Origin of the sequence: Pantoea sp. B623 (assembly GCF_024814475.1) — a bacterium.
Classification (GTDB): Bacteria; Pseudomonadota; Gammaproteobacteria; order Enterobacterales; family Enterobacteriaceae; genus Pantoea; species Pantoea ananatis.
The window spans coordinates 57296-114966 of sequence record NZ_JANUXM010000004.1; the positions used below are offsets into that span (position 1 = coordinate 57296).

The 57671-nt window shown below is 55.2% G+C and carries 51 protein-coding genes (1 of these 51 cut by a window edge); 25 read left to right on the plus strand and 26 right to left on the minus strand.

Annotated features, from left to right (window positions below):
• Positions 1–16: 16 nt before the first annotated feature.
• Together araD and NXS97_RS02145 are read left to right on the plus strand one after the other, a co-directional pair.
• The gene (gene araD / locus NXS97_RS02140) at positions 17–715 is read left to right on the plus strand and encodes an L-ribulose-5-phosphate 4-epimerase (protein ID WP_112900360.1); all 699 of its coding nucleotides are present in this window, start codon (positions 17–19) and stop codon (positions 713–715) included.
• Positions 716–986: 271 nt separating this feature from the next.
• A complete protein-coding gene (locus NXS97_RS02145) occupies positions 987–1853 on the plus strand; it encodes a crotonase/enoyl-CoA hydratase family protein (RefSeq protein ID WP_013025921.1) in 867 nt (288 codons plus the stop codon).
• A gap of 4 nt (positions 1854–1857) precedes the next feature.
• On the opposite strand, the gene pdeR is transcribed toward NXS97_RS02145, so the two are convergent.
• The 5 genes from pdeR to NXS97_RS02170 all read right to left on the minus strand — a co-directional run bounded on the left by pdeR (position 1858) and on the right by NXS97_RS02170 (position 10889).
• A complete protein-coding gene (gene pdeR / locus NXS97_RS02150; protein WP_042676860.1) occupies positions 1858–3843 on the minus strand; it encodes a cyclic di-GMP phosphodiesterase in 1986 nt (661 codons plus the stop codon).
• A 156-nt stretch (positions 3844–3999) separates the two neighbouring features.
• Positions 4000–4290 carry a YbdD/YjiX family protein gene (locus tag NXS97_RS02155; RefSeq protein ID WP_072403963.1) on the minus strand — a complete coding sequence of 97 codons (291 nt, stop codon included), beginning with the start codon at positions 4288–4290 and terminating at the stop codon, positions 4000–4002.
• Entirely contained in the window at positions 4283–6349 is a 2067-nt protein-coding gene (locus NXS97_RS02160; protein ID WP_013025918.1) for a carbon starvation CstA family protein, read from the minus strand. Before NXS97_RS02160 ends, NXS97_RS02155 begins: the two co-directional genes overlap by 8 nt.
• 190 nt (positions 6350–6539) lie before the next feature.
• Positions 6540–8474: an exoribonuclease II gene (locus NXS97_RS02165; protein ID WP_112900361.1), complete on the minus strand. Its 1935-nt coding sequence runs from the start codon at positions 8472–8474 to the stop codon at positions 6540–6542.
• 111 nt (positions 8475–8585) lie between these two features.
• Positions 8586–10889: an FdhF/YdeP family oxidoreductase gene (locus NXS97_RS02170; protein WP_026020940.1), complete on the minus strand. Its 2304-nt coding sequence runs from the start codon at positions 10887–10889 to the stop codon at positions 8586–8588.
• Between the two features lie 250 nt (positions 10890–11139).
• Here NXS97_RS02170 and NXS97_RS02175 point away from each other — a divergent pair, with 250 nt between their 5' ends.
• The 3 genes from NXS97_RS02175 to NXS97_RS02185 all read left to right on the plus strand — a co-directional run bounded on the left by NXS97_RS02175 (position 11140) and on the right by NXS97_RS02185 (position 14288).
• The gene (locus NXS97_RS02175; protein WP_013025915.1) at positions 11140–12726 is read left to right on the plus strand and encodes a PTS transporter subunit EIIC; all 1587 of its coding nucleotides are present in this window, start codon (positions 11140–11142) and stop codon (positions 12724–12726) included.
• Between the two features lie 256 nt (positions 12727–12982).
• Complete coding sequence (locus NXS97_RS02180) at positions 12983–13120, plus strand: hypothetical protein (RefSeq protein WP_181460491.1); 138 nt, start codon at positions 12983–12985, stop codon at positions 13118–13120.
• A 271-nt stretch (positions 13121–13391) separates the two neighbouring features.
• Positions 13392–14288, plus strand: coding sequence for a LysR family transcriptional regulator (locus NXS97_RS02185; protein WP_033765953.1), 897 nt, complete (start codon positions 13392–13394; stop codon positions 14286–14288).
• Here the strand turns inward: NXS97_RS02185 and NXS97_RS02190 are convergent.
• From NXS97_RS02190 to sapA, 7 genes are all read right to left on the minus strand, one after another.
• Positions 14285–15394: an oxidoreductase gene (locus NXS97_RS02190; protein ID WP_112900363.1), complete on the minus strand. Its 1110-nt coding sequence runs from the start codon at positions 15392–15394 to the stop codon at positions 14285–14287. The genes NXS97_RS02185 and NXS97_RS02190 overlap by 4 nt on opposite strands.
• A gap of 189 nt (positions 15395–15583) precedes the next feature.
• Complete coding sequence (gene fabI / locus NXS97_RS02195; RefSeq protein WP_014605755.1) at positions 15584–16372, minus strand: enoyl-ACP reductase FabI; 789 nt, start codon at positions 16370–16372, stop codon at positions 15584–15586.
• Positions 16373–16513: 141 nt separating this feature from the next.
• Positions 16514–17317, minus strand: a complete 804-nt coding sequence (gene sapF / locus NXS97_RS02200; protein WP_014605756.1) for a putrescine export ABC transporter ATP-binding protein SapF — start codon at positions 17315–17317, stop codon at positions 16514–16516.
• A gap of 1 nt (position 17318) precedes the next feature.
• The gene (sapD, locus tag NXS97_RS02205) at positions 17319–18314 is read right to left on the minus strand and encodes a putrescine export ABC transporter ATP-binding protein SapD (RefSeq protein WP_024471798.1); all 996 of its coding nucleotides are present in this window, start codon (positions 18312–18314) and stop codon (positions 17319–17321) included.
• Positions 18314–19204, minus strand: a complete 891-nt coding sequence (gene sapC, locus NXS97_RS02210; protein WP_013025909.1) for a putrescine export ABC transporter permease SapC — start codon at positions 19202–19204, stop codon at positions 18314–18316. Before sapC ends, sapD begins: the two co-directional genes overlap by 1 nt.
• Complete coding sequence (gene sapB, locus NXS97_RS02215; protein WP_014605757.1) at positions 19191–20156, minus strand: putrescine export ABC transporter permease SapB; 966 nt, start codon at positions 20154–20156, stop codon at positions 19191–19193. Before sapB ends, sapC begins: the two co-directional genes overlap by 14 nt.
• Positions 20157–21785, minus strand: a complete 1629-nt coding sequence (sapA, locus tag NXS97_RS02220) for an ABC transporter substrate-binding protein SapA (protein ID WP_019105147.1) — start codon at positions 21783–21785, stop codon at positions 20157–20159.
• Positions 21786–21976: 191 nt separating this feature from the next.
• Between sapA and NXS97_RS02225 the strand changes: the two genes are divergently transcribed.
• Positions 21977–22426: a GNAT family N-acetyltransferase gene (locus NXS97_RS02225; RefSeq protein ID WP_089517319.1), complete on the plus strand. Its 450-nt coding sequence runs from the start codon at positions 21977–21979 to the stop codon at positions 22424–22426.
• A 303-nt stretch (positions 22427–22729) separates the two neighbouring features.
• Here the strand turns inward: NXS97_RS02225 and pspF are convergent, their stop codons facing one another.
• Positions 22730–23743: a phage shock protein operon transcriptional activator gene (pspF, locus tag NXS97_RS02230; RefSeq protein ID WP_015700227.1), complete on the minus strand. Its 1014-nt coding sequence runs from the start codon at positions 23741–23743 to the stop codon at positions 22730–22732.
• Between the two features lie 162 nt (positions 23744–23905).
• Between pspF and pspA the strand changes: the two genes are divergently transcribed.
• The 7 genes from pspA (at position 23906) to tyrR (ending at position 29749) form a co-directional block, all read left to right on the plus strand.
• On the plus strand, positions 23906–24571 hold the full coding sequence (gene pspA, locus NXS97_RS02235; protein ID WP_014605758.1) for a phage shock protein PspA: 666 nt from the start codon (positions 23906–23908) through the stop codon (positions 24569–24571).
• Positions 24572–24608: 37 nt separating this feature from the next.
• A complete protein-coding gene (gene pspB / locus NXS97_RS02240) occupies positions 24609–24836 on the plus strand; it encodes an envelope stress response membrane protein PspB (protein WP_013025903.1) in 228 nt (75 codons plus the stop codon).
• Positions 24833–25183, plus strand: coding sequence for an envelope stress response membrane protein PspC (pspC, locus tag NXS97_RS02245; protein ID WP_064373856.1), 351 nt, complete (start codon positions 24833–24835; stop codon positions 25181–25183). The genes pspB and pspC overlap by 4 nt, the downstream gene beginning before the upstream one ends.
• A 57-nt stretch (positions 25184–25240) precedes the next feature.
• Complete coding sequence (gene pspD / locus NXS97_RS02250; RefSeq protein ID WP_022623204.1) at positions 25241–25489, plus strand: phage shock protein PspD; 249 nt, start codon at positions 25241–25243, stop codon at positions 25487–25489.
• Positions 25470–26867 (plus strand): YcjX family protein, encoded by a 1398-nt coding sequence (locus NXS97_RS02255; RefSeq protein ID WP_015700229.1) that lies wholly within the window; start codon positions 25470–25472, stop codon positions 26865–26867. Before pspD ends, NXS97_RS02255 begins: the two co-directional genes overlap by 20 nt.
• Entirely contained in the window at positions 26864–27931 is a 1068-nt protein-coding gene (locus NXS97_RS02260) for a YcjF family protein (protein WP_259231669.1), read from the plus strand. Before NXS97_RS02255 ends, NXS97_RS02260 begins: the two co-directional genes overlap by 4 nt.
• 252 nt (positions 27932–28183) lie before the next feature.
• Complete coding sequence (gene tyrR / locus NXS97_RS02265; RefSeq protein ID WP_024471800.1) at positions 28184–29749, plus strand: transcriptional regulator TyrR; 1566 nt, start codon at positions 28184–28186, stop codon at positions 29747–29749.
• Positions 29750–29786: 37 nt separating this feature from the next.
• Here tyrR and tpx read toward each other — a convergent pair whose 3' ends face one another.
• Positions 29787–30290, minus strand: a complete 504-nt coding sequence (gene tpx / locus NXS97_RS02270; protein ID WP_013025896.1) for a thiol peroxidase — start codon at positions 30288–30290, stop codon at positions 29787–29789.
• Between the two features lie 150 nt (positions 30291–30440).
• Here tpx and ycjG point away from each other — a divergent pair, with 150 nt between their 5' ends.
• Entirely contained in the window at positions 30441–31424 is a 984-nt protein-coding gene (ycjG, locus tag NXS97_RS02275; protein WP_024471801.1) for an L-Ala-D/L-Glu epimerase, read from the plus strand.
• On the opposite strand, the gene mpaA is transcribed toward ycjG, so the two are convergent.
• Positions 31375–32106 (minus strand): murein tripeptide amidase MpaA, encoded by a 732-nt coding sequence (mpaA, locus tag NXS97_RS02280; RefSeq protein WP_013025894.1) that lies wholly within the window; start codon positions 32104–32106, stop codon positions 31375–31377. The two genes, ycjG and mpaA, sit on opposite strands and share 50 nt — an antisense overlap.
• Before the next feature lie 152 nt (positions 32107–32258).
• On the opposite strand from mpaA, the gene NXS97_RS02285 reads away from it, so the two are divergent.
• The 3 genes from NXS97_RS02285 (at position 32259) to NXS97_RS02295 (ending at position 35398) form a co-directional block, all read left to right on the plus strand.
• The gene (locus NXS97_RS02285) at positions 32259–33878 is read left to right on the plus strand and encodes an ABC transporter substrate-binding protein (protein ID WP_014605763.1); all 1620 of its coding nucleotides are present in this window, start codon (positions 32259–32261) and stop codon (positions 33876–33878) included.
• Positions 33879–33995: 117 nt separating this feature from the next.
• Positions 33996–34979 carry a zinc transporter ZntB gene (gene zntB / locus NXS97_RS02290; protein ID WP_013025892.1) on the plus strand — a complete coding sequence of 328 codons (984 nt, stop codon included), beginning with the start codon at positions 33996–33998 and terminating at the stop codon, positions 34977–34979.
• A gap of 290 nt (positions 34980–35269) precedes the next feature.
• Positions 35270–35398 (plus strand): hypothetical protein, encoded by a 129-nt coding sequence (locus NXS97_RS02295; protein ID WP_022623200.1) that lies wholly within the window; start codon positions 35270–35272, stop codon positions 35396–35398.
• Positions 35399–35452: 54 nt separating this feature from the next.
• Here the strand turns inward: NXS97_RS02295 and ttcA are convergent, their stop codons facing one another.
• The gene (gene ttcA / locus NXS97_RS02300; RefSeq protein ID WP_014605764.1) at positions 35453–36388 is read right to left on the minus strand and encodes a tRNA 2-thiocytidine(32) synthetase TtcA; all 936 of its coding nucleotides are present in this window, start codon (positions 36386–36388) and stop codon (positions 35453–35455) included.
• 438 nt (positions 36389–36826) lie between these two features.
• Positions 36827–37483 carry an MgtC/SapB family protein gene (locus NXS97_RS02305; protein WP_013025890.1) on the minus strand — a complete coding sequence of 219 codons (657 nt, stop codon included), beginning with the start codon at positions 37481–37483 and terminating at the stop codon, positions 36827–36829.
• 182 nt (positions 37484–37665) lie between these two features.
• On the opposite strand from NXS97_RS02305, the gene NXS97_RS02310 reads away from it, so the two are divergent.
• Positions 37666–37941, plus strand: coding sequence for a DUF333 domain-containing protein (locus NXS97_RS02310; protein ID WP_014605765.1), 276 nt, complete (start codon positions 37666–37668; stop codon positions 37939–37941).
• 33 nt (positions 37942–37974) lie between these two features.
• On the opposite strand, the gene NXS97_RS02315 is transcribed toward NXS97_RS02310, so the two are convergent.
• Complete coding sequence (locus NXS97_RS02315) at positions 37975–38967, minus strand: 2-hydroxyacid dehydrogenase (RefSeq protein ID WP_015700235.1); 993 nt, start codon at positions 38965–38967, stop codon at positions 37975–37977.
• A gap of 142 nt (positions 38968–39109) precedes the next feature.
• Here NXS97_RS02315 and NXS97_RS02320 point away from each other — a divergent pair, with 142 nt between their 5' ends.
• Genes NXS97_RS02320 through NXS97_RS02330 form a run of 3 tightly spaced genes read left to right on the plus strand, consistent with a single transcriptional unit; the run spans position 39110 to position 42260 of the window.
• Positions 39110–41743: a YdbH family protein gene (locus NXS97_RS02320; protein ID WP_105079470.1), complete on the plus strand. Its 2634-nt coding sequence runs from the start codon at positions 39110–39112 to the stop codon at positions 41741–41743.
• The gene (locus tag NXS97_RS02325) at positions 41740–41928 is read left to right on the plus strand and encodes a YnbE family lipoprotein (protein WP_014605768.1); all 189 of its coding nucleotides are present in this window, start codon (positions 41740–41742) and stop codon (positions 41926–41928) included. Before NXS97_RS02320 ends, NXS97_RS02325 begins: the two co-directional genes overlap by 4 nt.
• 11 nt (positions 41929–41939) lie before the next feature.
• Complete coding sequence (locus tag NXS97_RS02330) at positions 41940–42260, plus strand: YdbL family protein (RefSeq protein ID WP_105079471.1); 321 nt, start codon at positions 41940–41942, stop codon at positions 42258–42260.
• Between the two features lie 70 nt (positions 42261–42330).
• On the opposite strand, the gene azoR is transcribed toward NXS97_RS02330, so the two are convergent.
• Complete coding sequence (azoR, locus tag NXS97_RS02335; protein ID WP_013025884.1) at positions 42331–42930, minus strand: FMN-dependent NADH-azoreductase; 600 nt, start codon at positions 42928–42930, stop codon at positions 42331–42333.
• A gap of 247 nt (positions 42931–43177) precedes the next feature.
• Between azoR and hrpA the strand changes: the two genes are divergently transcribed.
• Positions 43178–47077, plus strand: a complete 3900-nt coding sequence (gene hrpA, locus NXS97_RS02340; RefSeq protein WP_116219754.1) for an ATP-dependent RNA helicase HrpA — start codon at positions 43178–43180, stop codon at positions 47075–47077.
• Between the two features lie 89 nt (positions 47078–47166).
• On the opposite strand, the gene NXS97_RS02345 is transcribed toward hrpA, so the two are convergent.
• The 5 genes from NXS97_RS02345 to rstA form a co-directional block, all read right to left on the minus strand.
• The gene (locus NXS97_RS02345) at positions 47167–47976 is read right to left on the minus strand and encodes a serine protease (RefSeq protein WP_013025882.1); all 810 of its coding nucleotides are present in this window, start codon (positions 47974–47976) and stop codon (positions 47167–47169) included.
• A 278-nt stretch (positions 47977–48254) separates the two neighbouring features.
• Positions 48255–48752 (minus strand): acid resistance repetitive basic protein Asr, encoded by a 498-nt coding sequence (gene asr, locus NXS97_RS02350; protein WP_013025879.1) that lies wholly within the window; start codon positions 48750–48752, stop codon positions 48255–48257.
• A 167-nt stretch (positions 48753–48919) separates the two neighbouring features.
• On the minus strand, positions 48920–50407 hold the full coding sequence (locus NXS97_RS02355; RefSeq protein WP_013025878.1) for a carboxypeptidase M32: 1488 nt from the start codon (positions 50405–50407) through the stop codon (positions 48920–48922).
• Between the two features lie 18 nt (positions 50408–50425).
• On the minus strand, positions 50426–51727 hold the full coding sequence (gene rstB, locus NXS97_RS02360; protein WP_013025877.1) for a two-component system sensor histidine kinase RstB: 1302 nt from the start codon (positions 51725–51727) through the stop codon (positions 50426–50428).
• Positions 51724–52449: a two-component system response regulator RstA gene (rstA, locus tag NXS97_RS02365; protein ID WP_022623195.1), complete on the minus strand. Its 726-nt coding sequence runs from the start codon at positions 52447–52449 to the stop codon at positions 51724–51726. The genes rstB and rstA overlap by 4 nt, the downstream gene beginning before the upstream one ends.
• A 174-nt stretch (positions 52450–52623) precedes the next feature.
• Here rstA and NXS97_RS02370 point away from each other — a divergent pair, with 174 nt between their 5' ends.
• On the plus strand, positions 52624–53034 hold the full coding sequence (locus NXS97_RS02370) for a hypothetical protein (RefSeq protein WP_013025875.1): 411 nt from the start codon (positions 52624–52626) through the stop codon (positions 53032–53034).
• Here NXS97_RS02370 and NXS97_RS02375 read toward each other — a convergent pair.
• Both NXS97_RS02375 and ydgH read right to left on the minus strand, forming a co-directional pair.
• Positions 53031–54419, minus strand: coding sequence for a basic amino acid/polyamine antiporter (locus NXS97_RS02375; protein ID WP_105076981.1), 1389 nt, complete (start codon positions 54417–54419; stop codon positions 53031–53033). The genes NXS97_RS02370 and NXS97_RS02375 overlap by 4 nt on opposite strands.
• A gap of 210 nt (positions 54420–54629) precedes the next feature.
• Complete coding sequence (gene ydgH / locus NXS97_RS02380) at positions 54630–55583, minus strand: DUF1471 family protein YdgH (RefSeq protein WP_013025873.1); 954 nt, start codon at positions 55581–55583, stop codon at positions 54630–54632.
• 533 nt (positions 55584–56116) lie between these two features.
• Between ydgH and pntA the strand changes: the two genes are divergently transcribed.
• Positions 56117–57649, plus strand: coding sequence for a Re/Si-specific NAD(P)(+) transhydrogenase subunit alpha (pntA, locus tag NXS97_RS02385; RefSeq protein ID WP_028715180.1), 1533 nt, complete (start codon positions 56117–56119; stop codon positions 57647–57649).
• A 3-nt stretch (positions 57650–57652) separates the two neighbouring features.
• On the plus strand, positions 57653–57671 hold the beginning of the coding sequence (pntB, locus tag NXS97_RS02390; protein ID WP_013025871.1) for a Re/Si-specific NAD(P)(+) transhydrogenase subunit beta. The gene runs 1370 nt beyond the window's last position; the window shows 19 of its 1389 coding nt (coding positions 1–19); its start codon is at positions 57653–57655; the stop codon falls past the right edge of the window.

Sequence of the window (57671 nt, forward strand, 5' to 3'; positions counted from 1 at the left end):
TCAGCAGGAGAAAAAAATGCTGGAGCACCTTAAACAACAGGTCCTGGAAGCCAACCTGGATCTCCCCAAATACAACCTTGTCACCTTCACATGGGGAAACGTCAGCGCGATTGACCGTGAGCAAGGTCTGTTAGTGATTAAACCTTCTGGCGTCAGTTACGATGTCATGAAAATGGAGGACATGGTGGTGGTCAACCTGGCGACCGGCGATGTGGTGGAAGGCGAAAAACGGCCTTCATCCGATACGGCTACGCACCGGGCACTCTACCTGGCCTGGTCTGAGGTTGGCGGAATCGTCCATACGCATTCACGTCATGCCACCATCTGGGCGCAGGCCGGACGTGCCATCCCCGCGTGGGGCACCACCCACGCGGACGACTTTTACGGTGAGATTCCCTGCACCCGAGCCATGCGCGATGAAGAAATCAAAAATCAGTATGAGTGGAATACGGGGGAGGTGATCATTGAAACCTTCGCCGAGCGAGGACTTTCTCCTTCGGCCATTCCTGCCGTGCTGGTGAATTCTCACGGGCCTTTCGCCTGGGGCAAAGACGCACATGCGGCCGTCCACAGTGCAGTGGTACTGGAAGAAGTGGCTTACATGGGATTGTTTAGCCAGCAGCTCACGGCCGGGCTGCCTCCCATTCAGCAGACCCTGCTTGATCTGCACTATTTGCGCAAACACGGTGAAAATGCCTGGTACGGCCAGAAATAATGCCTGGGGCGCAGCGGTGCCTGTGTCCCGAAATGGCTCGTGATGAGCGAGCCTTAAGGGAAGGACAGTCTCATCAATGCCGGTTATCGGTTCGCGCCTTTCCGTGGTAAAGGCTGCGGATATCAAGAAAGTCTACTAATCATTTAAAGGTGGTGCATCGGGGATCACTCTGGAATTTATGTTGTAAATCAATCTCTCATTTGGTCTGGCCTCACTCTGGATTAGGCTGATGTGGCGCAATTAGCGCATCAAAATAATAGAGGATGAGACAATGACCGTGATTAACCAACCCACATGCAGACTGTTTTCCGAAGCCGGACAAACCACGCAGTTAGTTGCCTATTACGAGGAAGGACGTCGCACCATGTGGATGATGTTGCGCGCCCAGCCACGACCCAGTTTTAATCATGAGTTGATTGAAGAGATCATGAATCTGAGTTACACGGCGCAGCGATCGGGCTTACCTATCGACTTCTGGGTCACCGGCTCGTTAGTCCCACAAATGTTTAATGCCGGTGGCGATCTGCGCTTTTTTGTGGAATGTATACGCAACAACCGGCGCGAAGCGTTACGTGCTTATGCCCGTGCCTGCGTTGACTGCATCCACTCGGCGGCACGTGGATTTGACACCGGCGCGGTAACGCTGGCGATGATTGAAGGCAGTGCGTTAGGCGGCGGTTTTGAAGCCGCGCTGGCCCATCACTTTATTCTGGCGCAAAACAATGCGCGGATGGGGTTTCCGGAAATCGCCTTTAACCTGTTTCCCGGAATGGGCGGCTACTCATTAGTCGCGCGGCGTTCGGGCATGAAACTGGCTGAAGAGCTGATTATGGAAGGCGAATCGCACAGTGCCGAATGGTATGAAACCCGTGGTCTGGTCGATAAGGTTTTCCAGCCGGGCGACAGCTACCGCGCCACCCGCACCTTTATCGATACGCTGCGACCTAAGCTGAATGGCGTACGCGCCATGCTAAAGGCGCGCCAGCGGGTACTGCAGCTGTCACGCGCGGAACTGATGGATATCACCGAGGACTGGGTAGATTATGCATTCACGCTTGAAGCGAAGGATATTGCCTATATGGAGCGTTTAGTCCAGTTACAAAACCGCCACAGCGCATCACTGCGTAAAGCGGGTTAGATAATTACACGCGGGCAGGATGCTGAGCCAGCCAGTGCCCAAACTGATCGGCGGGCATTGGTTTTGCGTAAAAATAGCCTTGCCGCCCATCGACGCCGCTTTTTAGCACAAAGGCTTCTTCATCGACGGTTTCAATACCTTCGGCAATCACCTGCAAATCAAGCGCCTTCGCTACCGCAACAATCGCCCTGACGAGTGACTGAGAAACGGGACGTTTATTCACATTACGGATAAAGCTTTGATCCAGTTTGATGGCATTAATAGGGACGCGAGCCAGCTGTGAAAGGGAGGAATAACCGGTGCCAAAGTCATCAAGGTGAATCTGGGCACCCAGTTCCTGAAATTTACGCATCAGCTTGAGCGCTTCGGCTTCATTCTCAATCAGGCAACTTTCCGTCAGTTCGATATCCACCGGGCACTCGGTTAAACCGGCATCCGTCAGGGCGTGTTTCAGGTCACTGTAGATTGTCTGGTCGAGTAACTGGCGCGCCGAGACATTAACCGCGACGCGCAGATAAATATTCTGCTCCCGCCAGGCAATAATTTGCTTCAGCACGTTAAGCATGACCCAGCGACCCAGTGGCACGATCAGCCCGGATTCTTCCGCGTAGGGAATAAATTCCCCGGGTGAAACCAGCCCGCGCTCGGGTGAGTTCCAGCGAACCAGCGCTTCCGCACTGCGCACTTTACCGTCAGCATCCACTTTGGGCTGGTAGTGCACTAATAAATGGTCCTGCTCCAGCGCTTTACGCAGGTTGGTGTCGAGCCAGAGATATTCAAAAACCCGACGGTTCATCTCTTCGGCAAAAACACAATAGCTGCCACGGTTGTTCTCTTTGGCGTGATACATCGCCGTATCAGCGTTACGAATCAGACACTCACGGTCCTCTCCATGTAGCGGGGCCAGGGCGATCCCGACGGAGCAGCCGCTGTAAACCTCGATGAGGCCGATGCGGAAAGGCTGACGCAGGCGATCGAGAATGCGCGTAGCCATTGCTTCCAGCGCAGCCTGACTGGTGTGCTCAGCCAGCACCACAAACTCGTCACCGCCCAGCCGTCCAAGCGTCTGGTTCTTGCTCAGACAGCTCAGAATCGCCAGGGAAACGGCCTGCAACAGTTGATCGCCGAACATATGACCGTAGGCATCATTCACTTTTTTGAAATTATCTAAATCCAGGTAGACCACGCCGGTTTCACTGCCCTCAGCCCGCTCCAGCGCATGGCTGATTTGCTGGTGAATCGCGTGGCGATTGGGCAGGCCAGTGATGCCATCGGTGTTGGCCATCACGCGCAGGCGCTCCTGCGCACGGCGTTCTTCCGTAATATCCGTTCCTGAACAGATGAGGAAAATTTCATTTTTACCGCTGCCACTGTGAACAAACTTATTACGAAAAAGAAACAGTCGCTGTCCTTTCATCGTCTTGATCCAGCGTTCCACTTCGTAGGAATTCCCATCGCGAAAGAACCCTGCGATGTTCCTGCGTGAGGCCGCGGCTTCCTGTTTGGTCATAAACAGCTGGAAAACATTACGGCCGATCACATCCTGTTCATACAGGCCGGTATACTCTTCGCTGAGGCGGTTAAAGCGTTGAATGTTGCCGCGCTGATCAAGGATAACGATGACCGAGTTGGCCTCCGACACGACCTGTTCAGCAAATGACAGGCCCAGCGTCAGATCGCGCGCCACCGCCGACGTATCGCCCCATGCCGAAGCGGTGCCCGCCCACACGGACTGGTTGATCCGCCGGCCAACAAAATGCATGGCGACCTGCTCGCCGTGAATCGTTAACGTCAGATTAATACTGGAAGTAATAACGGGCATCGCGCGCAATAAACTGCACTGGCCGGGCGTCAGTGGCACAGCAACGCTGGTGTTCGATGATTCATCTAAGGCAAAAAGCAGCGCATCACTGTCTGCGGTTAATCGCCAATGAGGGCTGGTTGTACCAAACAAGGTATACAACAACGATTGCCCTTGTTCATCGGTCATGGTCACTCCCTCCAGGAAGTACATTGCTGGCGTTATCTCGTTATTTTAGCAACAGTATTCATCAACTGACGCCAGCACAAGACGAAACTGTATTTATTTTGCTTTCCAGAAAAAACGGGCAGAAAAAACCCCGCCGAAGCGGGGCACACTTTCTGTTCAGCACGGACATTTTCCCAGCTTTCCGGCCTGGCTGGGGAAGCGGGCATCCAGACAATAACGATGAAAGTCCCGCTCACTCATCGGCGCAATGTCAGGATGATGTTGCCGCATATGCTGCAGGTATTTCGGGTAATCCTGCACGCCGACCATCAAACGAAAACTTTGCTGAAGTCCCTCCCACAGCGCTCGCCAGCGAAAACCCACGGGTTTTGGCCTGGAAAGCAACGTGCAGCGCATTATATGCCAGCGACCCTGTGGGCGCGCTACGCGATGGATGCTGTCAACCATGACGAAGCTCCTTACGTAAGGATATGTCTGACTCATGCGTAGTGGGCACATCGCTACGCAGCGCGCGACGAATGACAAAGAAGGCCGCAATCAGCATCGTAACGGCAACCAGCATAAAGAACCCGCATAGGGCAGCATTAATCTGGTTACTGAATACGATGGTTTGCATATCGGCCACGGTTTTCGCGGGGGCGATGATCACGCCATCATCCAGGCCTTTGCGGAATTTATTGGCCTGAGCAAGAAAACCAATTGACGGTTTTTCGTGGAAAATTTTTTGCCAACCTGCTGTCATCGACGTAATAAACAGCCAGATAGTGGGCAGAATCGTCACCCACGCATAGCGCTGCTTTTTCATCTTAAACAGCACGACCGTGCCCAGAATCAGCGCCATCGATGCCAGCATCTGATTACCAATACCAAACAGCGGCCACAACGTGTTAATCCCGCCCAGAGGATCGATCACGCCCTGATAAACGAAGAAACCCCAACCTGCGACGGCGACGGTCGTGCCGGAAAGGTTGCCGAGCCATGAGCGGTTATTGGCCAGTGAAGGCACAACCGTACCGACCAGATCCTGCACCATAAACCGGCAAGCGCGCGTACCGGCATCCACGGCGGTTAAGATAAACAGGGCTTCAAATAAGATGGCAAAGTGGTACCAGAAGGCCATCATCGCGCGGCTGTTGAACACCTCCGTAATGATGTGCGCCATGCCGACCGCAAAGGTTGGCGCGCCCCCGGCGCGTGACAGAATTGAGGCTTCTCCCACGTCTCTGGCGATACCGCTTAACATTTCAGGTGTGACGACAAAGCCCCAGCCGTTAATCACCTGAGCGGCATTTTCTACCGTAGTGCCAATCAGTGCAGCAGGGGCGTTCATCGCAAAGTAAACGCCTGGGTCCAGCACGGAGGCGCATATCAGCGCCATGATTGCCACAAACGACTCCATCAGCATCGCGCCGTAACCGATAAAGCGAATATGGCTTTCACGCTCAATCAGCTTCGGCGTTGTGCCGCTGGAGACCAGCGCATGGAAGCCGGAGATGGCGCCACAGGCAATGGTGATAAACAGGAACGGGAACAGGGCGCCGGAAAAAACCGGGCCTGAGCCATCAATAAATTTGGTCACAGCGGGCATTTTCAGTTCTGGCATGGCAAAGACGATGCCAACGGCCAGCCCGACAATTACGCCGATTTTCAGGAAAGTAGACAGGTAATCTCTGGGAGCCAGCAGCAGCCAGACCGGCAGCACCGAGGCGATAAAACCATAGATGACCAGTACCCAGGTCAGAGAGGTGCCTTTCAGTGTGAAGAACGGGCCCCAGTAAGGATGCTGAGCCACATCACCACCGTAGATAATGGCCGCCATCATCAGCACAAAACCGATCAAGGAGACTTCGGCGATCTTACCCGGGCGCAGAAAGCGCATGTAAATGCCCATAAACAGGGCGATAGGAATCGTTGCTGCAATGGTGAACAGCCCCCACGGGCTGTTCGCAAGGGCTTTAACCACCACCAGCGCCAGCGCGGAGAGAATGATGATCATCACGCCCAGCGCACCCAGCATGGTAATAACCCCGGCAAAGGCGCCCAGCTCCTGACGGGCCATTTCACCTAAGGAACGGCCGTCACGTCGCGTAGAGATAAACAGGATCAGAAAGTCCTGCACCGCGCCCGCCATCATAACCCCAATCAGGATCCAGATCGTGCCTGGCAGAAAGCCCATCTGGGCCGCCAGAATAGGGCCGACCAGCGGCCCGGCGCCCGCGATCGCCGCAAAGTGGTGACCGAACAGCACCCACTTATTGGTGGGCACATAGTCAAGACCATCGCTGAGGCGTTCGGCGGGGGTAAGACGGCGATCGTCCAGTTCAAAAATGTTGCGGGCGATAAACAGGCTGTAAAAACGATAAGCGATGCTGTAACAGGCTACGGCGGCAATCACCAGCCAGACTGCGTTGACGTGCTCGCCGCGGTTAAGCGCCAGCATCGCGAACGCACCCGCGCCAATTAACGCCACTGCCAGCCAGAGCACGCCGTTTTTGACGTTCTTCATAACTCACTCCTTGTAGAGACCGAATGGAAGGCGATCGGATACAACGAGCTAACGTTAATGTAATGTAATGTAAGTGGAAATTAATAAAGATAAAACTGTGAAGCGTGGAGCAAATTTAACGCGAAGATACAGGGGCAGGCGGAGAAAAAAAGACCGTCGGAGCAGGCTGTGCTGTTCCGACGGTGGTGTCTTAGGCGGCAGGGCGTGCAACAACGCTGCGTGTTTCCATGCGAACTTCCGCAATGGTCACGTCAATCACGTCGGATACGCGGTAAACCACGTCACCTTTAATCTGTACCGTACCGCTTTCCTGGCTGCACACCAGCTCATCGCGCACCGCATGCAGGAACGGCGCAGGAATAAACGCGACGGCGCCATTTTCCAGCAGACGGACGCGCATGCCACCACGCGATACATCAATGATTTCTGAGCTAAACTTGCGGTCAGTTGCGGCAAACGGCGACAGATAGCGGGCATAGAGCCAGTCACCCACGTCGCGCTCGGCCATGCGGTTTAGACGACGACGCTCGCTCATGGTGACTGTCAGCGCATCGTCCGGACGGCCTATGGGTTCGCCGCGCACGATCGCCTTCAGCAGACGATGGTTAATCATATCGCCAAACTTACGAATCGGTGAGGTCCAGGTGGCATAGGCTTCCAGCCCCAAACCAAAGTGCGGGCCCGGCTCGGTGGTGATCTCTGCATAGGTCTGGAAACGACGAATGCGGCTGTCAAGGAACTGAGTAGGCTGCGCATCCAGCTCACGACGCAGTACGCGGAAACCGTCGAGCGTGGTGATCGCCTGCGGATCGGCCGTGATGCCGTGAGTTGCCAGGACAGCGGCGGCCTGTTCGGCGTTTGCTGCGTCAAAACCGGCATGGACGTTGTAGATACCAAAGCCCAGCTTTTCGCGCAGGACGTTGGCGGCACAGATATTCGCCAGAATCATCGCTTCTTCAACCATCCGGTTCGCTATGCGGCGCGGTTCGGCGACGATTTCCAGCACTTCGCCTTTTTCGCCCAGCAGGAAACGATAGTCCGGGCGATCTTTAAACACCAGCGCGTGGTTTTGACGCCACTCGGCGCGTGACAGGCACAGACGGTGCAGCAGACGAATCTGGTCAGCAATCGCGTCGCTCTGTGGTTGCCATTCGCCACTGTTTTCCAGCCAGTCTGAAACCTCGTCGTACACCAGCTTGGCTTTGGACTCGATCCAGGCCGCAAAGAACTGCACATCGTCCGCCAGGCTTCCATCCTGAGCCACGGTCACGCGGCAGGCCAGAACCGGCCGACGCACGTCAGGGCGCAGCGAGCAGACATCGTCAGACAGCTCGCGCGGCAGCATGGGAATATTGAAGCCCGGCAGGTAGTTGGTAAAGGCACGCTGCGCCGCCAGCTTGTCCAGCTCGCTGCCTTCGGCAACATAAGCGGTCGGATCGGCAATGGCGATAGTCAGACGCAGGGCGCCATCGTCCAGCGCTTCAGCATACAGCGCATCGTCCATATCTTCCGTGCTGGCGCTGTCTATGGTCACAAAATCCAGCGCGGTCAGGTCTTCACGCGTCAGGCTTTCGTCCAGCATCTCGCCAAAGCCGATTTCTGGCGCTTCACGCTCCAGATTATGACGTGACAGTGTCACCCACCACGGTGCAAGGTGGTCGTCGGCTTTAACGATAAATTCGGTGAGTTCGGCATAAAAGCCACGGTCGCCTTTTAAGGGATGGCGACGCATTTCTGCCACGGCCCAGTCGCCGTTCTGGAAATCATGGCTCAGTCCACGGACCGGACGACACTGAATCGCGTCTTTGAGCAGAGGATGATCGGGCACGATAGAAAGGCGGTCATCTTTTTTCTGCACGCGGCCAACAAAACGGCTCAGAAAGGGCTCGACCAGCGTTTCAGGCTCGGCACTTTCGCGATCTTTATCGCTGTGGACGATGGCAACGATACGGTCGCCATGCATCACTTTTTTCATCTGTGGCGGCGGGATGAAATAACTTTTCTGTGCATCGACTTCCAGAAAGCCGAATCCCTTTTCGGTGCCTTTAACAACGCCTTCTGCACGAGGCGTTTGCGAGTGAAGCTTCTCTTTAAGCTGCGCAAGCAGCGGATTATCCTGGAACATGATTTTTACGTTTCGTGGCCTAATAGCGGCTGACAGTTTTACGCGAATCGGGGTCTCGCGGCAAGGCAAAAAGCCGGACGAACCGGCTTTTTGCCTGGAGAAAAACCTGAATCAGGCGATGCGTTGGGTTGCCAGCGCCTGCGTCAGTTCGAGCTTAACCGGCACGGATTTTGAGGTGGGCGTGCCGCTGATATCACCGAAGCTGTTTAACGGAACCAGCGGGTTGGTTTCAGGATAGTAGGCGGCCAGGTTGCCGCGAGGAATGTTATAAGGCACCAGCTTAAAGCCGCTGACGCGACGCGTGACGCCATCATTCCACAGCGTTTCGATATCCACATTCTGCCCTTCGCTGAACCCTAATTCAGCCATGTCATCGGGGTTGATAAAGACGACTTCGCGCTGACCGTAAACGCCGCGATAGCGGTCGTCAAGACCGTAAATCGTCGTGTTGTACTGATCGTGCGAACGCAGCGTTTGCAGCGTGAAGGGCACGTCCTGATCCAACTGCGGAAACAGCGAGTGGGGCAGCGCAGCAGGGCTAAACTCAGCCTTGCCGGTCGGCGTATTAAAACGCAGTTCTGCCGCCGCGTTGCCAAGATAGAACCCGCCAGGCTGATCGCATTTGGTATTGAAGTCGGCAAAACCCGGAATCGTTGCCGCGATATGATCGCGAATCAGGTTGTAATCTGCCGCCAGATCTAACCACTTCACCTTGTCATCACCGAGAACCGCGTGAGCAATACTCGCCACAATTGAGGTTTCAGAACGCTGCGTCTCCGCCAACGGAATCCCCACGCCTTCAGAGGCATGAACCATGCTGAAGGAGTCTTCGACCGTAATGAACTGGTTACCCGTAGCCTGCAGATCGCGCTCGGTGCGGCCCAGCGTAGGCAGAATCAGTCCTTCATGACCCGGCACGAGGTGGCTGCGGTTAAGCTTGGTGCTGATGTGCACCGTCAGACCACAACGGGACAAGGCTTCTTCGGTGCGCGGAGAATCCGGTGCCGCCGCTGCGAGGTTGCCCCCGAGCGCGATAAGCACTTTGATTTCATCACGCAGCATGGCGTTGAGCGCTTCAACAGTATTGTGGCCTGCAGCACGCGGGGGTTCGAAGCCAAAGTGCTGACCCAGCGCGTCGAGGAAAGGCTTAGCCGGTTTTTCATCAATGCCCATGGTGCGGTTACCCTGAACATTGCTGTGACCGCGAACAGGGCACAGGCCCGCCCCTTTTTTGCCTAACTGCCCAAACAGCAGCTGCAGGTTGGTGATTTCACGCACGGTATCAACCGAATGCTTGTGTTGGGTGATGCCCATCGCCCAGGTGCAAATAACCCGATCGGCACTCTGATAAATTGCCGCCGCTTCGCGGATTTGTGCCTCTGTCAGGCCGGACTGCGCCACAATCTGCATCCAGTCGGTGTTATCAACCGCATCAAAATAGGCCTCAACGCCATGGGTTTTGGCATTCAGGAAAGCCTGGTCGAACAGGCCGCTTTCGCCCGCCGCAAGGCGTGCACGATGCGTTTCCAGCAGGGCTTTCACCATGCCGCGAACGGCAGCCATATCACCGCCCAGATGCGGCTGGTAATAGGCAGAGCTGATGGTGCCCGCTTTAGACGTGACAATTTCCAGCGGCTTTTGCGGATCGGCAAAACGTTCCAGACCGCGCTCGCGTAGCGTGTTAAAGGTCACGATTTTTGCGCCATGGTCGGCGGCGTGACGCAGGCTGTGCAGCATGCGCGGATGGTTTGTCCCTGGATTCTGGCCAAAGACAAAAATGGCATCGGCATGGTCAAAATCGTCAAGACGGATGGTGCCTTTACCCACGCCGATGCTGCGTTTCAGGCCCGCACCGCTTGCCTCGTGACACATATTGGAGCAGTCCGGGAAGTTATTGGTGCCCAACATGCGGCCGAACAGCTGATAAAGCCAGGAGGCTTCATTACTGGCGCGACCAGAGGTGTATAGCTCCATCTGATCCGGGTTATCCATCGCTTTAATATGTTGTGCGATGAGCGCAAAGGCATCATCCCAGCTGATGGGTTCGTAATGATCGCTTTCGGCGTTGTAGCGCAACGGATGTGTCAGGCGGCCCTGATATTCCAGAAAATAGTCGCTTTGTGCATACAGGGTTGCCACGCTGTGTTTGGCAAAAAAGTCGGTATCAACAACGCGGCGCGTGGCTTCCCAGGTGACGGCTTTCGCACCGTTTTCGCAGAAGCTAAAGGTACTTTTATTGTCATCGCCCCAGGCACAGCCCGGGCAGTCGAAGCCGCGTGCTTTGTTCATGCGCATGAGGTTACGCAAATTTTTCAGCGCAGCTTTACTGTCGAAAACAAAACGTGTGGTGGCTTCCAGTGAACCCCAGCCGCCCGCTGCGGCACGGTATGGCTTAATTTGACGCTTAAATTTCATCATGTGTGCAGGCTTATTTTTATGTTGGACGAATGTTGCAAGGATATATCCTGATGGTAAAGATTAGTGTGCTATTCACGACAAAGCTTGTCTAATTGATTGGCTTAATGGTGCGATAGCTGGCGTTTATCGTGGGGCACGCCAAGTGTGATGGTGTTCATGTTTTACCTTTTCGTAACCTTGCCATAACGGGTGTTATCGGCACATCGCGCTAATACTTGCTGTTTAAAACAGAAAAGGGCGCGACACCATGAAACAACTGACCAGCCAGATCCATGCGTTTGGCAAGGCGTTGATGATGCCGATTTCGGTGATTGCGGCGGCCGGCATCTTTCTGGGGCTGGCAGCCGCCATGCAGAATCCCGCCGTCACTGGTGAAGCCTTCGCACAGATGCAGGTTGCCCAGCTTATCATCGGGTTTATTCGCAAAGTCGCAGGCGCGCTCTTTGCTAATCTGCCGCTGTTCTTTGCCGTGGCCAGCGCCATCGGGCTGGCAAAAGCGGAAAAGCCGACGGCAGCCTTTGCCGCAGTTATCGGCTATATCGCCATGAATGTCGGCATTAACGCCACGCTGGCCGCCAGGGGCATTACCGCCGCCACGACCACACCTCAGGCGCTGCAGCAGGCCGGAATGGATCAAACCACGGCCATGATGACCTCGGCAGAATATATCCAGATGCTGGGCATCTTCACCTATAACATGAGCGTGCTGGGCGGCGTGATTGCCGGACTGCTTACCGTCATGTTGCATAACCGCTTTTATACGCAGCAACTCCCCACGGCGATCAGTTTCTTTGGCGGACGCCGTTTTGTGCCCATCGTGACGGTGGTTTTCCTGCCGCTGATCGGCGTGCTTCTGGCGCTCGTCTGGCCCACTATCGGTGAAGGTATTGCCTGGGTAGGACAGATGATCGGTCGGAGCGGGCAGTATGGTGCGTTCCTGCTGGGCGCTTCAGAACGTATTCTGATCCCGACGGGCCTGCATCACATCCTGAATGAAACCGTACGCTTTACGCCCATCGGCGGTATGGCCATCGTGGACGGGCAGACGATTGTTGGTGCGTTGAATATCTTCAATACCTCGCTGACCCATCCCGGGATGATTCCTGATGCGACGCTCCGCACCGCCACGCAGTTTCTGGCGCAGGGAAAAATACCGGTCATGATGTTTGGCCTGCCGGCCGCGGCCCTGGCGATCTATCACACCGCAAGGCCTGAGCATAAACAGCGCGTTAAGGCGCTGGTCATGGCCGGCGCGCTGACGTCCTTTACCACCGGGATCACCGAACCGCTGGAGTTCTGCTTTATTTTTGTTTCGCCGGTGCTCTATCTGCTGCATGCATTTCTAACGGGCCTGTCATTTATGCTGATGTCCATGCTACATCTGATGATTGGTAACGTGCAGGGCGGCATTATCGATCTGGTGGTCTTCGGCGTGCTGGGTGGCAGTAAAACCCACTGGTGGTGGACGCTGGTGCTTGGGGCAATCTACGCACCTGTTTATTACTACGCGTTTCGTTATGTGATTACGCGCATGCATGTCGAAACGCCCGGGCGGGAAACGGACGATGAAAAACCCCAGCTTGTTGAAGCCAGCGAGCGCACTAACGTGATCATCAGCGGACTGGGCGGGGCGGCCAATATAGAGGATGTCGATTGCTGCTTCACGCGTTTGCGGGTTCGCGTCAAAGACATGAAAGAAGTGGTGGATCAGACGTTAATGCGTACCGGCGCGAATGGTATTAACCGCGTGAGCGAACAGGATGTGCAGGTGATTTATGGCCCACAGGTTGAGAAAATCGCACAAGAGGTGAAATCAGCGTTGGGCGTCGGATAATCCCCCTTCACCCGGCAAAGGTGCGAGCACGGTGCCTTTGCCGTTTGTCACTCCTGTGCATTGCCCGCCTTCCTGCTCACTGTCCACTGTCCCCTTAAAGCGCGCCTCCGCGACAATCCATACGCTTGTAACAAACTGGTCACAATATATAAGCAGGGCTTTATGTTTCATTTTGTGAACGGGGCTTGTACTTTACCGGTAACACTCTAAGGTAAGAGGTGAAGGTCAAATACACGCAATCAAAAGGGGGTTATTAATGGCTAAACACAGTCTGATTAAAATCTTTGAAATATCAGCAATTATATTCTTTGCGCTGGTGGTGATTTATTTACTGGCTACCGGCGTCCTGTCTTCCACAGGGATTGATCACGCCTGGCCGTATCCCACGAAGTGAGTGTCGCAATACCAGGGAAACACCAATAAAAATTACAAATAATGCAATGTTAAGATCAACAATAACCCCAATCTATTGCCCACCTGGGGCGTTCTCCACCTGATTGTCTGATGTATCGCCGTCTTAATAGCGCTTCCACACTACGCCGCATGCACGAAACCGCAAGCGCCCGCGATCTCTTTACCACAATGCTATCTCCGACTGGCAATCTGTTAACCCATCGGCACATAATAGGTGTTCAATAGAACGGTGTGACGGCGGGTAAAAGAAAATCGATATCAAGCAACTCATCTATCTCTGCAATCTCGAACGCGAACGCCATTTTGGTCGTGCCGCCGAAGCCAGCTTTGTCAGCCAGCCAACCTTATCGATGCGGTTAAAAAACCTGGAGCGTGAACTGGGCCTGTCGCTGATCAACCGCAGTAACAACTTTGCCGGTTTCACGCCGGAGGGCGACAGGGTGCTGGCATGGGCACGGGAAATCGTTTCGGTTTATCAGGGGCTGAAGCTGGAGGTCGAGTCGTTAAAACACGGCGTGAACGGTACGCTTCGCCTCGGTGTGGTCCCGCAGTGCAGCGTTTCGTTGGCAGAGCTGTTAAAAGCGGTGCAGGCTCGCTATCCGCAGCTGGATTACCGCATTGCCGTGTTAAGTGCCGATCAACTGCTGGACGCGCTGAACAGCCACACGGTTGATGTCGGCATTGGCTTTTTTGAAATGGCGACGCTGCGGGAACTGCATTTTCAGGCATCGCTGCTGGCGGATAGCGGCGTTGAGGCGGTTTTTCATCCCGCCCATTTCCCCCCGTTATGCGCCCATGAAACGCTTGACCTGCCAACGCTGGCGCAGCAGCCGCTGTGTCTGGCGGAGCCAACCCGCTATTTTCGCCGCTATCTGGATATGACGTTTCGCGATGCTGCGCTGGTGCCGCGCGTGGTGGTTGAAAGCGCCTCTGTCATGCAGCTGTTGCAGTGTACCCAGGTCGGTCTGGGTGTTCTGATCTCGCCACGGGGCCATTTGCTGCCTGAATCCTTACACGGCCTGGAAAAGCGCACTATTTCGATGCCAAAAATGGCGCGTCAGGCCGCGCTGGTGATCGCCGAGCCTGGCCGGGCCACGCCGCTCGCACAGCATTTTTATGACGAAGCGCGAAGCTATCTTGCCAGTTAGCTGGCTTCACCGCAGGCATAAAACAAACGGCTGTTCCAGTTGGCCAGCGCGATAGCCTGTATCACGCTGAACTGCCTGGCATGCGACCAGCCAGCTTGCGCCAGCGGTTGCAGATCGAGCGCACTGACGCGCTCTGGCTGGCGGGTGAGCTGAGCGGTTAGTGTAATGACAGCCTGCTGCTCACTGTCGGTTTTCGCCTCGTCCGCCTGACTCATTCGCTTCTCTGCATCTGCAGCATGCTGCCAGATCCAGCGGCTGCCCAGTATCCGGGCGGCGGTCGCCTCCACGCTTGCGCCATCTTGCAGCTGTTGACGCAGGGCAAACCAGCTTTGCAGCAGCGCAGGCGCGTGAGCCAGCAGCCAGACTGTATCTTTAAGCACCGGCGCATGCTGACACGCGGCGACAGCGGCATGTTGCGCCTCGCTGGCATAGCGCGGCTCCAGCGGCGTCAGCACAGGCTGCCACGCGCAGGGCTGGGCAAACGTCGCCACATCGGCGTCAGGAGCCGGTGACATACCCGGCATCCAGCGCACCGGCCGTTCCAGTAGAGCATGAATCCCGGCGATGACGCGCGCCTGATAGCAGACAAAGCCCACCAGATGGTTGAGTGTGACGATATCGGCTTCGCTCAGCCCTACCGCATGCAGCGCGCGGATGCTCTCCGCCGTAATTAATGCGGGCTGCATCGCCAGCAGGCGGGCATATTGCGTAATTTGCGTCAGGCGATTGTTGCTTTCACGAGAGGAATCAGGACCCGGCAGGGGATTGAGGCGGGCGGAATAGTGGTTACACAGACGTTGAATGCCTGCCACCTGAGCCACCGTCAAGGCGGTGCTTAGCCGGTCATACAGCGTAAGCGTATGGGTCAGTGTGGTTTCAATCTGGTCGGGAAACAGCTGGTCAACAACGTGATGGGCGATCTGTATGGCGGGCTGGTCGGCCTGAAGTAAAGGCTGAATAACAGAAGCGTCCTGTGCTAACCCCAGCAAAAACCGGTCATCGACATGGGCGGCTTCTGGAAAAAGCGGGGCAGCCTGTACGCTGCGCGGACTGGTCTGACTTTCATAAAACCAGTGGTCCTGGCCGGGATAGCGGCGTTGTTGCATCATCAGTCCTTTTGCAAAATCTGATGCGGCGCATGCGGTGATTCAGTCGCAGGCCGCAGGGCTGACTTATCGTCGCCCACGGGCAGGTCAGGGCAAAAGACCAATCGGTGATAATTAATAGCGATAAGGAATAACGCGGGGATCGGGCAGGGGGCGCGCAGGGCGAGCAACGCTCGCCCGTGAGGAAACTTATTTCAGTTCCAGTTCATTCATCGCAGCGATGCTGAAACCGCCGTCAACGTGAACGATTTCACCGGTGATCCCACCCGCAAGGTCGGAACACAGGAAGGCCGCAGAGTTACCCACGTCTTCAATGGTGACGGTACGACGAATCGGGGTGACGGCTTCACAGTGGGCCAGCATCTTACGGAAATCTTTGATGCCCGATGCCGCCAGGGTACGAATCGGACCCGCAGACACGGCGTTAACACGCACGCCTTCAGGACCCATCGCGTTCGCCATGTAACGGACGTTTGCTTCAAGGGACGCTTTCGCCAGGCCCATTACGTTGTAGTTAGGGATAGCGCGCTCTGCACCCAGGTAAGACAGCGTCAGCAGGGCGGAGTTAGGGTTCAGCATCGCACGGCACTCTTTTGCCATTGCAACAAAGCTGTAGGCGCTGATGTCATGTGCGATTTTGAAACCTTCGCGGGTTACGGCATTGACGTAATCGCCATCCAGCTGGTCGCCAGGGGCGAAGCCAATGGAGTGCACGAAACCGTCAAATTTCGGCCAGGTTTTTGCCAGCTCAACGAACAGGGATTTGATGCTTTCATCTTCTGCAACATCACATGGCAGCACAATGTCAGAACCCAAATCTTTGGCAAACTCTTCCACACGACCTTTCAGTTTGTCGTTTTGGTAGGTGAAAGCCAGTTCTGCGCCCTGTTTGCGCATCGCCTGTGCAATACCGTAGGCGATGGAAAGTTTACTGGCAACACCAGTAATCAGAATGCGCTTACCGGAAAGAAAACCCATAGCTGTAATCCTTATGGTCATGGTAGTTGGCGGTCGCGTTGTTTAAATAATAGACGACCGACGTTAATCGACGTGCGGATTCTAGCACGTCTGCTTGAAATCAGGAAAACCGCTCAGCGTTTTCCACAATATGCCGCAAAATCAACGCTCACGCCGCCAGGCTTCGGCGGTCAGCGCCTCGCCAAAATGGCTGTTGATCAGGCGTTTGGTCATCTCGTGCAGCGGCGAGGCGAGCACGTCTGCCGTTCCGCCGCGTTCCACCACTTCACCGTGATGCATGACGAGTACTTTATCGCTGATGTGCTTCATCATGCCAAGATGCTGGGTCACATAAATATAAGCAATGCCGTGTTTTTCCTGGAGTTCCAGCATCAGATTGACCAGTTGAGAGCGCATGGTCATATCCAGAGAGGCCAGCGCCTCGTCGGCCACAATCACTTTGGGCTGCAGGATCAAGGCCCGTGCCAGCCCAAGGCGCTGCTTTTGGCCCGGTGCCAGCATGTGGGGATAGTAACCCGCGTGATCGCGCAGCAATCCCACCTGACGCAGCGTTGCAATGATGCGTTTTTCCCGTTCCTCAGCATCCAGCCCGGTATTCAGGCGCAGCGGCAAATCCAGAATCTGGCTCACGCGCTGGCGGGGGTTGAGCGACGTTGACGGATCCTGAAAAATCATGCGAATGCGTTGGCTACGATAGCCGTAATCACCAAAGCTGAGCGGATGATCGTCAATGATGATCTCCCCGTCGCTGGGGGCAACGGTGCCGCTAAGCATTTTCGCCAGGGTCGATTTACCCGATCCGTTCTCGCCGATAATCGCCAGGGTCTGCTTTTCACGCAGCGTAAAGCTGACGGATTTAACGGCTTCAACGTGCTGGCGGCGAAACAGGCCGGTGCGGTAGCGAAAAGTTTTGCTGAGATTGCGGACTTCCAGCAACGTTTCCATGTTATTGGCCCTCAACGTTAAGCGGGAAGTGGCAGGCGTACAGGTGCGAGCGGGTGCCCGTCAGCCGCGGCGTTTCAATGCACTTACGCTGCGCGTAGGGACAGCGTGGCCCCAGGCGACAGCCAATCGGCAGGCTCTCCAGCGACGGAATCGCGCCCGATAAGGTGTTCAGTCGGCTTTTGTGCGGCAGCGGACGACCAAAATCAGGCATGGCGCGAATCAAAGCCTGAGTATAGGGATGATGCGGGGTCGTCATCAGGTCTTCGCTTTGCGCCGTTTCGACCGTCTGGCCGCAGTACATGACGTTAATGCGGTCAGCCCACTGGCTCATCGTGCGCAGATCGTGGCTGATCAATAAAATGGTGGTGTTATTGTTCTGGTTAAGACGGCTCAGCAGGCGGAATATCTGCGCCTGGGTTGTAGGCTCCATCGCATTCGTTGGCTCATCCGCAATCAGCAGGCGGGGCTGATTCGCCAGCGCGATGGCGATCATAACTTTCTGGCACTCGCCCTCGGTTAACTCATAGGGAAAGCTGCGCATGATGTCTTTATGATCCTTAATGCCCACCCGATGCAGCAGTTCAATCGCCCGGGTTTTACGCCAGAACCAAAAACGCTTCATCCACGGGCCTTTATAGGTCCAGCGCGGAATCGCCTGCATTAGCTGACGCCCGACACTTTCAGAGGGATCGAGACAGGATTGCGGCTCCTGAAAAATCATCGATACGTTATGACCCACGATGCGGCGGCGCTCACGGGCAGACAGACGCAGCAGATCAACGTCATCAAAGACCATGCGGTCTGCGGTAACGCGCCAGTTGTCGTTAGTCACGCCGCAAATCGCCTTGGCCACCAGGCTCTTGCCCGAACCGGACTCCCCGACCAGACCGCGAATTTCGCCTTCACTGAGGGACAAATTAACGCGATCGACCGCTTTAACCGGCCCGTCCGCGGTCATAAATTCAATCGTCAAATTACGAATATCCAGTAACGGCATTATTCCACTCCCGCCTCGACGGCCCGACGAATGCCATCACCGAGCAGGTTAACCACTAATACGCTTAGCATCAGCGCCGCACCGGGCAACATCACGGTCCAGGGGGCCACGTAGACCAGCTCCAGGGAATCGCCCAGCATCGCGCCCCATTCCGGTGAGGGCAACTGCGCGCCAAGGTCGAGAAATCCCAGGGCGGCAATATCAAGAATGGCCATGGAGAGCGCACGCGTAATTTCGCTGATCAGCATCGGTAACACGTTAGGGAGAATCGCATGCCACATAATATTAATGCTGGTCGCCCCATCGAGACGCGCCGCCACCACATACTCTTTTTCCAGTTCATCATGAACGGCGCTGTAAATTTCCCGCACCAGCCTTGGCATCAGCGCCAGCCAGACCGCCAGCAACGCATGTTCAAGGCGTGGGCCGAGAAAGGCCACCACGATGATGGCCAGCAAGAGAGAAGGAATTGACAGTAACGTGTCCAGCACGTGATTCAGCACGGCAGAGCGCACGCCGTGCGTCATGCCCGCCACGATACCGAGTACCAGTGCCCAGAAAGTGGCAAACAGCGTAACGACAATGGCTGAACCCACTGTCGGGGCCACGCCATTGAGCAGACGGCTGAGTAAATCACGCCCTAAATCGTCTGTTCCAAGGAAGAACGACACTTCACCGTAGCGTGACCAGGAGGGCGGTAACAGCTGGTAGCCCAAAAACTGCTGGTCGATGGGATAAGGTGCCAGGAAATGCCCAAACAGACAGAGCAGCAGCAGTGCGCCAAAGCCGTACAGACCTATCATCGCAGGCATGTCGCTATAAAAATGGTGCCAGCTCTGACGAAATGCGCTCGGCAGGCGTTTTTCGGCGTAGATGTTATCGTAGGGCATACCATTCCTTATGTTTCAGCGGGTTCAGCGCCGCACCGACAATGTCAGAGAGCACATTCACCACAATCACCACGCCGCCGGTCACCATCACACCGGCCGATATCGCCGCATAATCCTGCTGGCGGATTGCGTTAATCAGCCAGCGCCCCAGACCGGGCCAGTTGAAGACCATTTCCGTGATCATCGCCAGCGTTAACATGCTGGAAAACTGCAGACCCAGGCGTGGAATGACGGGCGGAAGGGCATTATGCAGAACGTGACGGCGAATCACGGTAAAACGGGATAACCCACGGGTGGCGGCCGCCTTCACATAGCTTTTATCCACGACATCAATGGTGCTGATGCGCAATAAACGCACGATCTCGGTCGTCGGCGCCATGGCCAGAACGGTCACCGGCAAAATCAGATGCATCAGCACGCTAATCATCATTTCATGCCGCCACGGCGAGGGGCTGAGCCAGGCATCGATCAAGGCAAAGCCGGTAATGTTCTGGACCGGATAGAGCAAATCGTAGCGGCCGGAAACCGGCAGCCAGCCCAGCGTTAACGAAAAAAACAGCGTAAATAGCAGGGCAAGCCAGAACACAGGAATCGAGAACCCTAACAGGGCGAGAGCGCTGATCAGTTTATCCTGCCATTTATGGCGCATTGCACCGGCGCAAATGCCCAGCGGAATCCCGACGATCAGCGCTAAGCTAAAGGCCATCAGGCACAGCTCCATCGTAGCGGGAAACACCTCACGCAGCTGTACGCCAATTTCCTGCCCATTGGTGCTGGAAACCCCAAAGTCCAGCTGCAGCATGCCTTTAAACCAGAACCACCAGGCATCGAACAGCGATGCGCCTTCCAGCGGCGCGTTAGGGGTGAAATAGCTCAGGCTGAAGCTCACCAGCGAAAGAAAAAACAAGGTAATCACCAGCAATACCAGGCGACGCAGGATATAGATGACCACTTAACGTTCCTCTCGCTCATCACGATACACGCCGGCAAATGACGCATTGCCAAACGGACTCAAAACCAGACCTTTAATATCATGCCGATAGGCTTGCAGACGCAAAGATGAAGCCAGCGGCAGAACGGGCAGCTCGCGCGCCAGAATCTGCTGGGCTTTATCATAATTTTCAATACGCCCCGACAGCTGCTGTGACAACAGGGCATTTTTCAGCGTGTCGTCAAACGTGGGTGAACACCAGTGAGCATAGTTGGTCTGCGAACTGATGGCGGCGCAGCTGAGCAGCGGACGAAAGAAGCTGTCGGGATCGTTACTGTCAGTTGCCCAGCCCGCCAGCGTCAGATCGTGGTTCATTGCCATCAGCTGCGCCTCCTGAAAACGCCCCTCAACCGGCACGATGGTGACCTGTACGCCAATTTGCGCAAGGTCAGCCTGGATAAGCTCTGCCGTTTTCAGCGGCGCAGGGTTCCAGGACTGCGAGGCCGCGGGCACGACCAGGCGCAGATGAAGATCGTGGACGCCAGCGGCTTCCAGCGCTTCTTTGGCCTTTTTGGGATCGTAAGGGGTAATGCTGGCATCGGTATCGTAAGCCCAGGACGCGCGAGGCAGTATGGATGCAGCCGTCTCGGCAGTGCCGTAATAGATAGATTCCATCAGACGCTCATTATTCATCGCCAGCGCCAGTGCGTGACGGACTTCCGGCCTGTCGAGCGGCGGTTTTCGGGTATTAAATGCTAAATAGGCGATGTTCATCCCGGGCCGCAGCGTCATGCGCAGTCGGGGATCGTCACGCAGAATGGATATTTGGCTGGCGGCAGGATAGGCGAGCACGTCGCATTCGCCCGTAAGCAGCTTCGATAAACGGCCTGTTCCGCCGGCTCCGAGGTCGATAACCACCTGCTGCAGGCGCGGCACGCCTTTCCAGTAATGCGGGTTACGCGCCAGACGAATATATTGCCCGCTGCGGTATTCGCTCAACTGGAAAGGACCGGTGCCGACAGGTAAACGATCCAGCTCTTCCTGGCGGCCCACTTTATCCAGGCTGTCAGCATACTCTTTCGACAAAACGGGCGCGTAGTGCGTCGCCAGGTGCCAGAGAAAAGAGGCGTCCGGACTATTCAGACGGAATTCGACGGTATCGTTATCGATTTTTTTAATGCTCTGAACGGAATCGGCGAACTGCAGGCTGTCGAAATAGGGGTAATAGCCACCGTTAACATTATGCCAGGGATGTTTGCGATCGAACATGCGGGCAAAGCTGAATACCACGTCATCCGCATTCATGGCGCGGGTGGGTTTAAAGGTTGCGGTGTGCTGGAACTGCACCCCATGACGCAGGTGAAAACGGTAGGTGGCACCGTTATCACGCACTTCCCAACTGGCAGCCAGATCGGACTGCAACCGGTAGGTGTAAGGATCCACATCTAACAGGCGGTCGTACAGCTGCGCAGCCAGCGTATCCACCGTTAAACCACTGCTGGCCATCTGGGGATTGAAGGTATTCAGCGTGCCGTTAACGCAATAGACGAATCCGCTTTGACGGATATCACCCGCCAGCGTCGGCGCAGACCACACAGGCGCGCTCAACACGCTGAGACTCAGTAACAGCGAAGGAATTAGTTTTAACATAGAACTCAACGATTCTCAGGCATTAGGCAGAGTGTATCGCAAAGCGGGCCTGGCCCCAAATACGCATCAGCGATTGCCAGCTCTTTGCGCGCGCACCAGCGTAAAAGTGGGATTGGCTGCCGCTGCCGATCGCGATCAGTTTTTGCCCAGGCAGAACCTGTTTGTGTCGATGGCACAGGAGGAAAGCACCCATGACTATCGATGAAGTGACGGAAAATAAAAAAATCTACCTGCCGCTATTGCTGTTGGCCGATGAACAGGAAGATATGATTGACCGCTATCTTGCCAGCGGACGCATGTTCAGGCTGTGGGATAACGGAGTGAAGTGCATTGCCGTGGTGACGCGTTTAAACGAGACGGAATGCGAGCTTAAAAATATGGCGACCTGCCCGGCAGATCAGGGTAACTATGGCCGCGCGATGCTGGCTTATCTTGCAGAGACGTTTTTAAAAGCGTGTAAGACGATGTACGTCGGCACCGGGGACGTGCCAGGCATACTCCGTTTTTATCATAAAAGCGGTTTCCGCGAGTCACACCGGGTCAAGGATTTTTTCACGGACAATGATGACAAACCGATTATCGAAGAGGGCGTACAGTTACGTGACATGGTCTATTTACGCAGAGACGCAAATGACGCGTAACCACGCGGAGTTGCGTGAAAAATAAAGGCATAGCGTTGATGTGGAAATGAGAAAAGTTCTCAATAAGGCTTTACAGATGCGAACAGGAATGATTATTATTCAGTTGCGCTTCGACGGTGGCTCTACCGAAGAAGAGCACGACATTGCTCACATTGCTTCCAGTTGCCCGCTTCGGCGGGCCCTTTTTTAGGCTCCCGCCCGCTTTCTGTCTCACCCTCTTGTCTCAGTCGTATCGAAGAATCGCCCACGGCAAATGCCGCAGAAAAACAATGCCTTGCCACGTATCGGAACCGGCCAGATCCTTTATGCTTGTCCGTCTCGCGCCTGAATCCCGTGCTTTTTCATCATCGCTCTGAGCTGGTGGTAGGTCACACCCAGTAAGCTGGCGGCACGACGTTGATTGTACTTCGCCTGTTGTAAGCTGATTTCTACCACATCGTACTCCTGCTGATTCTGCCACTGACGCAGGTCAAGCGGTAAAGAAGGCAGGGCCGATGCCGCGTCCGGCACGTGGGCAGGCGGCGGGGCATCTTCGGGGGCGGTGCGTCGTTCAAACGGGTTGATAATGATGTTATCCAGAGGTTCATCGCTGGTGTTATGGCGATAGACCGACCGCTCAACGACGTTTTTTAGCTCACGCACGTTACCCGGCCACGGGTGTTCCAGTAAGGTTTGCTGAGCCTGCTGAGTAAAACCGGGAAACAGGGGCAAGGTTAACTCCCGGCACATCTGGATGGCGAAATGGTCCGCCATCACCAGAATATCGCTACGGCGCTCGCGGAGCGGCGGCAGTTGAACCACATCGAACGCCAGACGATCGAGCAGATCGGCACGAAACTTCCCGGCGGCGGCCAGCGCGGGCAGGTCTTCATTGGTGGCGCAAATCAGGCGCACATTCACCTGAAAAACGTGATTCCCGCCTACGCGTTCAAGCTGACCGTATTCAATAACCCGCAGGAGTTTTTCCTGAACCAGCATCGGGGCGGTTGCCAGCTCATCAAGGAACAGCGTGCCGCCGTCTGCCCGTTCAAAACGGCCCAGGTGACGCTTTTGCGCGCCGGTAAAGGCGCCTGCCTCATGTCCAAACAGCTCCGAATCCAGCAGGTTTTCATTCAGCGCGGCACAGTTGAGCGAGATAAAAGGGCCCTGCCAGCGATCGGACAGATAGTGCAGACGACTGGCGATCAACTCTTTACCGGTACCGCGTTCGCCCACGACCAAAACCGGTTTTTCCAGCGGTGCGAGTTTCGATACCTGCTCCAGCACTTCCAGAAAGTTGTTCGATTCGCCCAGCAGGTTATCGTTGTTAGGAGACATGATGAATTTCGCCACTGATTAATCAATTTAACTATCTTAGAACAGATAAAAGAAACTGCAAAGCCAGCAATACAATAAAAATCAATAAGATAAAAGTTGGCACGCATCTTGAATTAACCCGTACAGCAAGTTGAAACTATGACAATCAAGAGGAACATCATTATGGGTATTTTTTCGCGTTTCGCTGACATCGTTAATGCCAACATTAATTCCCTGCTGGAGCGTGCAGAAGATCCGCAGAAGCTGGTGCGCCTGATGATTCAGGAAATGGAAGATACGCTGGTTGAAGTCCGCTCTACCTCTGCGCGCGCCCTGGCAGAGAAGAAACAGCTGGCACGGCGGATTGAGCAGGCAGAGCTTCAGCAGGCCGAATGGCAGGACAAGGCTGAACTGGCTCTGCGTAAAGACAAAGAGGATCTGGCCCGCTCCGCGCTGATCGAAAAACAGAAACTCACCGATCTGATCGCAACCCTGAAACAGGAAGTTGACCAGGTTGAAGAGACGCTGGCTCGCATGAAAGGCGAAATCACCGAGCTGGAGAAAAAGCTGAGCGAAACCCGCGCACGCCAGCAGGCTCTTACGCTGCGCCACCAGGCGGCATCGTCTTCACGCGACGTCCGCCGTCAGCTGGACGGCGGTAAAATTGATGAAGCGATGGCGCGTTTTGAATCCTTTGAGCGTCGCATCGATCACATGGAAGCAGAAGCAGAGAGCCACGGTTTTGGCAAACCGAAAACCCTGGATCAGCAGTTTACCGATCTGAAAGCGGATGACGAAATCAGTCAGCAACTGAACGCGCTGAAAGCCAAAATGAACCGCAGCGAATAAGACGCCGCTTTCTGCTGGACAGGATTAAGGAGAGTCAATGAGCGCATTATTTTTAGCCATTCCATTAACGATATTTGTGCTGTTTGTGGCACCCGTCTGGCTATGGCTACACTACAGTAACAAACGCAACGGGGGCACCGATCTGTCGCAGAGTCAGATGCAGCGCCTGCAACAGGTAACCAAAGATGCCCAGCGCATGCGGGAGCGCATTGAAGCGCTTGAAGCCATCCTCGATGCTGAACATCCTAACTGGAGGCAGCCATGATGAAAGGCCGCAAGTTATGGCGTAAGCCTGACGAAGGGAAGCTGATGGGCGTGTGTGCCGGTTTAGCCGAATACCTTGACGTTCCGGTACGACTGCTTCGCATCATCGTCGTCTTGTCACTGTTCTTTGGTCTGTTTGTGTTTACCGTGATCGCCTATTTCGTGTTGGGTTTCGTGCTGGACGTTAAACCGGCCGGCGTGGATTACGGGGAATACGCGCCCAGCGCAGGTGAACTGCTGGACCAACTGGAAACGACACTGCAACAGGATGAGCGTAATGTTCGGGATATTGAACGTTACGTCACCTCTGAAACCTTCAGCGTGCGCAGTCGTTTCCGTCAGATTTAATCGTTGTTCTGCAGCGGGCCAGTGTCTGGCCCGTTTGTGAACCGTTTGGAGGAAGTGATGACTGTTTCACGCACTGCGGCTTTTCGTCATCGTGCAACACCTGCGTTGAAGTCCGCCGCTAAATTTATCATTATCAATGCCATAACTTATGGTCCTGCGGGCCTGACCGGCTGGGCGGTGAAATCGGTGGCGCGTCGTCCGTTGCGTATTCTGTTAGGACTGGCGCTTGAGCCACTGCTGAAACGCGTGATGAACACTGTGGCATCACGCTTCATCAAGGAGAAAGATGAAAAGACTGCAAACTGAATTGCTGGCATTGATGAACCGCGGCGTCGATCGCCATCTTCGTCTGGCGGTAACCGGATTAAGCCGCAGTGGCAAAACGGCCTTCATTACCTCGCTGGTTAACCAGCTCCTGTCTGTTCACAGCGGTGCCCGACTGCCGCTGTTTTCCGTGGTGCGCGATGAGCGCCTGCTGGGCGTGAAACGCGTCCCCCAGCGAGACATGGGCACGGCGCGTTTTACCTACGATGAGGGGCTGGCGCAGCTTTACAACACACCGCCTGCCTGGCCAACCCCGACGCGAGGCGTGAGTGAAATGCGCCTGGCACTGCGTTATCGCCCCAACGATTCGTTACTCCGCCATCTCAAAGACACCGCCACGCTCTATCTTGAAATCGTCGATTACCCGGGTGAGTGGCTGCTCGATCTGCCTATGCTGGCACAGGATTATCTGACCTGGTCGCGGCAGATGAACGGCTTATTACAGGGCGATCGCGCCAGCTGGGCCGCGCCATGGCGTGCACTGAGTCAAACGCTTGATCCTTTCGCTCCGGCGGATGAGAACCGCCTGGCCGACATCGCTGCGGCCTGGACTGACTACCTGCATCAGTGTAAAGCGGAAGGGCTGCACTTCATTCAGCCGGGACGTTTTGTTCTGCCTGGCGATATGGCCGGTGCGCCAGCGCTACAGTTTTTTCCCTGGCCAACTGACGATGAAGCCCAGGCGGCGAAGCTGGCGCAGGCCGATAAAGGCAGTAACTTTGCCATGCTGCAGCAGCGATTCAATTACTACTGCCAGCATGTCGTAAAAGACTTCTATAAAAATCATTTTCTGCGCTTTGATCGCCAGATCGTGCTGGTGGACTGCCTGCAGCCGCTCAACAGCGGGCCGCAGGCGTTTAATGATATGCGGCTGGCATTAACGCAACTGATGCAGAGCTTTCATTACGGGCAGCGTACGCTGTTCCGACGACTGTTTTCACCCGTCATCGATAAGCTGTTATTTGCTGCGACCAAAGCCGATCACATCACCAGCGACCAGCACGGCAATATGGTCTCTTTGCTGCAGCAGCTTGTGCAGGACGCCTGGCAAAACGCCGCGTTCGAAGGCATCAGCATGGACTGTATTGGCCTGGCCTCGGTTCAGGCCACACAAAGCGGGCTGGTCGATCACCGTGGCGAAAAAATCCCGGCACTTCGCGGTCATCGCCTGCAGGATGGCGAGGCATTAACCGTTTATCCGGGTGACGTTCCGCCCCGGCTACCGGGCAGCGCGTTCTGGCAGCAGCAAGGCTTTCAGTTTGAGCAGTTTCGCCCACAGCAGCTGGATATCGATCGCCCACTGCCGCATATCCGCATGGATGCGGCGCTGGAATTTTTACTGGGAGATAAATTGCGATGAGCGATCCGTTAAAACCGCGTATCGATTTTGCCCACCCGCTGGAGGATAAGCCCGAAAGTGTGCTGCGGCCTGCTCAAACGTTTGAAGACGATGCCCAGGCCGCTTTTTTGGCTGTGCAAGACAGCGACGCGACGGTTGAAGAAGAAAGCGCAGGGGAAAGAGCCGTCGAGGCCGCGCTGAAACCTAAACGCAGCCTGTGGCGCAAAATGGTGGGCGCAGGCCTGGCGCTGTTTGGCGTCAGTGTTGTGGCGCAGGGCGTGCAGTGGAGCCACAATGCCTGGCTGGCGCAGGACTGGTTTGCGCTGGGCAGCGGCGTCGCCGGCGGACTGATTGTTCTGGCCGGTGTGGGCGCGCTGACCCAGGAATGGCGCCGCTTATATCAACTGCGGCAGCGTGCGGAAGAGCGCGATCGGGGCCGGGAACTGCTTAACAGCCACGGCGTGGGCCAGGGGCGGGCTTTTTGTGAAAAACTGGCGCGTCAGGCCGAACTGGATCAGGCTCATCCAGCGCTGCAACGCTGGCATGCCTCGCTTCACGAAACCCACAATGATGGTGAAACGGTCCGGCTCTATGCCCAACTGGTGCAGCCGGTTCTTGATCGCCAGGCCCGGCGGGAAAACAGCCGCCATGCTGCCGAATCGGCGCTGATGATCGCCGTCAGCCCGTTGGCACTGGTCGATATGGCCTTTATCGCCTGGCGTAACCTGCGGCTGGTCAACCGCATTGCGGCCATTTACGGTATTGAGCTGGGCTATTTTAGTCGACTGCGCCTGTTCCGACTGGTGCTGCTTAACATGGCGTTTGCCGGGGCCTCAGAGCTGGTGCGCGAGGTCGGAATGGACTGGATGTCGCAGGACATCGCGGCCCGCCTGTCGACGCGTGCCGCGCAGGGCATTGGTGCGGGGCTGCTCACCGCCCGGCTGGGTATCAAAGCGATGGAACTGTGTCGGCCTTTACCCTGGCTGGAAAATGATAAACCTCGTCTCGGCGATTACCGCCGGGAGCTGTTAGGGCAGTTGAAAGACGCGCTACAAAAGGGCGGGAATAAACATCCACAAAACTGACTTTAGATGGGGGCCGTTATTTAACGTCCCCTGTTTAGCGCGCCAAATCTGCGGGGGACCGTTCCGGGATACTGGGAAGATTAACTGCGAAAGACGTCGAAAACTCAAGGTATTATGGCGCGCTGCGCGCGACGGACGTTTAAAAAAAACGCGCTTGCGTTAACGCTGTCAACTTTTCCTGACAGCCCCCTTTCTGCGGACGGGCTGTTTAGCGTATTATCGCGACATATCAAACGGATTAAGGCCCACGCAATGCGTTTAGAAGTGTTTTGTCAGGACCGTATCGGACTGGCGCGTGAATTGCTCGACCTGTTGGTGGCGCGCAGTATCGATCTCCGCGGCATTGAAGTCGCCGCCTCAGGCCGTATCTATCTCAATTTCTCCACGCTTGAATTCGAACAGTTCAGTAATCTGATGGCGGAAATCCGTCGTACACCCGGCGTCACCGATGTCCGCACGGTCCCCTATATGCCATCTGAACGTGAACATCGGGTACTCAGCGCCTTGCTGGTTGCCATGCCAGAGCCGGTATTTTCGGTTGATTTGAGAACGAAGGTTGAGCTGGCGAACCCGGCGGCGCAAAACCTGTTTAATCTTGATGAAAACAAGATCCGCAATTTTACCGCCGACCACCTGATTAACGGTTTTAATTTTGCGCGCTGGCTGGAGAGCGAACGCGTTCAGGCGCAGGCGCAACATGTGGTGATAGAAGGGCGCGACTTCCTGATGGAAGCACATCCGATTTACCTGTCAGAGGACAACGACCAGGCCGACCAGCTCGTCGGCGCAATGGTGATGCTGAAGTCTACTGCCCGTATGGGGCGACAACTGCAGAACCTGGTGGTGACTGATGAAACCGAGTTCGATCATATTGTCGCCGTTACGCCCAGGATGCGGCAGGTCGTGGAACAGGCGCGCAAGCTCGCGATGCACGATGCACCGCTGCTGATTATCGGCGACACCGGCACGGGCAAAGACATGCTGGCGCGGGCCTGTCATTTACGCAGCGCACGCGGAAAGATGCCTTTTCTTGCGCTTAACTGTGCATCGCTGCCGGATGACGTAGCGGAAAGTGAGCTTTTTGGTCACGCAGCCGGGGCCTATCCCAATGCGCTGGAGGGTAAAAAAGGCTTTTTCGAACAGGCAAACGGTGGCTCGGTGCTGCTGGATGAAATTGGCGAGATGTCACCCACCATGCAGACGAAGCTGCTGCGTTTTCTCAACGATGGCACTTTCCGCCGCGTCGGTGAGGAGCATGAGGTACACGTGAATGTCCGCGTGATCTGCGCCACCCAGAAGAACCTGTTTGAGCTGGTTCAGCGCGGCGAGTTCAGGGAAGACCTTTTCTATCGCCTGAATGTGCTTACGCTTAATCTGCCGCCGCTGCGCGAGCGCGTTCAGGACATTATGCCGCTGACGGAAATGTTCGTGGCGCGTTTCGCCGATGAACAGGGCATTCCACGGCCGCGTCTTTCCTCACAGCTGAATGCTTTTCTGATGCGCTATAACTGGCCCGGAAACGTGCGGCAGCTTAAAAATGCCTTGTATCGTGCATTAACCCAGTTGGAAGGCCATGAGTTACGGCCGCAGGATATCGTCTTGCCGGAACAGGCGCTGGATGTGTCACTGGGGGAAGAAGCGATGGAAGGCACGCTGGATCAGATCACCAGCCGCTTTGAACGATCTATTTTGACGCGGTTATATTTGTCTTATCCGAGCACGCGCAAACTGGCAAAACGACTGGGGGTTTCCCATACCGCCATTGCCAATAAACTGCGTGAGTACGGTCTGGGGCAGAAGCGCGGCGACAACGAATAAAACGCAGCGGATAAGTCTGGCTTATCCGCTGTGGCCATTATTTCAGCGCAGCGAGTGCGGCATCATAATCGGGTTCAGTGGTGATCTCATTCACCAGCTGGCTGTAAAGCACTTTGTCATGCTCATCCAGTACGATAACGGCACGGGCCGTCAGACCCTGAAGGGCACCATCAGCAATTTCCACGCCAAAATCTTTTTTGAATTCCCCGCCGCGCAGCGTTGACAGCGTAACCACGTTGTTGAGGTTGTCTGCGCCACAAAAACGCGATTGAGCAAAGGGCAGGTCGGCGGAAATACATAACACCACCGTGTTATTCAGTTCGCCCGCTAACTGGTTAAACTTGCGCACCGAAGAGGCGCACACGCCGGTATCGACGCTGGGAAAAATATTCAGAATCTTGCGTTTTCCTGCATACTCAGAGAGTGAAACGTTAGACAGGTTTTTCGCCACGAGGGTAAAAGCGTTAACGCTATCGCCCGGCTGCGGGAACTGACCTGCAACCGCTACAGGGTTGCCCTGAAAGTGAACAGTCTGAGACATAAGAATTCCTTCTAATGATGTTATCTGACAGAAAAGAAAGCGTCAGTACAGGTATAGCCATTGTTTATGACATAAATTTTAAGGGTTTACGAGAGCATTTGTTGCCTAAAGTTAAATGGCGATGATGAATCCCAGAGAAAAGGAGAGGTAATGAGAACGGTAAAATGTTATCCCGAAGCATGGCCGCTGCATACGCCGTTTGTCATTGCTCGTGGCAGTCGCACCGAAGCCAAGGTCGTTGTCGTCGAAATCGAAGAAGAGGGCGTGAAAGGGATCGGCGAGGCCACGCCTTACACGCGCTACGGCGAAAGCGAAGCCCTGGTGCTGGAACAAATTGCGACCGTTATGCCTCAACTGCAGCAAGGGCTGTCGCGTGAAGCCTTGCAGAGCCTGTTGCCTGCCGGTGCGGCAAGAAACGCCATCGACAGTGCTCTCTGGGACCTTGCCGCTCGCCAGCAGCATGTGACGCTGGAGCAGTTAGTGGGCGCGGAACCGACCCAGTCTGTTGTGACTGCACACACGGTGAGCATTGATACGCCGGAAGCGATGGCCAGCAGCGCGCAGGCTTTGTGGCAACATGGCGCAACCCTGCTCAAAATCAAAATGGACAATAACTTTATTACCGAGCGCCTGATGGCGATTCGCGCTGCTGTTCCCGACGCGACATTACTTGTGGATGCGAATGAATCCTGGCATGCCGAAGGGCTGGCAGCCCGTTGCCAGCTGTTAGCCGATCTGGAGGTGGCCATGCTGGAACAGCCGTTACCGGCAGGTGAAGACGCGGCGCTGGCGAACTTTATCCATCCTCTTCCGATCTGCGCCGATGAAAGCTGCCACACGAGGGAAAGCCTGCCTGCTCTCCGTGGACGCTATGAGATGGTGAATATCAAGCTTGATAAAGCGGGCGGACTCACTGAAGCGCTTGCCCTGGCACATGCTGCGCTGCAGCAGGGCTTTACGCTGATGTCCGGCTGTATGATCTGTACCTCAAGAGCGATTCGCGCGGCGCTGCCGCTGGTGCCGCTGGTGCGTTTTGCCGATCTCGATGGCGCAACGTGGCTGGCCGTGGATGTTGAACCGGCGCTTAAGGTACATGACGGGGCGTTAATGACGGCTGCCAGCGCAGCAGAGTAAGCATCGTCTCCAGATACGTTTCTGTGGCTTCGTCCACCGAGATAGCCGGCATCTCGGCAGTGACGCAGGGCAGACTCAGGTCGTGGCACCAACTGCCAAAGGAGCCCGGCGTGGCATAGCCCACGCTGCTCACCCGCGGTAATTGGGTCTGCGCCGCCAGCCAGGCGCCTACGTCTGTCTGTTCGGGGTCATCAATGCAGGCCAGAGGCTCGTGCCACGAGACGACCCAGGCCGGTTTAAGCTGATGAATGAGCGCGCACAGCGCCTGGGTTTCCGGCTCCGATGCCGGATGTGTCCCCGTTGACAGCTTAACGTCCCGCGCGTCTGCCGCGCTGTTCCAGCGGTAAACCGTTTCGCCCGACTGCCAGTTGGCGGCCGGAAAGTTTCGGTTCAGATCCACGCCATTCGCATTGGCACGCAGGCCCAGCTGACAGCCGTCGGGGTTCATCGCCAACACCACATGATGCCGACGCTGTGCCTCCGGCAAGGTCCGCAGCGCAGCGGAAAGGGCGGCTATCGCCGCGTTTTCATCACCGTGAGTGCCGGCCAGAATCAGGCCACTGTCGCCGTCCGCCTGCACGGCGGGAAACCAGAGTAGCGGGGCGCCCAGAACAGAGCGGCCATACTGCTGCCAGGAAATAGCCAGTTTGCCGCGCAGCGGTCGCGGATGAATGGATGACATAATGACGTTCTCCTGAGTTTATTTAAAAGTAGCGGAAAAGCCGGTCGGGGAAAATAGCTATTTATCAATCAGCAATTTGCGATAAAGTGGCCGTTAACAGGCTGAGTCAGTAATGCGCTGATCCAGCGCGTCTTTATTGCAAAGGGGTGATAATGGTAATCCGCTTTTCATTAACGCTAACGGCCCTGAGCCTGCTTAACGCGTTTGTGCCCGCGTTGGCCGCCGAGGTTCCTGCCGGTGCACAGCTTGCCGCGAAACAAGAGATTGTCCGCCATATCAAAGATGAACCCGCTTCCCTCGATCCGGCCAAAGCCGTGGGCCTGCCTGAAATCCAGGTGATGCGCGATTTGTATGAAGGGCTGACCAGTCAGGATGCCCACGGCAAAATTGTGCCCGGTGTCGCGCAGAGCTGGAGCAGCAGTGACAATAAGGTCTGGATACTTACTTTACGTAATAATGCCCGTTGGTCTGATGGCAAACCGGTGACCGCGCAGGATTTTGTATACAGCTGGCAGCGCGTTGTCGATCCTAAAACCTCATCGCCTCAGGCCTCCTTTATCGCACTGAGCGGCATGAGCAACGCGGGCGCGATTACCAAAGGCGAAATGACACCGGATAAGCTGGGCGTCACCGCCCTGGACAAGAATCGCCTGAAGATTACGCTGACCCGTCCGGTTCCCTGGTTTCCTGCGATGCTCTCTAACGTCGCGTTCTATCCAGTACCGCAGGGCGTGGTTGAAAACGCAGGTGCAGACTGGACCCAGCCGGGCAAACTGGTGGGCAATGGGGCTTATCAACTCAGCCAACGCGTCGTGAATGAAAAAATCGTTCTGGTGCGCAATCCCCATTACTGGGACAACGCCCACTCCGTTTTAACCAAAGTGACCTTTGTGCCCATCAACGAAGAATCGAGCGCAACTAAGCGCTACCGCGCTAACGATGTGGATATCACCGAATCTTTCCCCAAAAACATGTATGCGTTGCTGAAGAAAACGCTGCCCGGCCAGGTTTATACGCCGGATCAGCTCGGCACCTACTATTACGCGTTTAATACCCAGAAAGGGCCAACGGCCGACGTACGCGTGCGCAAGGCGCTGTCGTGGAGTATCGATCGCGCCGTTATCGCCGAAAAAGTCCTGGGCACAGGGGAAAAACCGGCATGGCATTTTACCCCTGACGTCACGGCCGGGTTCACACCGCTGCCCGCCCTACAGCAACAGCACAATCAAAAAGAGATGGATGCGCAGGCCAGAGCCCTGTTGGCAGCCGCAGGTTACAGCCCCGCTAAGCCGTTAAAGCTGACGTTGCTGTACAACACTTCTGAAAGCCATCAGAAAATCGCGATTGCGGTGGCGTCGATGTGGAAGAAAAACCTTGGTGTGGATGTGAAACTGGAAAACCAGGAGTGGAAAACCTATATAGACAGCCGAAACAGTGGCAACTTTGACGTTATCCGCGCCTCCTGGGTAGGGGATTACAACGAACCCTCGACGTTCCTGAATCTGCTCACCTCAGGCAACAGCAGCAACATTCCGCGCTTCAGTAATGCCGAATACGATGCCGTCATTGCCAAGGCAAGTATGGAAACCAGCGATAAGGCGCGCAATGCGGATTATAACCGGGCAGAGCAGATTATCGCTGACCAGGTCCCAATCGCGCCCCTTTATCAGTACACCAATGGCCGGCTCATTAAGCCGTGGGTCAAAGGTTACCCGATTACTAACCCCGAAGACGTTGCCTACAGCCGGGAATTGTGGATTGAGAAGCACTAAGTCACAGCGGCCTGACATCAGGCCGTCTTTTGACATCTTTGTACACAGGCTCAGGATTGCAACTCAACAGCGCCACGCTAGACTGTATCGTATTGATTTTGATAGCGGGGTAACGGTGTGGACGGTGTAAAAGGAAAAGCGCTTCAGGTGACAGATGCCATTATTTCCTGCCAGTTGGATGGCAAGGGTGGCATGATCCCCATTGATGAAACGCAGGTGCTGCACGACGAGCATCCCTGCTGGTTGCATCTTAATTATACCCATCCCCGTAGCGCCGAATGGCTGCAGTCTACGCCTCAAATTCCGGATGCCGTGCGCGATGCGCTGGCTGGTGAAAGCATGCGTCCCCGTGTTTCCCGGCTGGGGGACGGTTTTATGATTGTCCTGCGCAGCGTCAACCATAACAGCGATGCACGACCTGACCAGCTGGTGGCAATGCGGGTGTTCATTAACGATCAGCTCATTGTCTCCACCCGCCGACGCAAAGTGTTTGCCGTGGATGAAGTGCTGACCGATCTCGAAAACGGCAACGGTCCGGTGAACTGTGGCAGCTGGCTGGTTGAAGTCTGCGATGCCTTAACCGGGCACACCAGCGAATTTATCGAAGACCTACACGATAAAATCATTGAGCTGGAAGATGCCTTACTTGATCAACGTATTCCGCCGCGGGGTGAGCTGGGACTGTTACGCAAACAGCTGATCGTAATGCGCCGTTATATGGCACCGCAGCGCGATGTCTTCTCGCGCCTGGCGAGTGAAAAATTGCCGTGGATGGACGACAGCGAGCGCCGCCGTATGCAGGAAATTGCTGACAGACTGGGCCGCGGCCTGGACGATCTGGACGCGGGCGTAGCCAGAACCGCCGTGCTGGCAGACGAAGTGGCCTCGGTCATGGCGGAATCCATGAACCGCCGAACCTACACGATGTCGCTTATGGCCATGATCTTTCTGCCAGCGACCTTTTTGACTGGCCTGTTTGGCGTCAATCTGGGCGGGATCCCCGGCGGCGCATGGCGCTATGGCTTTAGCGTCTTTTGTCTTTTACTCGTGGTACTGGCGTTAGGCGTGGCTGGTTATCTGCGCAAGCGACGCTGGCTGTAAGGCATGGGAGAGGAGCAGGGCGTCAGTCAGGAAAATTCCATTAACAGGACTAAAGCTGATCGACGTCAATATCTTCCAGACGCAAACCGCGCAAAATCTCTCTCGCAGGTGAATGCAACGTCAAGCGATGGGCGTTGCGCTCCATATTGTCTTACTTCCTTTTTTGAATTATTGCATAGCATATTTAATTCGAAATACGCCGGCTAACTAGCCGGCTTTTTTTTTGCCCGCTGGCTGAGATGTCAATTCTTTCCTAAGCTTAAAATCCATTCGCATAAGAGGAGAACGGCATGATGGCGATTCACAACAGCGAGCCCATTCCAACGGATCCGCCCCCCATTCCGCAGCCGCAGCCCGATCCGCCACCGGAACCGGAGTTTCCGCCGGTAATGGATCCGCCCCCTCACCGCAACGTATAAAAAAAGGGCACGCGAGTTAACGCGTGCCCTTTACTTTCAATGAACAGATAAGCGTTACTTAATTTCCAGCACGTTAAGACGTTCGCTGAGGTCAGGTGTTTCTTCTTCCTCGGCGCGCCAGCCAACCGGTGTGACCGGCAGCGTTTCGCGATCAAAGGCCAGATCGCCGCCATCGACCACGGCATCGCCGTGTTGAATACCTTTAAAATCAAAGAGGTTGATATCTGCCATGTGAGAGGGCACGACGTTTTGCATGGCGCTGAACATGGTTTCAATACGGCCAGGATAACGTTTATCCCAGTCGCGCAACATGTCTGCGACGACCTGACGTTGCAGATTCGGCTGAGAACCACACAGGTTGCACGGGATAATCGGAAACTGACGGGCTTCTGAGAAACGAATAATATCTTTCTCGCGGCAGTAAGCCAGAGGACGGATCACGATGTGTTTACCATCGTCACTCATCAGCTTGGGCGGCATGCCTTTCATCTTGCCACCGTAGAACATATTCAAAAACAACGTTTGCAGAATATCATCACGATGGTGGCCAAGGGCGATTTTCGTACAGCCCAGCTCCGTAGCGGTGCGATACAAAATTCCCCGACGCAGACGTGAGCACAGAGAGCAGGTCGTTTTACCCTCGGGAATTTTATCTTTAACGATTGAGTAGGTGTCTTCTTCAACGATTTTGTACTCAACACCCTGAGCATCAAGATATTCAGGCAGAATGTGTCCCGGGAATCCCGGCTGTTTCTGGTCAAGATTCACCGCCACCAGGCTGAATGACACCGGCGCGCTTTTTTGCAGGCTACGCAGGATTTCCAGCATGGTATAGCTGTCTTTGCCGCCTGACAGGCAAACCATAATGCGGTCGCCTTCCTCAATCATATTAAAATCGGCGATAGCCTCGCCAACGTTACGGCGTAAACGCTTCTGAAGCTTGTTGAGGTTGTACTGCTCTTTCTTGCTCGTTTCTTGATTTTGTTGCATTACGCGGTTTCTCAGTCATCAAAAGGGAAGTTCACAGAGTCAGTGTGGGTTAACCCGGCCCTGGCCCCGTGGGTCAATGCGCACAAACCTTTTACGCACTGCCGCGCCCCTTTGATTGGCTCTCTATGACGGCTTGCCGCCGGCAGTAAAAGCCAGCGGACAAAAGTATGCCGCGTATGGTACGGATTACGCGTTCAATTTCCAATATCAATTTCTGCGTGCAGCAGAAAGTTCAAGGCTAACGATACAGCCACGACAGGTCTGTTAGCCCTGTCTGGCGATAACGATAAACAGGAAGACCTAGCTATTCTGCCTGCAAAGGTCAGGCCACCATCCAGAGGTCTGTCAGGCCTCTGTCATTTTCGATGCTGGCGCGGTTCATCATTCGCCCGGCAGGGCATCTTTATTCCCATAGCGTCCCGTTTATTCAGGCCCTGATCACATCATTTCCAGCGACTGCACGCCTTTGACTTCCATGATTTTGTCATACAGGTGCGCATCGCTGGATTTGCGCGATAAGGTAACCTGCACGCTTAATTCACACTGGCCGCTTTCTTCATCCCGGTTAATCACCGAAATATTGCCGTAGCGGATGCCTTCACGTTGCATCACCAGTAACACCAGCGGCACGCTCTTGGCTTTGAGGTAAACAATCAGCGTATGATGTTTACCAATTAATAAATGGCTCAGGCGGCGGAACACCTCCAGCACCACCAGTGCCAGCACCGTGCCGTAAATCCCAATCTCATACATACCGCTCCCGATCACCAGCCCGATAGCGGCGGTAACCCAGAGTCCGGCCGCCGTGGTCAGGCCTTTTACCACCTGCTTTTGAATCAGGATGGTGCCGGCACCCAGAAAGCCCATGCCGCTTACCACCTGCGCCGCAACGCGGCTGGGATCGAGCGCCACATGATCTTTCATCAGCATGTCGGCAAAACCGTATTTCGAAACCAGCATAAACATGGCGCTGCCGATACCGACCAGGATATGGGTACGTAACCCGGCTTCTTTGGCACGCATCTGGCGTTCCAGGCCAATCAGCCCGCCTAAAATGCCGGCCAGCGCGATACGAATCAGCATATCCATTAACATTGTTTTTCTCCGGTAATCATCATGTTCAGATAAGTGCAGTTACGTGACAGTGTGATAACAGGATAATTCTGCTTGCAATTAGCTGTGAGGTTTTTTGTAAAAAGCTGTTTCTTCTATCGACCCCGCGTCAGGGCTGACATATTCTTGCTAAGCCTTTAACTCACCTTCCCGGAGTCTGATTGATGAAAGCCGCTACTTTTCTGCTGGCTGGTGCCGCGTTGATACTGTCTGCCTGCAGTAGTAACAGCGATGACAACGAGCCACCACAACAAGCTACTGCCGCCCATGTTCAGCCACACGTGGTGATGTCGTCAATGGCAGAGGCAAACTGTGCCAATGCAGGAGGGACACTGGCGTTCTCAAGTCAGCTGGACGGATCGCGCATCGGGATGTGCCAGTTAGTTAACGGCCGCCGCTGCAGCGAACAAGCGCTAATCGGCGGTAACTGCGCACGCTAACGGGTTCAGGCCGGATAACACCGGCCGGATACGTCAGGCGGTAACCCGATTTTGACAGGTTTCGCCGCGGTTTAGCTGGCTGAGGTTTTCCAGCGTGGTGTCTGATATCGCCGTCAGGGCTTCGGCGGTGAGAAACGCCTGATGACCGGTAAACAGCACGTTATGACAGGCTGACAGGCGGCGGAATACATCATCCTGAATCACATCATTAGATTTGTCTTCAAAGAACAGATCCCGCTCGTTTTCATAAACGTCCATGCCCAGCGCGCCTATTTTTTGCTGCTTCAACGCATCAATCGCAGCCTGAGAATCAATTAATCCGCCCCGACTGGTATTAATGATCATGACGCCGTCACGCATCTGCGAAAAAGCCTGTGCGTTGAGTAAATGATGGTTCTCCGCCGTCAGTGGACAGTGCAGACTGATGACGTGCGACTCGGCAAACAGGGTTTTCAGATCGACATACTCCGCGCCGAGCGCTAAAGCCTGCTCGCTGGGATAAGGATCAAACGCCAGTAAACGCATTCCGAACCCTTTTAATATGCGCAGCGTGGCGATGCCGATTTTGCCGGTGCCAATGATACCGGCCGTTTTGTTATGCATGTTAAAACCGGTCAGGCCGTCCAGCGAAAAATTGGCGTCGCGGGTGCGCTGGTAAGCGCGATGAATCCGGCGGTTCAGCGTCATCATCAGCCCCACCGCATGCTCGGCAACGGCCTCCGGGGAGTAGGCAGGCACGCGGACGACCTGAAGCCCCAGCTCGGCTGCCGCGTCGAGATCGACATTGTTAAATCCCGCACAGCGCAGGGCAATGTAGCGGACGCCCAGCCCCGCCAGCTCTTCGAGCACCGGGCGGCTGCCGTCATCATTCACAAAGATACATACCGCATCGCAGTCTACCGCCGTCTTCGCCGTGCTTTCGCTGAGTAAAAAATCAAAAAAGACCAGTTCGAAACCATACTGTTGGTTGACCTGTTCAAGGTACTTCTGGTCATAGTGTTTAGTACTGTATACGGCGATTTTCATCGTTGTGCTCCTGAAAAGGGAATGCAACAAGAATAACGTTTTCTGTTGCTTTTTGCTGGTCGCTGTTTACCTTTCGCGGTGAAACCTTCACCTTCCGGACGTTACGTGCCATCATTATTCTCAGGATAGTGAGAAAAAAAGGATGCTTGTTTTCATGCCGCGGATTTTCCGTCGACGTCTCGCCGCTGTTCTGGCGCTGATTTTATTGCTGCTGGGATTACTACTGACGATCACACAGTGGCTGCCGCGCCTGGTGGGCATTTGGCTGCCTGCAGGTACGCGCGTCGAGCTGGAGGGCGCGCCACGCTGGCGGAACGCGCAGGTGCTGTTTCCCAACATCCATTACCTGGCGGATGACTGTCGTCTGGCGAGTTTCAAAAACGCCGCGCTGGGTTGGCATCACGCGCGCTGGGCGCTCAATGCGGATCAGGTCACGCTGGAAACTGAATGTCTGCAACAGCTACCTGAAACGCAAAACGATACGGCCGCGCCCAAAACTCTGGCCCAGTGGCAGGCAATGTTGCCGGGCGCCGACATTCACATTGGTAAACTGACCGTTTCCCCCTGGCAGGATTATGCTGGCGGGCTGGATCTGACGCTGGATAAATCGCGACAGCAGTTACACTACCGCGGTGATAACCTGCAGCTCGACGCCACATTACAAGGACAGCAGCTCAATATTAGTCAACTGACGGTGACGCATCCCGCTTTACCCGAACCGCTCAGCCTTAATGGCCACTTCGAACTGCCCAAATATGCCAACGGCTTGCCGGTGAACGGTGAAATTACCGGCACGCTGGCGCTGGCGGCATTCCCGCAACCTGTGGACGCTGCGCTCAGTTGGGCGCATCAACGTGGTCTGCTTAATGTCACCACGGGGGGCAGCGATCGTCCTTTACTCCATCTTCCCTGGCAGGCCAGCCGAACCCGTATTGATATCGAAAAAGGTGAATATTACTGGCCACTGGCCTCGCAGCCGCTGTCGGGTTTCGTCAATCTGACGCTGAATAACTGGCAGGACGGGCTGGAGGCGACCCAAATCGTCGGTCGTCTCAATATGCTCACGCAGGGCCGGGGCGGTAAAGGTAACGTGGTGCTGGGGATGGGGCCGGGTCACCTCAGCCTTACGCAAAGCCAGCTGCCTTTGCAACTGACGGGCGAAAGCAAATTCGCGGCGATGCAGCTTTACGGCAGCATTCCCGGCGAGCTGAACGGCTCGTTGCTCAATCCGCAACTGACGATAAAACCCAAAGCACTTTTGCGCCTGCGCGGGCGTTTGCTCTCCACGCTGGAAGTCGATGAAGCGCGCTGGCCGCTGGCCGGCGTGCGCTTATCTTCGCAAGGCATCTCCGGACGCCTGCAGGCCATTCTCCGCGCTCACGATCCCAGCTTTGGCCGCTTTACGCTGCACCTGGATGGCGGCGCGCATAACTTCTGGCCGGATTCAGGCGTCTGGAACTGGCGTTACTGGGGCGAGGGAGAAATGCGTCCCTTACAGGCAAAGTGGGACGTCAATGGCACGGGCGGCTGGCGCGATACGCTGATTCATCTGGATAGCCTGTCTACAGGTTTCAATCAGCTGGAATACGGCAGCGTTCGGGTAGAGAAGCCGCGCTTAACGCTCACGGCGCCGGTGAACTGGCAGCGTGATGCGCACCACCCGTCATTTACCGGCCAATTCAAGATGCAGGCAGGAGAAACGCGCTTCAGCTACGGGGGCAGGCTGGCGGCCTCAACGCTGGACTTCGGTGCGACGGGCAGCGATCCCGGGCATTTCGTCTGGGGCGGACAGCTGAACGCGAGCAAGGTGGGGCCGGTACGTGTTAACGGCCGATGGGACGGCGAGCGTTTACGCGGACAGGCCTGGTGGCCAACGCAGTCGCTGACGGTATTCCAGCCGCTCCTCAGCCCTGAACTTAAAATGAAGATTCAGTCAGGTGAGTTACGCGCTCAGGTGGCTTTTTCTGCCGCCGCCAGACAGGGCTTTCAGGCTGGCGGTCACTGGACGGTGAAAAACGGCAGCGTCTGGACGCCGGACAGCCAGGTCAACGGGGTGGATTTTTCGCTGCCATTCCGACTGCAAAATCAACAGTGGCATTTCGGGTTACGCGGGCCGGTTTCGTTACGTATCGCCGAGATTAAAAATCAGTTTGCGATGCAGAACATTCGGGCCGACCTGCAGGGCGCTTATCCCTGGCGTGAAAACGATCCGCTGTGGTTACAGGATGTCAGTATGGATCTACTGGGCGGACACATTACCCTGCCATCCCTGCGCCTGCCTCAGCACAGCCCGGCGCGCGTTTCGCTCCGTGACATAAGCCTCAGCAAGCTCGTCAGCGCCATTAAACCTAAACAGTTTGCCATGTCTGGAAACGTGAATGGCGAGTTACCGCTGTGGATCAGTAATCCCCACTGGATTATTGAAAATGGCTGGATTGCCAACAGCGGGCCGCTGACTTTCCGTATGGATAAAGATATGGCCGATGCCATTACCCGCAACAATGTCGCCGCCGGTGCGGCGATGGACTGGCTGCGCTACATGGAGATTTCGCGGTCATGGGCCACGCTTAATCTGGACAATCTCGGGGAACTGACGATGGAAGCCCAGGTAAAAGGCACCAGCCGCTTCAGTAATCGTAATCAGACCGTTAATTTAAATTATCGTCATCAGGAAAACCTGTTCCAGCTGTGGCGCAGCCTGCGCTTTGGCGATAATTTGCAATCCTGGGTGGAGCAAAATGCCACCTTGCCGTCAAAAAAGGATCAATCACCATGAGCCTCAGGGCCTTACTGCTGATGGTAGCCTGGCTACCGCTGATGGGTTGTGTGCCACGCATCGAAGTGGCGGCGCCAAAAGACCCCATTACTATTAATATGAATGTGAAAATTGAGCATGAGATCCACATTAAAGTGGACAAGGATGTCGAAGCCTTACTGAAAAACCAGAGCGGCCTGTTCTGAGGAGAGCCAGCATGAAACGCATTGGTCTTGCACTTTTACTGGCGACGACGATGAGCCAGCCGGCCTGGGCTCTGACGCTTGATGAGGCCCGTCAGTCGGGCCGGGTCGGCGAAACCCTGTCCGGTTATATTGCCCCTCGATCAGACGACAGCGAAACCCTCGCACTGGTTAAACGCATCAATGACGGACGGCGCGCAGAGTACCAGCGTCTTGCCGGGCAGAACAACCTGAAAACCGATGAGGTGGCCCGCATCGCTGGACAAAAGCTGGTCACGCGGGCGGGGACGGGGGAATACGTTCAGGGCATTAACGGGCAGTGGTTGCATAAATAGCCCTATTGAGCAGGGCGATGCAGGCATAAAAAAACCGGGCTGATGCCCGGTTCCGCGTCAAACAGCATTATCACGCAGTAGCAATCTGCTTAATCGCGTCTTTGGCTTCGCTGGTTGCTTTCGTGGCTACTTCCGGGCCGTAAGCGATGCCTTCAGCCAACACGAACTCAACGTCGGTGATGCCGATAAAGCCCAGGAACAGCTTGACGTAAGGGGTCAGCAGGTCAGAAGGGCTGTCTTTATGAATGCCACCACGGCTCGACAGAATCACCGCACGTTTACCTTTCACCAGACCTTCCGGGCCCGCTTCGGTATAACGGAAGGTCACGCCAGCACGCGCGATCAGGTCGAAATAGTTCTTCAGCTGAGTCGGGATGTTGAAGTTGTACATTGGGGCCGCCATGACGATAACGTCGTGCGCCTGCAGCTCAGCAATCAGTTCATCAGACAGTGCCAGCGCTTCCTGCTGACGCGGTGACAGTGGCGCATCAGAAGGGCGCAGTGCGCCAACTAACTCACCGTCCAGTACCGGAACCGGGTTAGCAGCCAGATCGCGCACGGTGATCTGGTCGCCCTTAGCCTGTGCCTGCTCGATATAGAAGTCTGCCAGCTGGCTTGACTGAGAATAACCCGCAAGAATGCTTGATTTCAGAACGAGTACTTTGCTCATAGTAGTTTCCTGTCTGTTATGCGGAAGGCTTTCCGCTCAATGGTTTACACTTTACAAACATCGGCCTTAGGGTGAAAGCGCAATATTTCGAGAGCTATATTCGAATTAATTGAACAAGCCGGTTTTGCCAACCATCACGGCGTAAAAGGGAATGTGCTATGCTAGGCGCAATTATTAGCGTTAATCAGCGGGTTATCTTAGCACTGTACGCTGAATCCACACCGTCTGAGTAAGGTACGTCACTACTATGTCTTCTCCGGTTTCATCCCCATTAACGCCGCTCTGGTCGCGGCTTGATGCGTTAATGCTGCGTGACCGTCAACGCTTGCAGCGTCGGTTACATGGCGCCAAAAAAATCAAAAATCCCGACGCTCAGCAAAGCATCGCCGCCGAGCTTGAGCAGGATATCATTGTTGCAGAGCGCCGCGTTGCACAACGTGTTGCGGCGACGCCGCGCATCACGTTTCCGGAAAATCTGCCAGTCAGCCAGAAGCAGCAGGTCATCGCAGAGGCGATTCGTGAACACCAGGTGGTTATCGTCGCGGGTGAAACCGGATCGGGCAAAACCACCCAGTTGCCCAAAATTTGCCTGACGCTGGGTCGCGGTATTACCGGCTTAATTGGTCACACTCAGCCGCGTCGGCTGGCGGCACGTACCGTTGCCAACCGCATCGCCGACGAGCTGGAAACTTCGCTCGGTGGCTGTGTGGGTTACAAAGTGCGGTTTAACGATCAGGTCAGCGAAACGACCCAGATTAAACTCATGACAGACGGAATTCTGCTGGCGGAAATCCAGCAGGACCGCATGCTAATGCAGTATGACACCATCATCATTGATGAGGCTCATGAACGCAGCCTAAATATCGACTTCCTGCTGGGCTACCTGCGGGAGTTACTGCCGCGTCGTCCCGATCTGAAAGTGATTATTACGTCAGCAACCATCGATCCCCAGCGCTTCTCTCGTCATTTCAACAACGCGCCGGTGATTGAGGTGTCGGGCCGCACCTATCCGGTAGAAGTGCGCTACCGTCCGGTGGTGGAAGAGGCGGAGGATGTTGACCGCGATCAACTTCAGGCCATCTTCGACGCGGTCGATGAGCTGGGGCGTGAAGGCCGGGGCGACATCCTGATTTTTATGAGCGGTGAGCGCGAAATTCGCGATACCGCCGACGCGCTGATGAAGCGCGATCTGCCCCATACCGAAGTGTTGCCGCTCTATGCCCGTCTGTCTAACAGCGAGCAGAACCGGGTATTTCAGTCGCACAGCGGGCGGCGTATCGTGCTGGCAACCAACGTCGCCGAAACGTCGCTGACCGTACCGGGCATCAAATACGTTATCGATCCCGGCACGGCGCGTATCAGCCGCTACAGCTATCGCACGAAAGTGCAGCGCCTGCCGATAGAGCCGATTTCGCAGGCCTCCGCGAATCAGCGTAAAGGACGGTGCGGGCGCGTGTCGGAAGGGATCTGCATACGGCTCTATGCCGAAGACGATTTCCTGAGCCGTCCGGCCTTTACCGATCCTGAAATCCTGCGCACCAATCTGGCCTCGGTTATTCTGCAGATGACCGCGCTGGGGCTGGGCGATATCGCGGCCTTCCCGTTCGTGGAAGCACCGGATAAACGTCACATTCAGGACGGCGTAAGGCTCCTGGAGGAGCTGGGGGCATTAACCCTCAATGACGACGGACATTACTCACTCACCGGCTCCGGCCGCCAGCTGGCGCAGTTGCCTGTCGATCCGCGCCTGGCGCGCATGGTGCTGGCAGCACAGCAGTACGGCTGCGTGCGGGAAGTGATGATCATCGCTGCCGGCTTATCGATTCAGGACCCGCGCGAACGTCCCGCCGACAAAAAGCAGGCCTCGGATGAAAAACACCGACGCTTTGCGGATAAAGAGTCAGATTTTGTGGCATTTGTGAACCTGTGGAACTACCTGGGCGAACAGCAGAAAGCGCTGTCCGGTAACCTGTTCCGCCGTCAGTGTAAAACAGACTATTTAAACTATCTGCGCGTGCGCGAATGGCAGGATATCTATACTCAGCTCCGTCAGGTGGTGCGCGAACTGGGCATTCCCGTTAACAGCGAGCCAGCGGAGTACAGAGAGATTCACTGTGCCTTGCTGACCGGCTTACTGTCACATATCGGTCAGAAAGACGCCGATAAACAAGAGTTTACCGGCGCACGCAACGCCCGTTTTGCTATCTTTCCCGGCTCTGGACTGTTTAAAAAGCCGCCTAAATGGACAATGGTCGCTGAACTGGTGGAAACCAGCCGGCTGTGGGGCCGCATGGCGGCGCGCATCGATCCCGAGTGGATTGAGCCGCTGGCGCAGCACCTGATCAAACGCAGCTACAGCGAACCGCACTGGGAGAAATCGCAGGGCGCGGTGATGGCCACCGAAAAGGTTACCCTGTACGGTTTGCCGATTGTGGCTGCGCGCAAGGTGAATTACGGCACCATCGATCCCACGCTCAGCCGCGAGCTGTTTATTCGCCATGCGCTGGTTGAGGGCGACTGGCAGACGCGTCATGCGTTTTTCCGCGCTAACCAGAAACTGCGCAGCGAAGTCGAAGATCTGGAACATAAATCCCGTCGCCGCGATATTCTCGTGGATGATGAAACGCTGTTTGCTTTCTACGATCGGCGCGTGGGCAAGGATGTCGTTTCAGCCCGCCATTTTGACACGTGGTGGAAGCAGGCCAGCAAAACCAATGCTGAACTGCTGAACTTTGATAAGCAGATGCTGATCAAAGAGGGCGCGGATAAGGTCAGCCAGCTCGACTATCCCAACGTCTGGCATCAGGGAAACCTTAAACTCAAGCTGAGTTATCAGTTTGAACCCGGTGCGGATGCCGATGGCGTGACGGTCCATATACCTTTACCGCTGCTTAACCAGGTGGAGGAAGCGGGTTTTGAATGGCAGATCCCCGGCGTGCGGCGCGAGCTGATCATCGCCCTCATCAAATCGTTACCAAAGCCACTGCGCCGCAACCTGGTGCCTGCACCCAACTATGCTGAGGCGTTTCTGGGCCGTGTTACCGCCATGGAGATGCCATTGCTGGATGCGCTGTCGCGGGAATTCCGCCGCATGACCGGCGTGACGCTGGAGCGAGACAACTGGCAGTGGGAACAGGTGCCCGATCATCTGAAAATGACGTTTCGGGTTGTCGATGAGCACAACCGCAAACTTCAGGAAGGCAAAGATCTTGCTGGGCTGAAACGCCTGTTAAAAGGAAAGGTGCAGGAAACGCTCTCTAACGTGGCGGACGATGGCCTGGAGCAGAGCGGTTTGCACCTCTGGAGCTTCGGCGATTTACCGCGCAGTTACCAGCAAAAACGCGGCAGCTATGAGGTAAAAGCCTGGCCTGCTCTGGTTGACGAGAAGGACAGCGTGGGCATCCGCTTGTTTGACAGCGAGCACGAGCAGCAGAAAATGATGTGGCGCGGTCAGCGCCGCCTGTTGTTGCTGAATATTCCGTCCCCCGTGAAGTATCTGCATGAAAAGTTGCCGAACAAAGCCAAGCTGGGGCTGTATTTTAACCCTTACGGCAAGGTCATGGAGCTGATTGATGACTGCATTGCCTGCGGCGTTGACAAGTTAATCGCGGAAGCCGGTGGCCCGGCATGGGAGCAAACGCAGTTTGAAGCGCTAAGGGAAAAAGTGCGCGCCGAACTCAATGATACCGTGGTAGAGATCGCAAAGCAGGTTGAGCAGATTCTGACAGCGGTATTTTCGATTAACAAACGTCTGAAAGGGCGGGTAGATATGACGCTGGCGCTGGCACTGGCGGATATCAAAGCGCAGATGAACGGCCTGGTTTACCGGGGTTTTGTCACCCAGAATGGCTGGCAGCATCTGGCAGATACGCTGCGTTATCTGCACGGCATTGAGCGACGGCTGGAGAAGTTGCCGGTCGATCCTCATAGCGATCGCGCCCGAATGCTCAAAGTGCAGGCCGTCGAGCAAGCGAGGCAGGCATGGTGGAATAAATTGCCGCCGCAGCGTCAGGATGACGCGGACGTGCAGCATATCCGCTGGATGATTGAAGAGCTACGAATCAGCCAGTTTGCGCAACAGCTGGGAACGCCTTATCCGATCTCGGATAAACGCATCCTGCAGGCGATGGAGCAAATCGCAGGCTAGTTGCCGAGACAGCTCGCGTAAAAAAAAGCCCGCACCTTGATGGATGCGGGCTTTTTTATGTGTTCAGATCGTGTAACCCCTCAGGCAACCTACTGGGCCAGCGCTTCAAGCCGGTCTTTAAAGGAGGTCACGGCAATCGCCCGGTTATCCGCAAGATAGCGATCTTTTGCGGCAGGTGCCGAACTCTGCACGGCAATCAGCTGCCAGCCTTTATCGCCTTTCAACAGTAGCGGCGAACCGCTGTCACCCGGCAGCGTATCACACTGGTGCGATAACACGGCACGCTGCGCCCAGCCGGTGATCAGGCAGTCGCTGTGTGAATACAGGCTGTCAAGATGATCGGCAGGGTAGCCAGCCTGAGTCACTTTACGTCCGGCTTCTTTAAGCGCGTCCGTTAAATCACTGCGTGAACCATCAAACAGCGGAATCGGCGTAATGGCAGAAGGGGGATTACGTAAAATAACCAGACCATAGTCGAACGGTGCTGCGCTGCTGGGGACGATCCATCCTTCGCCATCGGCTTTTAGCCTGTGGACCAGAGAAGGTTCAACGCGGGCATCAATGTCGTGGATCTCGTAGCGCCAGCCTTTTTTGGTCGACATAAAGCGCAGCGCGACCGGTTTATCAAACTTGCCCGGTGGCGTCAGTAAACAGTGGCCTGCGGTCAGTGCCAGATGTGGTGAAATAAGCGTTGCGGTGCACAGGTTACCACTTTCGGTTTCCAGTTGACCTATCGCATCCCAGGGCGCGTCGCTGACGTCGGTAATCGCCTGACGATGATCCTTACCAAAAAACAGCATTTTTATTTCGGCAGGCGTCGGTGAATCATCATTATCATCGGCATGAACAACGGCGGTGAAACTGAAAAGTCCAACGATTAACAGGGTAGCCAGGCGCATAGAACTCTCAATAGCGAGAAAAAGAAAACGTTTTTGTTATTACTGAAGTGACATAACTATAGTCAGTGAGCGGTAAAAAAGGGAGTCTTTTCAGTTAATCAGTACGCGACAGCGACTAAATAAAAAAACTGGCCGCGATAACGCCACATAAGATCATCACAATCAGAATAATTTCGAAGCGATAGCGACGGACCATATTAGCCACTCCAGTAAAGAAACACCCGGCAGAACCGGGTGTTTTAATTATTAACGCTTACTCGGAACCCTAAAGGGTGACCTTATTTTTTAGCGGCTTTTTTGTGGTGCTTTTTAGCAGCCTGGGCTTTCTGAGCTGGTTTAGCTTTGTGGTGTTTTTTAGCGGCCTGGGCTTTCTGGGCTGCTTTAGCTTTGTGGTGTTTTTTAGCAGCCTGAGCTTTCTGGGCTGGTTTAGCTTTGTGGTGTTTCTTAGCAGCCTGGGCTTTCTGGGCTGGTTTAGCTTTGTGATGCTTTTTAGCGGCCTGCGCTTTCTGAGCGGTATCTTTCTTAGCGACTTTCTTTTTAGCCGCCTGAGCTTTCTGCGCGGTGTCTTTCTTCACTGCTTTTTTCTTAGCAGCCTGAGCTTTCTGTGCAGCTTTATGGTGCTTCTTGTGAGCGGCAGCTTTGTGTTCGGTCTTAGCAGGTGCAGCGGTAGTAGTAGTGGTAGCAGCAGCGGCTGGAGCAGCAGTTGTCTCGGCAGCGAAAGCAACTGAAGACAGACCCATGGCAGCGGCGATTACCAGTGCAAATAATTTTTTCATTGCAAAACCCTCGGACTATTTTTTCATGTGTAGCCCACTGCGGGGCCGGTGAAATGACTATATGAGAAAATAACAGGCGCGTCCGTGGGTCATTGGTATCGCCGTGTAACCGATTGTACAAAGTGGGCGGGGGGAAGTGAAAGGCGGCCTTCAGACCGCCTGCTACCTTAACTGTTCAGGTAACGCTGCTCAAGATGTTTGCGGAAATAGTCCGGGTTCAGCGCCTCTCCCGTGGCATTAAGCATCAGCTGATCGGTAGAGAAACGGCTGCCGTGTTGCCAGATATTCTGTTGTAGCCAGTCAAAAACGGGCTGCAGTTCGCCATGCAAAATCAGCTCTGCCGACTGTGGAATCGCTTTTTGCAAAGCCTGGAACAACTGAGCCGCGTACATCGCGCCCAACGTATAGGTCGGGAAATAGCCGAACGCGCCATCGGTCCAGTGAATATCCTGCATGCAGCCGTTGCGGTAATTCCCGCGCGTATCGATGCCCAGAGACTGCTGCATTTTCTCATCCCAGAGTGCGGGGATATCCTCGACCTCAATCTCACCTTCGATGAGCGCACGTTCAATTTCATAACGCAGAATCACGTGGGCCGGATAGCTCAGCTCGTCGGCATCCACGCGAATCAATCCGGGTTTTACCTGCTGAGCTAAACGCACAAAGTTATCAGCCTGCAGTGCCGGTTGCGCCCCCATCTTAGCGATCACCTGCGGCAGGATGCGTTGCAGGAACTGCGCGCTGCGGCCCAACTGCATTTCCATAAACAGACTTTGTGATTCATGAATGGCGGTGGAGCGCGCCAGTGCCACCGGCTGGCCCCGCCACTGTTTGGGCAGGTTTTGCTCGTAACGGGCATGGCCGGTTTCATGGATCACGCCCATCATGGCACTCAGAAATTCATCCTGATTGTAACGGGTGGTGATGCGCACATCGTCGGGGACGCCGCCGCAGAAAGGATGCGCACTGATATCCAGCCGACCATGGTTAAAATCAAAGCCCAGCTCGGCCATAATGCTCAGCCCCAGCTCGCGCTGCGCCTCGATGGGGAATGGCCCCTGAGGGGTTAACTTGGGTTCTTGCGCCTGTTTTTCCACCACCTGTTGCAACAGCGCCGGTAGCCAGGTTTTTAACTGTCCAAACGTCTCATCCAGTCGGGCGCTGGTCATCCCCGGCTCAAAAACATCGAGCAGGGCATCGTACCGGGAACAGCCATTGGCTTGCGCGCGCAGTTGCGCTTCCTCACGACTTAAGCGCACCACCTCTTTCAAATTTGTGGCAAAGCCCTGCCAGTCATTGGCGGGACGCTGGCTGCGCCAGGCATGTTCACAGCGCGAACCCGCAATGGATTTTGCTTCGACCAGTTCGGCAGGCAGTAAGGTCGCCTGGGTCCAGGCGCGACGCATCTCGAGCAGGTTGGCGCGCTCTACATCATTGAGAGATTGCTGTTCTGCCTGCTCAAGCCAGTCACCCAGGCGCTTGTCTGTCAGGATCTGGTGCTGCAAAACACTCATCTCCGCCAGCGCTTCACCCCGCGCAGCACTGCCGCCTGGTGGCATCGTGGTCTGCATATCCCATCCGGCGATGGCGCTGACGTGGCTGAAACGCGACAGGCGCTGAAAAGTGGCACAAAGTTGTTGATAAGCTGAAGTCACATAATGCTCCTGAATGAGTTAACGTCGTGGCAGTTCCCGAAAGGGAAGATCCAGCGGCCAGCAAAAGCGAACGCTGGCCCCGCCAAGCGGGCTGGTTTCAATAGAAACCCGGCCACTTAATGCATGGGCAATAGAGTGAACGATGGCAAGGCCAAGCCCACAGCCCCCGGTGGCGCGGTCACGGCTTGGGTCGAGTCGTACAAAAGGTTCAAATACGCGTTCACGTTCATCAAGGGGAATGCCCGGGCCATCATCTTCGACCTGCAGGTTCCCCAGCGCACCATCAAACCACAGGCTAACCCGCAGGCGCTGACCGGCATAACGCAGTGCGTTATTGACCAGGTTATCCAGTACGCGCTCCATCAGTCGGGTATCTGAAATCCCGTAGTTTTCACGCTGGGGTAAATCAAGATCGATCTGTGTCTCCGGGTTTATCGCCCGGAAATCTTCCATGCGCTCACGTAACCAGTTCGCCAGATCCAGCGACTGCAAATTAAGATCGACGCGGGGCCGATCGAGACGGGCATAGGTCAGCAGCTCTTCAATCAGGCTTTCTAACTGGCTGACATCGCGGTTCAATGCCGCTGACTCCGCTTCGGTCAGATTGTCGCTCATCTCCAGACGATAGCGCAAACGTACCAGCGGCGTTCGCAGTTCGTGGGCGATGCCGTCAATCAGCTGTTTTTTACTGGCGACCAGCGTATTAATGTTTTCCGCCATTTGGTTAAAAGCCACGCCGACCCTGAACAGGCTAGAGGTGCTGTCGAAGTGCGTGCGGACATCAAGCTGTCCCTGACCAAAACGCTGAGCCGCGTGCTCCAGCCGCAGCATCTCTTTCCAGTGCGGACGTAGCCAGATAAAAACCGGCAACCCCAGCGACATCCCGATAAACACCACCAGGGCCATATCCAGCAGGCGCATCTGGTGCAGATAAAACAGGTAAGGGATTGGCCCAACGGTCAGAACGTAGTGGCTGCGGGGAATGTGCTGCAGGAAAGTGTATTTATCATCCAGCGCCACGATTTCGCCTGCGCGCAGCCGGCGCAGTTCATTTTCATCCAGTTCAAACTTACTCATTGGCTCAATATGCAGCTCAAACGACAAGCCGAGATCGAGACTCTTAATCGTCTTATTCCAGTCCCGTGGCGGGATCTCACGCAGTTCGCTGCGGATCAGATAGAGCGAACTGGCCATCAGGTCGTTCATTGACTGGCGACCGGCACGCTCGGCGGTAAATTTGTAAACCAGCCCGACCATTAGCGACATCACCAGGAAACAGACAAACAGCAGCAGGTAGAACTGAATAAAAAGTTTTTTCATACCGAACGCGTGTCCCAGGCCTGTGGCGCAAACAGATAGCCTTTATTACGGATGGTTTTAATACGAAATGGCTCGGTGGCGCTGTCGTGCAGCTTTTTGCGCAGGCGCGAAATCGCCACGTCAATGCTGCGATCCATCCCGTCGTAGCTGACGCCGCGCAGCGTTTTTAGTAGCGCGTCACGGTTCAGAATTTGCCCGGCATGGCTCGCCAGCACCCAGAGCAAATCGAAATCTGCGGTAGACAGGGCAATGTTTTCGTCAAACAGCACGACCTGACGATTGAGCGCATCAATCGTCAGAGAGCCAAAGCGTAACATGCGATTGTTTTTCGCTGGCGTCGGGGCTTCTTCGCTCTGGCCCTGCTGGGACTGGCGCAGATGCAGGCGCAGTCGGGCCAGCAACACCGCAGGGGGCGCCGTTTTCAGGATATAATCCTGGGCGCCCATCTCCAGCGCCAGAATATGGTTCATGTCGCTGTCGAGAGACGTGAGCAGGACAATCGGTCCCTGCCAGTTCGCGCGTAAGTCACGACAGATTGACATACCGTCTTTGCCTGGCAGCATGATATCCAGCATGACCAGGTCGGGCTGCTGCTCGACAATAGTGGCTTCCGCCCGATCGCCGCGCGTCTCCACAATCACTTCAATATCATGTCGTCCAAGGTAAGCGGCAATCAGCGAGCCCACTTCCGGTTCATCTTCAACGTAAACGATTTTGTGCATGATGCTTTCTAACGTAAAAAGGAGGGGTAAAGCATAACTTTTCCTGACGCAGAGCTCTATGCAATCACACGAAATATCCTTGAGTAACTGGGATATATTCCGCAAAATAGACAGTCATTAACCCTGCGTTTAACGTGTGTTCCGGATTCATTGTGATCACCTTGAGGAGCCAAAGTGTTTGATAAAGAGCTGGCATCAGCGGTATACCGCGATCGCATCTGCTTTAATTACAGTGATTTCCTGTCGGCATCCTGTAAAAAACGATGGAGCTTTGTGGATGCAATCTACGGCGTACTGCCTATATTTGGCATGGTGACACGCAAATCTGCGCACAGCTTACAGGCGAGTGAAGATCAGCTTAAAGAATTAGCATTACAAATCATTTCAACGCAGGTCAGCGATGAAATCAACATAGCCCGTTTGATCACGCTTGCCGAGCAGCAACACATTTCCCGCTTCGATATTCAGCTTCCGTACCCGCTGTCAGACAAGCAGCTTGAGGCTATTCATGAAGAATACCCTAAGCCTGTAGCACTGACACAGCAGGATGACCTGCTGTGTGTCGTACTGGATCAGGCGCACTAGGCAAGCAGTTCCCACATCGCAGGAAGGGTTGCCGCCACGATCAGCATCATGGCAACCCGTTCGACCGGCTTCAATGCCACCTCATGCCCGCGACGGCGCGCAAAAATAAACAGTAAAATACCCGGCGCATAGAGCACCACTGACGTAAACAGATGCAGCGGGCCTGACGCATACAACAGCCAGATGCCATACAGGCTGGCGCCCACACCGACGGCAAGCGCCCAAGGTTTTTGCTGTCCTTTCACCACTTTAATCAGATAAAGTCCGACCAGCAGATAGGGCACCAGAATCATTTCAGAGGCAATGATGAGCAGCGTGTTGTAATCTGCGCCGGTCAGGGCAATGAGGATCAAGCAAACCTGAATACTGCCGTTTGTCAGCCATAACGAGGCGGCAGGCGCGTTGCGGGCGTTCTGCCGGGCAATACTGCGTGGAAACGCACCCTGCTGTGCGGCAATAAAGGGCACTTCAGCCGCCATGATCGTCCAGCTCAGGTAAGCCCCGCACACGGAAATAATCAGGCCCACCACAATAATGGCGTTACCCCAGCTCCCCGTCAGGCGCGTCATCAGGCCCGCCATGGAAGGATTCCGCATTTCCGCCAGCTCCGCACGGGGAACGATGCCCAGTGACAGCAGCGTCACCAGCAAATAGACCAGCAGGGCAGCCAGCACCGCCAACAGCGTCGCGCGTCCGACATCCTTTTTATGCTTTGCACGAGAGGATACAACCACCGCGCCTTCCACGCCGATAAACACCCACAGCGTGATCAGCATGGTCTGCTTGACCTGTTCCCACAAGGGGACGCCCAAACTGAGTCCGGAAAAATCGAAGTGAAACCGGTCATAATTGAAGGCCAGTACGGCCAGCACAACAAACAGCAACAGTGGAACCAGTTTGCCAAGGGTTGCCAGCAGGTTGATGCTGGCAGCGGTTTGCACCCCGCGCAGCACCAGCCAGTGAACCAGCCACAGCAGCACCGATGCGCCCAGCATCGCCTGCCAGGTGTTACCGTTGCCAAAAATGATCCGATCAGGCGTATCCGTAAAGAAGCTCAGCGCAGAAAAAACGATAACCAGGTAGGAGACGTTAGCGATAACCGCACACAGCCAGTAACCCCACGCGGAACAAAATCCGGTCAGTTCGCCAAATCCGGCGCGGGCATAGGTAAAAATCCCGCCGTCCAGTTCAGGTTTCAGCCGCGTCAGTAACAGCATCGCCAGCGAGAGGAAGATAATCCCCGCGCCCGTGATCAGCCAGCCGATCAACAGCGCCGCCGGACCGGCGACCGCCGCCATATTTTGCGGCAAGCTGAAAACACCTGCGCCCAGCATAGAGCTGAGAACCAGCGCTGTCAGGGCACTGAGGCCTAATTTTTTCTCCAAAACGTTCTTCCTGCTAGCATAAGTGGCTGGATGACCAGCATAAACACAACGTTATATCGTCATTGTGTTACGTATAGCGCGTTAAATACTCTGAAAAACAGGCGGAGGATTTTACGGAGTGCGGTGAAGGATGGCAATGCGTGGCTATGCAAAATCGGGCAGGAATTATGCAAACAGACAACAGGGCGGCGGGCGCCGCCCTGCGGTATTTTATTTGAACAGATCGGCTGTCACGGTCAGGTTGCCACCGCTCTGGTTCTGCCACTGACGCGTCACATGGTAGAATTTAGCCCCTTTCTCGGCAGCGCGTTTCGCGGTTTCCTGTGAAACCTCGGTTGGCGTACCAAAATGTCCGCTAAAGGTTACGGTATCAAACGGCTGCATCTGTGCTGCCGTGACCGCATTCACTTCCTGGATCTCTTTGCCGTCCGGCAAGGTCACCGTATAGCGTTTACCGGTTGAGCTCTGCGTTTCAAAGAAGCGGCCTACCGTGTTGCTAGGGGTTTCTGAAGAGGCGACGCCGGGGATTTCCACTTTCTTAGCGGCTGCACCGCCTGCCGCCAGCGCTGCTTTGCCCGCCTGAGAGTCTGCCGGGATGGTGTCCGGACTCTGCACCACGCGCTGTTTCGCATCGGCCTTATAGATGTACGCGGTAATGAACTGGTTGCCGCCGGTATTGGCATCAACCTGACGCACGATAAAGAAGGAGGCTGCGCCTTTTTCTTTTGCGGCTTTGGAGATCGCGTCATTCACATCAGGCTGGCTCGGGAAGAAGCCGTTGACGGTCACGGTATCGAAGGGTTCCAGGCGATAAGCCTCTGCCTTGGGCAGCTCTTTCAGGCCATTGAACATCCGGTATTCAGTTTCCTGACTGGCTTTAGGCGCGTTGGCCTTGTACAGGTCTGCGGTCACGCGCCAGTTGCCGCTGTTACCGTTGCTGTCGTTAATGCCTTGAATGTAATAAGAATCTGCATTCAGTTCATCAGCACGTTTTGAAACGGCATCGGCCGCATCGCCAATTGCATTGAAACGACCGGTGATATTAATACGTTCGAATGGCTTCAACGCGGCCGCTTGTTCTGGCGTCAGCTCTTTAGCCGCAAATGCATTTGCCGCCAGCAGAGATAACAGGGTAGATGCCAGAATAGTGTTCTTCAGCTTCATAAAAATGATCCTTCGCCTTACGCAAAATGAGTACGAAAACGTGCTGGACTCTTGATGTATAACAGATTAGCCGCTGATTATTACATGTTATAAACACGCTGTCGCAGCCATTTTTTGCGATATATCTCTTGTTGTGAGCCAGATTATTCAATCCTGACCGCGCGCCGCGCGATTTTGCCTTACGCTTAAGACAATAAGATGAAATGCGCTGTGATAACAGTACGAAAATAGTTAATGCATTGTTAATTTTAGCTTTTTTTAAAAGGAATATCAGGGTGAAGCGCGCAACAGTCAGCAGATTGTTTGCTGCTAATGTCCCTATACAGTGAGGTTATGCGGAATTGTGTCACTCCGGCTGGATATTACGGCGAATGTGACATAACTGCGCCTGTGCAGTAGATCGTCCGTAACAATTTCAGTAGCTTTAGAAACGATTAGGTTATTGCTTTTTATCACATTGCCTGATGGTTGGTATCGGCACGGCAATGTGTACCGCAAGGATCATCCTCCTTTAATCGATGAAAGGGAAAACTATGTTAATTGGAATACCCAAAGAGCGATTGGCTAACGAGTCACGTGTGGCTGCAACGCCCAAGACCGTTGAACAGCTAATCAAGCTGGGTTTCAGCGTGGCTGTAGAGCATGATGCAGGTAAGCGCGCCAGCTTTGATGATGACAGCTATCTTGCCGCGGGTGCCTCGCTGACTGACCGCCAGCAGGTCTGGCAGGCCGATATCGTGCTGAAGGTGAACGCACCCGATGATGACGAGACAGGTCTGACCCGCGAGGGCAGCACGCTGGTGAGCTTTATCTGGCCCGCTCAGCATCCCGAACTGCTTGCAAAGCTCGCCGCGCGACATGTCACGGTGATGGCCATGGACGCCGTTCCCCGTATTTCCCGCGCCCAGTCGCTCGACGCGCTCAGTTCCATGGCGAACATTGCCGGTTATCGTGCGATCGTCGAGGCCGCACATGAGTTTGGCCGCTTCTTTACCGGGCAGATCACCGCGGCGGGTAAAGTGCCACCGGCAAAAGTCATGGTCATTGGTGCCGGCGTGGCTGGCCTGGCGGCGATTGGTGCAGCCGGCAGCCTTGGCGCCATTGTGCGCGCTTTTGATACGCGTCCTGAGGTCAAAGAGCAGGTCCAGAGTATGGGCGCGGAATTCCTTGAACTCGATTTTGCAGAGGACGCGGGCAGCGGCGATGGGTACGCCAAAGTGATGTCCGATGCCTTTATTCAAGCTGAAATGGCGCTGTTTGCTCAGCAGGCGCAAGAGGTCGATATCATCGTCACCACGGCGCTGATTCCGGGAAAACCCGCACCAACGCTCATCACCGAAGAGATGGTGGCCAGCATGAAGCCGGGCAGCGTTATTGTGGACCTCGCGGCGCAAACCGGCGGCAACTGTGCGCTGACGGTTGCCGATCAGGTTACCGTCACCGCCAACGGCGTGAAAATCATTGGCTACACCGATTTACCGAGCCGTTTACCCACCCAGTCTTCACAACTTTACGGCACTAACCTCGTTAATCTGATGAAGTTGCTGTGCAAAGAGAAAAACGGTGAAATTGCTATCGATTTCGCCGATGTTGTCATCCGTGGCGTTACCGTCGTGCGCGATGGCGAGGTGACCTGGCCTGCGCCACCGATTCAGGTCTCGGCTGCACCTAAAGCCACAACCACGTCTGCACCGGTGCAGAAAAAGAGTGAGGTTGCGACGGGATCGCCACGACGCAGCTATCTGCTGCTGGCGCTGGCCATCGTGCTTTTTGCCTGCCTGGCGAACGTCGCACCCCGTGAATTCCTGTCACATTTCACCGTCTTCGCGCTCGCCTGCGTAGTGGGTTACTACGTGGTGTGGAACGTGAGCCATGCGTTGCATACACCGCTGATGTCTGTCACCAATGCCATTTCCGGCATTATCGTGGTAGGCGCTGTGCTGCAAATGGGACATGGCGGTTGGGTCAGCTTCCTGTCTTTTATTGCCGTATTGATCGCCAGCATCAATATTTTCGGTGGCTTCACCGTCACGCAGCGCATGCTGAAAATGTTTCGTAAGGGGTAACACATGTCTGGCGGATTAGTGA

Bases quoted from the DNA above. Each gene is read 5' to 3' on its own strand.
- asr (WP_013025879.1), bottom strand. From the start codon at position 48,752: ATGAAAAAATTATTTGCACTGGTAATCGCCGCTGCCATGGGTCTGTCT.
- fabI (WP_014605755.1), bottom strand. From the start codon at position 16,372: ATGGGTTTTCTTTCCGGTAAGCGCATTCTGATTACTGGTGTTGCCAGT.
- pspC (WP_064373856.1), top strand. From the start codon at position 24,833: ATGATGAAAGGCCGCAAGTTATGGCGTAAGCCTGACGAAGGGAAGCTG.
- NXS97_RS02155 (WP_072403963.1), bottom strand. From the start codon at position 4,290: ATGGTTGACAGCATCCATCGCGTAGCGCGCCCACAGGGTCGCTGGCAT.
- azoR (WP_013025884.1), bottom strand. From the start codon at position 42,930: ATGAGCAAAGTACTCGTTCTGAAATCAAGCATTCTTGCGGGTTATTCT.
- hrpA (WP_116219754.1), top strand. From the start codon at position 43,178: ATGTCTTCTCCGGTTTCATCCCCATTAACGCCGCTCTGGTCGCGGCTT.
- tyrR (WP_024471800.1), top strand. From the start codon at position 28,184: ATGCGTTTAGAAGTGTTTTGTCAGGACCGTATCGGACTGGCGCGTGAA.
- NXS97_RS02345 (WP_013025882.1), bottom strand. From the start codon at position 47,976: ATGCGCCTGGCTACCCTGTTAATCGTTGGACTTTTCAGTTTCACCGCC.
- sapF (WP_014605756.1), bottom strand. From the start codon at position 17,317: ATGGAAACGTTGCTGGAAGTCCGCAATCTCAGCAAAACTTTTCGCTAC.
- mpaA (WP_013025894.1), bottom strand. From the start codon at position 32,106: ATGTCATCCATTCATCCGCGACCGCTGCGCGGCAAACTGGCTATTTCC.
- NXS97_RS02295 (WP_022623200.1), top strand. From the start codon at position 35,270: ATGATGGCGATTCACAACAGCGAGCCCATTCCAACGGATCCGCCCCCC.
- NXS97_RS02310 (WP_014605765.1), top strand. From the start codon at position 37,666: ATGAAAGCCGCTACTTTTCTGCTGGCTGGTGCCGCGTTGATACTGTCT.
- NXS97_RS02315 (WP_015700235.1), bottom strand. From the start codon at position 38,967: ATGAAAATCGCCGTATACAGTACTAAACACTATGACCAGAAGTACCTT.
- NXS97_RS02330 (WP_105079471.1), top strand. From the start codon at position 41,940: ATGAAACGCATTGGTCTTGCACTTTTACTGGCGACGACGATGAGCCAG.
- NXS97_RS02180 (WP_181460491.1), top strand. From the start codon at position 12,983: ATGGCTAAACACAGTCTGATTAAAATCTTTGAAATATCAGCAATTATA.
- NXS97_RS02225 (WP_089517319.1), top strand. From the start codon at position 21,977: ATGACTATCGATGAAGTGACGGAAAATAAAAAAATCTACCTGCCGCTA.
- rstA (WP_022623195.1), bottom strand. From the start codon at position 52,449: ATGCACAAAATCGTTTACGTTGAAGATGAACCGGAAGTGGGCTCGCTG.
- NXS97_RS02320 (WP_105079470.1), top strand. From the start codon at position 39,110: ATGCTTGTTTTCATGCCGCGGATTTTCCGTCGACGTCTCGCCGCTGTT.
- NXS97_RS02260 (WP_259231669.1), top strand. From the start codon at position 26,864: ATGAGCGATCCGTTAAAACCGCGTATCGATTTTGCCCACCCGCTGGAG.
- NXS97_RS02285 (WP_014605763.1), top strand. From the start codon at position 32,259: ATGGTAATCCGCTTTTCATTAACGCTAACGGCCCTGAGCCTGCTTAAC.
- NXS97_RS02145 (WP_013025921.1), top strand. From the start codon at position 987: ATGACCGTGATTAACCAACCCACATGCAGACTGTTTTCCGAAGCCGGA.
- ydgH (WP_013025873.1), bottom strand. From the start codon at position 55,583: ATGAAGCTGAAGAACACTATTCTGGCATCTACCCTGTTATCTCTGCTG.
- sapD (WP_024471798.1), bottom strand. From the start codon at position 18,314: ATGCCGTTACTGGATATTCGTAATTTGACGATTGAATTTATGACCGCG.
- pspA (WP_014605758.1), top strand. From the start codon at position 23,906: ATGGGTATTTTTTCGCGTTTCGCTGACATCGTTAATGCCAACATTAAT.
- NXS97_RS02305 (WP_013025890.1), bottom strand. From the start codon at position 37,483: ATGTTAATGGATATGCTGATTCGTATCGCGCTGGCCGGCATTTTAGGC.
- pspD (WP_022623204.1), top strand. From the start codon at position 25,241: ATGACTGTTTCACGCACTGCGGCTTTTCGTCATCGTGCAACACCTGCG.
- pspF (WP_015700227.1), bottom strand. From the start codon at position 23,743: ATGTCTCCTAACAACGATAACCTGCTGGGCGAATCGAACAACTTTCTG.
- NXS97_RS02325 (WP_014605768.1), top strand. From the start codon at position 41,740: ATGAGCCTCAGGGCCTTACTGCTGATGGTAGCCTGGCTACCGCTGATG.
- sapA (WP_019105147.1), bottom strand. From the start codon at position 21,785: ATGTTAAAACTAATTCCTTCGCTGTTACTGAGTCTCAGCGTGTTGAGC.
- araD (WP_112900360.1), top strand. From the start codon at position 17: ATGCTGGAGCACCTTAAACAACAGGTCCTGGAAGCCAACCTGGATCTC.
- NXS97_RS02255 (WP_015700229.1), top strand. From the start codon at position 25,470: ATGAAAAGACTGCAAACTGAATTGCTGGCATTGATGAACCGCGGCGTC.
- tpx (WP_013025896.1), bottom strand. From the start codon at position 30,290: ATGTCTCAGACTGTTCACTTTCAGGGCAACCCTGTAGCGGTTGCAGGT.
- NXS97_RS02170 (WP_026020940.1), bottom strand. From the start codon at position 10,889: ATGAAATTTAAGCGTCAAATTAAGCCATACCGTGCCGCAGCGGGCGGC.
- ycjG (WP_024471801.1), top strand. From the start codon at position 30,441: ATGAGAACGGTAAAATGTTATCCCGAAGCATGGCCGCTGCATACGCCG.
- pspB (WP_013025903.1), top strand. From the start codon at position 24,609: ATGAGCGCATTATTTTTAGCCATTCCATTAACGATATTTGTGCTGTTT.
- pdeR (WP_042676860.1), bottom strand. From the start codon at position 3,843: ATGACCGATGAACAAGGGCAATCGTTGTTGTATACCTTGTTTGGTACA.
- NXS97_RS02175 (WP_013025915.1), top strand. From the start codon at position 11,140: ATGAAACAACTGACCAGCCAGATCCATGCGTTTGGCAAGGCGTTGATG.
- NXS97_RS02165 (WP_112900361.1), bottom strand. From the start codon at position 8,474: ATGTTCCAGGATAATCCGCTGCTTGCGCAGCTTAAAGAGAAGCTTCAC.
- rstB (WP_013025877.1), bottom strand. From the start codon at position 51,727: ATGAAAAAACTTTTTATTCAGTTCTACCTGCTGCTGTTTGTCTGTTTC.
- NXS97_RS02190 (WP_112900363.1), bottom strand. From the start codon at position 15,394: ATGCAACAACGCCGCTATCCCGGCCAGGACCACTGGTTTTATGAAAGT.
- pntA (WP_028715180.1), top strand. From the start codon at position 56,117: ATGTTAATTGGAATACCCAAAGAGCGATTGGCTAACGAGTCACGTGTG.
- sapC (WP_013025909.1), bottom strand. From the start codon at position 19,204: ATGCCCTACGATAACATCTACGCCGAAAAACGCCTGCCGAGCGCATTT.
- ttcA (WP_014605764.1), bottom strand. From the start codon at position 36,388: ATGCAACAAAATCAAGAAACGAGCAAGAAAGAGCAGTACAACCTCAAC.
- NXS97_RS02160 (WP_013025918.1), bottom strand. From the start codon at position 6,349: ATGAAGAACGTCAAAAACGGCGTGCTCTGGCTGGCAGTGGCGTTAATT.